Below are 57,671 nucleotides of genomic sequence, written 5' to 3'. Positions count from 1 at the left end.
TGCATGACTTGGAACAACTTCAAATGGTAATCTAAGTGAAGCAATAAGTTCGCGTCGACGTGGAGATGTTGAGGCTAGAATGATTCGATGGTTCTGCTGCTTTTTCAAAGGGATAACTCCTTACTTCACCGATAATGCGATAAACATCTCTGTTTTAATCGTTTTTTGTACTGACTTAAAACTGCTAAGGCATGATCAAAGTGAACATACCGGATTACAATTTGCGATAGAGCCAAATTGCAGATACCATACCCAGCAGACTAAGCAGGCTCATTTTCAATTGAATGTTTAGGTTATAACTAATAATGTCGAAATTTGCTTTGGGCGACCAACTGATTGTCGTCGTATTCGTTAGAATAGAAAGAGCCTTGAATTGCTCTAGACCCTTGGCTATGAAGGCTCCTATTAACCAACCCAAGAGCAGAAACAGTAACAACATGCCGAAATTTTTTTTCATTGTACTCTTCCCTCGCCATATTTTGACACCTTCATTATTATACGGGAAGCAACGCGTAAGTACAAATACAAATCCGGCCTGGGGAAGTATTTCCATTTCCCGGCCGGACCAAAGGGTCACCTTATGTTTGTTTCATTACCTCTAGCAGCTGTTTTTCCTGCAGGATATAATCCATTACAGCAGACTGCACCTTCCACATATGCTCTTTATTAGGGTTTTTATTATATTCAGATAATGCACTGATGGCAGTGCTCATGGAGGATTCCATCTTCCTCTCTATCTGCTTTCCGTTCTCAGAGAGTCCTGCATGAATTGCTCCAACACTGCTCGTAAATCGGTGATGCACATCCGAGATCTCGCTTAATTTGTCCTTTGGTACAGCGGTTTGAACTTGCTCGCCAATATGAGTAATCGATAAGGAAGCAAGCATGTCTGTGAGTATCCTGCTATTTTCAAAAAAAGGACTAACTTCATCTGCATTCCCTATGAATACAACATCTGAAACCGCAGGCAAAGAAATCTCTCTTACGTACAGCTCCACTCCCTCTGTCTTCAGCTGATTGCTTACTAGTTTTGCTTCTTCCCGGTTGGAAGATACTCCTGCATACACTCTTGATTCATCAAGCGGGTCACTTCCCGCTGCAATCCCTGCCTTAGTAAGTTCATGTTTTGCCTGACTCGCACCTTCTGGTGTACTAAACACGCCATATTGAAGCATAAAATATGTCGCTGCTGGTATGGATACAGCAGTGCTAGCAAGGTTCGAACTGTCCGTTCCTATTGATTGCGTCTGTGTATTTTCAGCAGAAGAGACAAGTTCTGTTCCGGCCGTTCCCTTTACGGTCTGAGAGGCTGTATCTGTTCCCGAGTCCAGCATAGACATGGCAACAAATCCGAACAAAACGCCCGTCATAATCGCAGCTGTTACCGAACCAAATACTTTCCAACCTCCTGGGGACTTCCGGTGATGAACAGCATACGATTCAGTGGTGATCTCCGGGTAATGCTGCATAGGCAGGTCATCATATGGTTCTCTATTATTTTCCCTGACAGAAGAACTCTCGGTAAGCGTGCTTTTCTCGATCATGGAAGAACCCACATAGGGACCAAAAGGTTCCCCCCAATCATCGTATATGGGATTTCCGTAATAGGTATCTTCCTTATCCTCTTTCTGCTCTTCGGAATGATACTTTAAATGATGCTGTTCACCACTGTAACCAGTCCGATCATTTCCCTCATCTAATGGGTGATGAGTTTCAAGTGGAGGGACGCTCCTTGGGTCCAGCGAGATGGGAGTGATATCAGTTTCCCAAGCAATCTTCTGATTAGTATGAGGAGTCTCCTTTTTTTCTACTATGTGATTGGAAAGCTGATGAGCAGTCTTCTGAGACTCCTCTCCAAAACGAAATGTCATTCTCGCCTTATTCACGGTGCAAGCCCCTCCCTTGTCCTTTTTATCAGCTATATGTGAGAAAAAGGTTATATATGCATAAAAAGCACCATCTCTGCTATCGCAGAAATGATGCTTTTTATTATTGTTCTTGCCTGGCCTTCTATTTCAAACCTTTAGCCAGCTCATAGCCAGCTTTCCAAATATCGCCTGCGCCCATAGTCAGCACTAGGTCACCTGGGTTTAATCGATTTTCCAAATCTTTAACTACATCCTCTTTTGTTGGGAAGTAGGTTGCATTTGGATTACTGTTTTGCTTAATAAGCTCAACTAACTTAGAGGAATGAACCCCTTCAATTTGCTTCTCCCCGGCAGGAGAGAAAATGTCTGTAATGATGACTTCATCTGCTTCAGCAAAAGCACGACTGAAAGCATCTAGCAAGAAGAAGGTACGAGTATAACGCTGCGGCTGGAATACAGCAATAATCCGTTTTCCTGTCGCTTTTGCCGCGCTGATTGTAGCTTCAATCTCTGTAGGATGATGAGCATAATCATCAATAATCAGAATATCGCGTGCTTCGCCAAGCACCTGGAATCTGCGTTTTGCCCCACTAAACTTCACGATCGCTTTCACGATGGATTCAAAAGGTATACCTGCTTCTAGACAAGTAATGATCGTTGCCATCGCATTGCTTACATTATGTTTACCAGGTACAGAAAGTTCTACTTTACCAAGCGGAGCTCCGCGATGATTCATCGTAAATGAAATATGACGATCACCGAGCGTAAGATCAGTTGCTGTATAATCTGCTTCTGCATCAATTGCATACGTAATAATGTTAGATTTGAGCTGCGGCATAATACTTTGAATGTTCTCATCATCTGCACAAACAATCGCACAGCCTTCAGGTTTCACCTGATTTAAAAACTTCACATACGCATTTTTCAGCTCATTAAAATCATTATTGTAATTTTCAAGATGATCCGCTTCCAGATTCGTTACAATCCCAATCCAAGGATGATAATGCAAGAATGAACCATCGCTCTCGTCCGCTTCAGCAACGACACAATCGCCTTTTCCTGCCTTGGCATTCGTTCCGAGATTCATGATTTCCCCGCCGATGATGTAAGTAGGATCTGTTTCACATTCTTCCATAACAAGCGCGATCATCGAGGAAGTTGTTGTCTTACCGTGTGCTCCCGCAACGGCAACTCCCTTACGCTCGTTAAGTAAACGCGCCAACATTTGTGCACGGTGAAGAACCGGAATTTTTAATTGTTCCGCTTCCACTCGTTCCACATTGTCCGCAGTTGCAGCCGTTGAATAAACAACTAGATCTGCACCGTGTACCTGTTCCGCCGTATGGCCGATATATACTTTTGCTCCTTTTGCGGCGAGCTTTTCAGTTAGCTCCTGGGATGCCACATCCGAACCAGTTACCTTATAACCCATCTCTAGCATAACTCTTGCAATGGCGCTCATCCCATAGCCGCCGATACCGATAAAATGTACATGTTCCGTAGTATTCAACAAGTTTTCACCAACCTTTTTCAGAATCGGTTTGATGCAAAAGACTGGCCCGAACATCTGCAATTAAATACAATGTGCCGGACACAATCCCCAGATCGTCCGCTTCCGTCCGTAACTTAAGTAAGCTCAGTGCATTTTTCCATGAAGGTTCTACAATGATGTCAAGGTTTGGTTTGGCAAAGGATGGACGAAGCTCTTCTACCATATTTTTTAACTGTGCCGCATCCATTTTACGTCGGAAATCAGGCTCAGTCAGGATAAGCGTATCCACTAGTGGCAGTATATGCTCTAAATATGATTTGTGATGCTTATTCACAAGCATGCCCATCATTAAAATTAATTTCCGATCTGCATACAAATCCTTTATCGTTCTGGCAAGTGTTTCTGCACCTTCCGGATTGTGTGCCCCATCTAAAATAAGAAGGGGATGATCGGACACTTTCTCAAAACGTCCGGCCCAAAATGCCCTTTGAAATCCCTTTTTCAAATCTTCCTCTTCCATATAGAACGCCATGTACTGGCGCAGCACTTCAAGTGTCATCAGAGCACATGCAGCATTTGCACTTTGGTGCTTGCCCTGCATTGTCAGCTCCACATCAAGTTCACGAAACGGTCCATTATAATGGAATCTTTGACCATTCTTATTAACTTCAAGTTGTTCATAAGTAAACTGTTCACCTGCAACATACAGGGTTGATTTTTTCTGCGCACAAGTTTCACGAATGATACGTATTGCTTCCGGCTGTTCAACCGTAGTAACAACAGGGACGCCGGGTTTAATAATCCCTGCCTTTTCAGATGTAATTTGTTCAATCGTATCTCCAAGAATATCGGTATGGTCAAAACCAATATTCGTAATCACCGAAATGACAGGAGTCACGACATTTGTTACATCAAGCCTTCCCCCAAGCCCAGTCTCCCATACTACCACATCGGGATAGCATACCTCCGCATAATACAGAATTGCGAGCGCTGTCGCAACCTCAAACATCGTTGGAGATCCAAGTTCTGTAGCAGCTACTTCTTCCACAAAAGGCTTCAGTTTGTTAGCCAGCTTAAGCAGGGTATCTTCCGGGATGTCTTCTTCATTATACTGAAATCGGTTTGTAAACTTGGTGATATACGGAGAAGTAAATGTCCCTACATCATACCCGCCCTGTCTAAGGGTAGAAGTCAGAAAGGCACAAGTGGATCCTTTTCCGTTCGTTCCCGCGACATGAATGAATTTTAGATGTTTATGCGGGTCGCCCAGCTTTGATAATAACAATTCAATGCGGGATAGTCCCGGCCTTATTCCAAAAGGAATAAGATTGTTAATCCAAGCTACTGCATCATTGTAGGTTTGTAAAGGAGCTGCACAAGCAGCTCCTGTATTTTCAGACATTTTCTTCACCCTCCGATTGCGAAATTTGTGAGACTTTTCTTTAAGGGATACTGCGAAAATAATAACCAGTTTAATTAGCTTTGTAATTCCGCAATGCGAGCAATAACTTTACTGCGTTTATCCGAATAATCCGCAAGTTTTGCACGCTCTTCCTCAATAACTTTTGCTGGAGCTTTGGATACAAAGCCTTCATTACCGAGTTTTTTCTCAATACGAAGCACTTCTTTATCTAAATTCTCGCGTTCTTTCTCAAGACGAGCGATTTCCTGATCAATATCAATGAGTCCTGCGAGCGGGAAATAAATTTCAGCACCTGAAACAATTGCTGTCATCGCTTTCTCCGGCGTAGGTAGAGAGATGCCTGTAGTCAGATCGGACGTATTACAGAATCTGCTAACGTAAACAAGGTTGTTATCGATGATCTGCAGCGCTTCTGCATTACTTGCATTTACGTTCATTTCGATCTTCTTACTCATCGGCACATTCACTTCTGCACGAACATTACGGACCGCGCGAATGAGATCCATCAGCATATTCATCTCAGCTACAGCCTGATCGTTAACAAGTTCTTCGGTAAATTCAGGCCATGCTGCAAGCGTAATGGTCTCTCCATCATGCGGCAAATGCTGCCAGATTTCCTCTGAAATAAACGGCATGAACGGATGGATAAGACGCATTGTATGATCCAGTACATAAGCAAGTACCGACTGTGTTTTCCGTTTTGCCTGTTCATCTTCACCGTATAACGTCAATTTGGAGAATTCGATGTACCAGTCACACAGATCATCCCATATGAAGTTATACAGCGCACGTCCGGTTTCTCCAAATTCATAAGCGTCCATAAGACGAGTTACTTCTCTTGCTGTTTCATTTAGGCGATGCAGAATCCAGCGATCAGCTGTGGATAGCTCACCTGTAATGTCAATATCCTCATATTTAATGCCTTCAAGATTCATGAGAGCAAAGCGGGAAGCGTTCCAAATCTTATTCGCAAAGTTACGTGCTTGTTCTACACGTTCCCAGCGGAAACGAAGATCTTGTCCTGGTGTGCTGCCTGTTGAAATCATATAGCGCATTGCATCTGCCCCATATTTCTCAATTACTTCAAGCGGATCTACCCCGTTGCCAAGTGACTTCGACATTTTGCGGCCTTCTGCATCTCGTACCAGTCCATGCATCAGCACATCTTTAAACGGAATTTCATCTGTAAATTCAAGCGCTGTAAAGATCATTCGAGCTACCCAGAAGTAAATAATGTCGTACCCAGTCACGAGCACAGACGTTGGATAGTAGCGTTTCAGATCTTCAGCATCTTCAGGCCAACCTAGAGTAGAGAAAGGCCATAACGCCGAACTAAACCACGTATCAAGAACGTCTTCATCTTGACGAAGATCTGTAGAGCCGCATTTGGTACAAGTAGTGAGGTCTTCCTGACTAACATGAAGCTCTCCGCAAGCATTACAATACCAAGCTGGAATACGGTGTCCCCACCAGAGCTGACGAGAAATACACCAGTCGCGGACATTCTCGATCCAGTGCAAATACGTTCTCTCAAAACGATCGGGAACAAAGTTTACCCCTTTTCCGTTCTTCTGAGCTTCAATCGCTCTTTCTGCAAGCGGCTGCATCGCAACAAACCACTGTGTAGACAGATAAGGTTCTACAACAGCACCTGAACGCTCACTATGACCAACTTGATGCACATGGTCTTCAATATTAATGAGTACACCCAGTTCCTTAAGGTCAGCAACGATCTGCTTACGGCACTCACTGCGGTCAAGCCCTTTATATTTACCAGCTTCCTCATTCATGGTACCTGTCTCATCCATAACGGTGATTTGCGGCAGGTCATGACGAAGACCGACTTCAAAGTCATTTGGATCATGCGCAGGCGTAATTTTTACCGCTCCGCTACCAAACTCTTTTTCTACATATTCATCAGCTATAACAGGGATTTCACGGCCAATAATCGGCAGTACAAGTACTTTGCCAATCATATCTTTGTAACGGTCATCTTCAGGATGAACCGCAACAGCCGTATCACCAAGCATGGTTTCTGGCCTTGTTGTTGCAACGATAATAGAGCCGCTGCCGTCTTTTAAATCATATTTCAGATGATACAAGTGGCCTTGTACTTCTTTATATTCAACTTCAATATCAGATAAAGCAGTACGTGCTGCCGGATCCCAGTTAATGATACGTTTCCCGCGGTAGATAAGACCTTTATTATAAAGTTTCACAAACACTTCACGTACGGCTTTCGATAACCCTTCATCCAGCGTAAAACGCTCACGTGAATAGTCAAGAGACAAGCCCATTTTTGCCCATTGAGAGCGGATTGTATTGTTATATTCTTCTTTCCAGTCCCATACCTTCTCGAGGAACTTTTCACGTCCGAGATCATAACGAGTAATCCCGTCTTCTCTTAGCTTCTGTTCTACTTTGGTTTGTGTTGCAATCCCAGCATGGTCAGAACCTGGCAACCAGAGTGCATCATAACCTTGCATCCGTTTTGCACGGATAATAATATCCTGAAGAGTAAAGTCCAGCGCATGACCGATATGAAGCATACCCGTTACGTTGGGCGGTGGAATCACAATGGTAAAAGGCTGCGCATCCTTGCGCTGACCTGCTTTAAAGAAATTGTTCTCCATCCAATACGGATACCACTTCTGCTCCGCAGCATGCGGATCATACGTTGTGGGCATTTCCGTCTGATTAGGCTGATTTGGTTGATTTGTTGCTTCAGACATATACATTCCTCCTGTTATTTTAGAAATCAAAATTCATTTTTCCATCAGTAGCAAGTAAAGATAAAAAAAACAAAAAGACCCTTCATCCTCAAAGGACGAAAGGTCATTCTTTCGCGGTACCACCTTTGTTTCATACCAAAACATGATGACCACAAACTTTAGTTTGCGGGCTTGATATGACACTTTGTTAGGCAGTATAACGGCTGCAGCCGGCCACATTCTAGTGCTTTCTATGTACAAAGCATACGAAAGCATTCAAAAGGGCAACTCCCGGGTGACTTCGGATCAGTAAAGTATCCTGCAGAATCTCACACCAATCGATTCCACTCTCTGAAGGGTTTACTGCTTACTACTCCCGTTCTTCGTTGTTCCATGTGTAATTCATGAGATCTATACGAACCACAATGAATTATATTCATTGTATCCCCAATCCTACAGACATCATACATTTCTAGTCTAAATTCGTCAACAGGCGAGTACCTAATTTCCGTATAGGGAAAGACTGGAGCAAGATTCTAGCTAAGTTTCATGAAGCATCAAGATAATAAATAATAACAAAAAAGTGTCCTTGGTCGTTGTTACGTCCAAGAACACATCATTTTAATATTTGTTACGGAATATAAAGCACCTGACCCTCTTCAATCGACTGCTCGGATAAACGATTATACAGCTGTAACTCACGCGTACTTAGCTGATACCTATCTGCAATGGTATCCAAGGTTTCTTCCCGCTGTACTATACAGAGCTTGACCCTCTTAAATGGCGTCTGTTCAGAGCTACCGCCAAGAAATAGGTTTTTCCACTGTACATCTTCTATCTGCTCTTCTTCCCGCTTTTCTACCGGAATCTGCTCTTCTAACTGTAATACTTCTTCCGTTCTCTTGCTCTTCTGCAGAAGAGAGGTAATTCCATACGAATCAGCAGCAGGTGTATCACTCTCTTTTTTACTGCCAAAAGCAACCTTCAGCTCCGGTTTTTCGTCTTCTGCCTCTGGCTGAGGTACATCTGCTGTAAGCAGCACTCCCTCATCCTCCCAGGTAATCTCCTGATCGTCTCGCTGGATCGCGGCAGGTTCTGCTGCTGGTTCTTCTACAGGTGTTTCTGCTTCTTGAAGACCTATAACCTCTACAGATTCCACAGGCGTTTCAAAATGCCAAACTCCTGGCGCTTCAGAGTGCTCAATCGCAGAATTCTCTTCTTTGACGTCCTGCTTATCTTTTGTCTCTCTTAGCTCCCCGCTCTCTTGGTTCGCTATTCTCTGCTCTTCTATAATAGACTCTTCCTGCTGATCCGTACCATCATCGACAGAAAGAGTCTCATAAGGAAGATTCCAAACGTCTCGCTCTTCTTGCTCCTCATCATGAACTGAAGTCGGTGTTATATAAGGAGCATAAAATCTAGGCGGTTCTGGAGAAATGTCACTCGTGCGTTCTTGCTCAAATGAAACTGCGCCATCTTGATCGTATTGATAGGCATTATTTCCGCTATCCTCTTTTGGTTCGCTATTCCTCTGTTCAGAAGCAGAATTCGTGTGTACTACCGTAAATTCGTCTGAATTCCAGGCAGGACTTTCCTCTGTTTGAATCCCTTCAATTCCTCTGAGAGACAATACCCCGGTAATATTCAAACTTCTTGTAGACAATAGGTCAACATCAAAATTCTCAATCTCAACAGCGATCTCCTCCACGGAGGCAACCCGGCTAAGCGGAATCGTAATCTCCACCGGGATCAGGTGCTGCAAACCTTCCTGTTCCTTATTCTCACCAACATACACACCTGACAACAGCAAATGGCCCCGAAGAGCTGCGTGCTCTTGATCTGTAATCACCTGTATTCGAGGATAAAGTTCAATCTCTTCAAGTTCTGCAATCGCGGGAACATGTTCTGGTAATTGAACACGCTCATAAATATCAAACCGAAGTCCGTAGGGCGGGTTTAACATAGCTGTAGTCCTCCTTTCGGGCATATAGTTACCATGAAAAAAGACCATGGCTTTCGCTCATGTGACGAGAGTTCAGCAATAAGTTTCTTCTCGTTGACATGTATATGCACCGAAAAGAGGACTCATACCATTTTATGAGTATTCGCCCTATTCCTCTTTTTTTCTCACTTCATATAGTTCCGTCATATCTTCCGGCCAAGGCGCATCAATGCTGAGCAGCTCTCCTGTAAACGGATGTTGAAACGTAAGCTTCTCCCCGTGCAGCGCTTGCCTGCGGATCCCTTCTCTTCTGCCCCCATACATTGTATCTCCGAATAAAGGATGACCGATGTGGCTGAGGTGAACTCTGATCTGATGGGTTCTTCCCGTCTCCAGCTTCAGACGGACAAGAGTTGCCTCCTCTAACCGTTCAGAGACCCTCATATGGGTTACCGCATGTTGTCCTGTGGGCGAAACCCTTCTTCTCTGTTTGTGATGACGATCTTTGCCAATTGGATATTGCAGCACTTCTTCATCCTGAGTAATGACCCCATGGACGATTGCCACATAAGCACGGTCAATTGCTTTACGCTCCATCATTGAATTAAGTTTTAATTCAGCGTATCGATTCTTTGCATATAACACAGGTCCCGACGTATCAACATCGAGCCGGTGGATATGGCGTACTGCAATCTCTTGGCCTTCCGATTCATAGTAGGCTGCGACCGCGTGATCCAGCGTAATAATTCCATCATGCCGCTCATTCCCATCAGGATGGACTGGCATACCTGCCGGTTTATGAACAACAAGACAAAAGTCATCCTCATATAAAATATCTAGCAGAATGTAACGCGGAGAGATCCCTAGAGGTACAGACGGAAAAAGGGCCAGCCTCAGCCGGTCCCCCGCAATTTTAATCCCTTGGTTATGCTTCAATTCGTGAAGAAGTTTAGGCGGCATGCCAAGCTCCTGTAAGAGCCAAGCTTCAGCAGCTTCATTCCGATTCTCGCCAGAGAGTGCCTTCTTTCCTGGAGTAAGCTCCAGCCACTCTCCTCTTCTTTTTGAAGTAATCATAGTTTTCTCAGCGCATTATAATTCGCTTCAATTGTATCTTCAATATCTTGCTTTGAATGCACACCCGAAATAAACATTCCTTCAAATTGAGACGGTGCTACGCTGACTCCTTCCTGAAGCAGATGTCCAAAATAAGCCCGGAATAGGTCGAGATTACTTGATTTCGCGATATCATAGTTCGTTACAGGCTCCTCTGTAAAGAACGGACATACCATCGAGCCTACCCGATTGATCGTAATAGGAATGCCAAGCTCTCGTGCATTTTTCTCAAAACCAGCTTGCAGCTTCGCTCCTAGCATCTCCAAACGATCATAGACTTCTTGATTGAGTAAACGAAGCGTAGTCAGACCTGCTGTCATAGCAAGCGGATTACCGCTCAGTGTACCTGCCTGATAGATCGGTCCAGAAGGTGCAATCTGCTCCATAAGATCACGACGTCCTCCATAAGCACCAACAGGCAGCCCGCCGCCAATCACTTTACCAAGGCAAGTCAAATCAGGTGTTACCCCAAATCTGCCTTGAGCACTGTTAAGTCCTACTCGGAAACCAGTCATGACCTCATCAAAAATGAGAAGACTTCCGTAATCTTCTGTTATTTGGCGAAGACCTTCCAGGAATCCTGGTACAGGCGGAACGACACCCATATTCCCAGCAACCGGTTCAACGATCACAGCTGCGATCTCTTCTCCAAATTTCTCAAAGGCTACGCCGACGGATTCAAGATCGTTATAAGGCACAGTAATTGTATTTACAGCAACCCCTTCTGGAACACCTGGACTATCCGGCAGACCAAGCGTTGCTACTCCAGAGCCTGCTTTAATAAGCAAACTGTCTGCATGTCCATGATAGGATCCTTCAAATTTCAAAATTTTACTGCGTCCCGTTATCCCCCGAGCAAGACGGATGGCACTCATCGTTGCTTCGGTTCCCGAATTGACCATTCGCACGATATCAATGGATGGCACACGTTCACAAACAAGTTTGGCCATTTCTGTCTCTATTAAGGTAGGTGCGCCAAAGCTTGTCCCTTTTACTGCTGTCTCTTGAATTGCAGCGATGACCTCTGGATGAGCATGTCCCATAATAAGAGGTCCCCAGGAAGCCACATAATCAATAAACGAATTCCCATCGATATCATAGATTCTTGATCCAATACCGTGATCGGCATAAATCGGTGTAAGTCCAACGGATTTAAATGCACGAACTGGACTGTTTACCCCGCCCGGCATATACTGTTTTGCTTCTTCAAAAGCCTTTCTGGACCGTTCCTCCATACGAGGCTGACGTTGATTGCTGCTCATTACCTTCACTCCTCTTTGTGTAGTCACTTCCAGCTTCTGCTCTGCCGTGCCCTTATGCCCTTATTTCTCTGAAAGCCAGCGAGCCGCATCTTTACCATAGTAAGTGATGATCATATCTGCACCTGCTCGTTTCATGCTCAGCAAAATCTCCATAGCCACTGACTTCTCATCTATCCATCCGTTCATTGCTGCTGCTTTCACCATCGCATATTCACCACTTACGTTGTAAGCGACCATCGGGAGATCAAATTGATCTTTGAGGGTTCGCATCACGTCTAGATAAGAAAGAGATGGTTTTACCATCAGCATATCTGCTCCTTCAAGAACATCACTTTCTGCTTCACGAAGCGCTTCCCGTGCATTTGCTGGATCCATCTGATATCCTTTGCGATCCCCATACTGCGGAGCAGAGTCAGCTGCTTCACGGAAAGGTCCGTAGAAACCGGAAGCGTATTTTACAGAGTAGGACATAATCGGTATATTTCCATACCCTGCTTCATCCAAACCTTGGCGAATTGCACCCACAAATCCATCCATCATGTTAGAAGGAGCAATAATATCTGCACCTGCTTTTGCTTGGGATACTGCCGTTCTCACAAGTAGATCAAGCGATTCATCATTTAAAACGTGTGCATGTACATGCCCGTCTCTTTCATGAGTATGAACCATTCCGCAGTGTCCATGATCTGTAAACTCACAGAGGCAGGTATCCGCAACAACCAGAAGGTCTGGATACCATGATTTGATCAATCTCGTCGCTTCCTGAACAATTCCGTCTTCCGCGAAAGCAGATGACCCTACTGCATCTTTGGTTTCTGGAATTCCAAACAAAAGCACAGCCGGAATGCCGAGTTCAGCAATCTCTTGTACTTCTTCTCTTAAGGTGTCTAAAGAAAAGCGGTAAACACCAGGCATGGAAGAGATCTCCTGTTTCACTCCCGTTCCGTAAGTTACATAAATTGGTTGAATAAAATCACTCACATGAAGATGTGTTTCACGCACCATACTGCGAATTGCGGCAGTACTGCGCAAGCGGCGAAGTCTAACATTTGGAAATCCCATAATCGATATTCCCCTTTCTGTATTCCTTTATATAACCTAATTATTTATCTTTTAGCTCGCACAAAGCATCCGTCAAACTGCCCATTGTCGCCTTCTCCGATATGATGCTTACAGAAAGACCTGCCTTTTCTGCCTCCTGAGCTGTAACGGAACCGATACATACGACATGCACTTTATTAAGAAGCTCTACTGGATTGTCATTACCCATTTTCTTCAATAGTGCAAGCAAGTGTGTTACGGTAGAAGAACTTGTAAATGTGACCGCATATATTTTCCCTTTTTGCAGCAGCTGAATGACATCATCATCCCATTCATCAGGAATCACTGTCTCATAAATGTGTGCTACAGTAACTTCCAGTCCTTTTTCACGCAGTCGATCTGGCAGCCAAGAGCGCGCAAGATTTCCACAAGGCAGGAAAACCTTCTGACCTGGCAGAAGTTCATCTCCAAAGGTGTCCATTAATCCTTCTTGCTGGTAAGACCCTTGCACTTCTTCTGCTACAATTCCTTTACTTCGTAAAACTTCTCTTGTAGTAGGTCCAATTGCTACGATTCTAGCTTTTGATAAAGCGCGGATATCCAGGCCCTGCTCTTCGAGATGCTTAAAGAAATATTCCACTCCGTTAACACTCGTAAAGAATACCCAATCATACTCTGGCATAGAGGCGAGTGCATTTATGATCTGATCTCTTGCTTCTGCTGAAGCGGGAGGCACTGTTTCAATCACAGGCAGTTCATAAGCTTCTCCGCCAAGCTCTTCAATTCGATCTACCAGATCAATCGCTTGTGTTCTAGCCCGTGTAACCAAGATCCGTTTACCGAATAAAGGCATCGATTCTACCCATTTAAGCCGTTCACGTTGTTTAACCACATCGCCGACCACGATCACACCGGGCGGAAGGAATTTATTTTCTATTACTTTGGCTTCAATATCCTCCAGCGTTCCAATTAGTGTATCTTGTTCTGCCCAAGTTCCCCAGCGAATAAGAGCTACAGGTGTATCCTTTGGTCTGCCATGATCTATCAATTGCTTACTAATGTATCCAATATTCGCGACACCCATCATAAACACAAGTGTTCCGGTTGCATTCGTCACCTTATCCCAGTGGATCGCTCGGTTCATCTTTTCTGGACTCTCATGTCCTGTAATAATGGAAATAGAAGAAGCGTAATCCCGGTGAGTTACCGGTATTCCCGCATAGGCAGGTACACTGATTGCAGAAGTTACCCCTGGTACAATCTCAAAAGGCACGTCATTCTGCTTCAATAACTCTGCTTCTTCTCCCACTCTTCCAAAAATGGTCGGGTCTCCGCCTTTTAGACGAACGACCTTCTTTCCTGCTAAAGCTAAATCAACAAGAAGCTGGTTAATATCTTCTTGTTTCATCGTATGACGATTCGTTTTTTTGCCTACATAAATTTTTTCTGCCCCTGGTTTCATAATTCGCAGCAGTCTAGGGCTTGCTAGCCGATCATATACGACAACGTCTGCCTTTTGAATACATTCCCATCCCTTAACGGTAATGAGCTTTGCGTTGCCCGGACCTGCCCCTACTAAATAAACTTTTCCTGTCATGGAGATCATCCCCTTACATCTGCTAGTATCTTCTCGGCACCCATTTCAATTAATCGGCTGGCCACTGCCTTGCCAAGTTGTTTGGGATCAGCACCTGTTAAAGTATGTTTCAATACGGTGTTCCCATCTGGTGTTCCTACCATGCCCGTAAGTTCAATCTGTTTATCTTCCGCATTACTACCTGTAACCCATGTGGCATAAGCTCCAATAGGAACCTGACAGCCACCGTTCAGTACATGTAAAAATTCTCGTTCAGCAGCAACTGGTTTGGCTGTTATTTCATCATTATATAAAGAGAGAAGCGCAAGCAGTTCCTCGTCATCCTTACGGCATTCAATGCCAAGCGCCCCTTGACCAACCGCTGGCAAACAAGTTTCAGGAGACAAATAGGAAGTGATTCGATCACTCCATCCCATGCGTGAAAGACCCGCTGCCGCTAAAATAATTGCTTCAAAACCTTCCGTTTCGAGTTTACGTAAACGAGAATCAATATTCCCACGGATCCATTCTACATTGAGATCAGGTCGATAAGCCTTTAACTGACTGGACCGGCGAAGACTGCTGGTACCCACTTTTGCTCCATGGGGAAGTTCATCAAGAGAAGCTCCATTTCGAGAAATCAAAGCATCTCTTGGATCTTCTCGTTTGGGGATCGCTCCCGTCGTAAGGGATTCAGGTAATACCGAAGGCATATCTTTCATACTATGTACCGCCATATCAATCTCTTTGTTCATCATTGCCTGTTCAATTTCTTTGACAAACAGTCCTTTGCCGCCTACTTTTGACAGCGTAACATTTAGAATCTGATCTCCTTTGGTGACAATTTTCTTCACCTCAAAATCAAATTCAAGTCCATGCTCTGAACATATCTTTTTCAAATCTTCGATGACATGACCTGTCTGTGTCAATGCCAACGCACTTTGTCTGCTTCCCACGATTATTGTACGCATCTTGTTACTCCTCCCGATTGGCAGCAATCCACTTTACCATTTCTTCCTTAGACCATGGACGATACCGTTTTTCTCGTATTTGTACTAAAATATCCATTTCAAGTACCCGATCAAGCAGGCGCTTTCTATCTCTCCGATCTTCGACTTCGAACTGAATGACTTCTCGGAATTGTTGTAGAAAATCAAGATAAATCTCATACTCATCCCCATAATCTGTTCTCAGCTGTTCAATAATTTGCTTTGCGAGTCCCGGGCTTGCGCCTGATGCAGAAACCGCAATCGTTAATTTGCCTCGGCGTACAGAGCCAGGAGTAATAAAATCTCCCGTACCCGGTGCATCTGCACTATTCACAAGAATATTCCTCTGTTTTGCTTCCGCAATAACTTGTGCGTTTACGTCTGGGCTGCTCGTAGCCGCATATACAAGAAAAGCCCCTTCCAGGTCTCCCTGGAGATAGGGCTTCTTACGCCATTCGGCTTCACCCCGGTCAACCATGTGAAGAATTGGTTCCGTCACTTCGGGGCTAATAATAGTGAGCAGTGCTCCTGAACCTGCAAGAGCCTCTATCTTTCGCTCCGCTACTTTACCTCCGCCGATAACAATGCATCTGCGCCCTGAGCAGTTCAACATAATTGGTACATAGTGATTCTCCATGTGCTTATGCCTCACTCTCCCGTCCAGCGATGAAACATAGACCAAGCGTTACTCATAAAACTAATAATAACAAAAGCATATCCAAGCAAAATCCATCTTGCCATTACATACTGGGGTGCATCAATATATCGTTTGGATACAAAATAACCAACATAGATACATAGTGCAATAAAAGTCGCGAGTACTTTCAGGTCCAATAGATAAAGCCACTGTTTCTCGGCAACAATCGACAAAATAGCGAGGATCACAGATATGCCAAGAATAGGTGTACCAATTAGACTGGCTTTGTTCATATACAATTGCAGTATTTCAAGACTTGGGACACGTCTCATAGAATCATTCCAACGCTTTAGCTTCAGTCTGTAATGTAAAAAGAGATAAATCATGGCAAAAACTGCCGATACCGTCAGTGCTGCAAATCCAAGATTTGCAAGTGCAATATGCATTACCAGCATACCATGTACGGTCTGCCAGTTGAGCAGCCTATCCTCACTCGGCACGAGCCAAAAATCACTCAGCACCAAAGCACTGAAACTGACTACATTCAGAAGGAATACAATATATTCAGACCTCTGTCCCCGGCTTAATATGAATGAAATGAGTACGATACAGAAGGAAAACAAGAAAATGAAATCGTACATAGAATAGATCGGAACATAACCTTGATTCACCGTATAAAACACAAGATACATAAGCTGCATTATCGATACATTAACAAGAAGCCCTGTGCCTATCCGCTTTGCACTCGCATTACGACGAATACAATCCGAGAAATAAAACAGAAGGCTCAGAGCGTAAATATAAATGATGAAACTGTGAATTGTATCATGAACCGTCACTTAGCTCTACACCTGCCTTACAGACTCACAGGAACATAAGTTAGACGCGAAGTTTCCTTTGCAGCGCCATGGTTCATTTCCATGGAAGGCTGTAAGCTCCCATGTGAAAGAGCAACGTCCTGTTTCTTGTCATCGATCTCATCCTCGAGCCCAAACAGTTTGGTGAACATCAATAAAGCATCGTCTGCTTTTTTATCAGCAGCCATTTCTTTAATTTGGTTAATCGGCTCATGAGTTATTTGATTCAGCATACTTTTGGTAAGACGCCGAATGACTTTGCGCTGTCTGTCATCCAGTTCCGGCAACTTATTAAACAAACTTTCCAGTGTATCCTCGTGAACGGTATTTGCTTTTTCTTGAAGGGCACGAATGACAGGACGTACCCCCAGCGTTTTAAGCCACTGCTGAAAAGTTATCATTTCTTCTTCAATAAATGCATCAATTTTAGCGGCTTCCATACGGCGCATTTCAAGATTCGTCTCTACTACGCCTTCCAAATCATCAATATCATATAAGTAAACATTGGACAAATGACTGATCGCAGGATCAATGTCTCTTGGAACAGCAATGTCAATCATAAAGAGTGGACGTGCTTTTCTCCGCTTCATGCTTTCTTTTATCATATCCACAGAAATAACAAAGTCCTTAGCACCCGTAGAACTGATCAGAATGTCAACTTCTTGTAATCTAGAAAATGCCTGTTCCATAGTACAAGCGGTTCCTTGAAATTTCTTAGCCAATTCTTCAGCACGTAGAAAGGTCCGATTCGCGACAATAACTTCTTCCGCTCCATTTGCGTACAAATGTTGCACAGTTAGTTCGCTCATTTTTCCAGCACCCAGAATCAATACTTTTTTGTTTGAAAACGAACCAAAAATTCGCTTACCAAGCTCCACGGCCGCATAACTCACCGAAACGGCAGCTTCCCCAATGGATGTTTCAGAATGTGCCCTTTTACCGACCGTAATCGCATGTTTAAATAGTTCATTAAACCACGTACCTGTTACTTTCTCTTGCTGCGCACATAAAAAAGCTTGTTTAACTTGCCCCAGAATTTGAGTCTCTCCGATAACCATAGAGTCAAGCCCGCTTGTCACACGAAACAGATGACGGATTGCCTGCTCATTTTCGTAGATATAAAGATGCTGGGTAAATTCTTCACGAGAAATCCCAAACCATTTCTCCATAAAACTACGAATAAAATAGCCGCACATATGAAGACGATCGACTACCACATACATTTCAGTCCGGTTGCATGTAGCTACAATGACGCCTTCCAATACACTATTTGTCTTTTTTAGCTGCTGGAGTGCATGGGATAAGTCCTTCTCATCAAACGTAAAACGTTCCCTGACTTCTACAGGCGCTGTGCGGTAGTTCAATCCAACTGCGACGATGTGCATTGCAAGTTCACCCGCCTCTACGTTTTGTTAAATTTGTAAATGATCTATATCACAATGTGCTGTAAACAGCACATGATCTTGAGTACATAATGCAAACAATACCCAGTATAACATATGTATTTGCCCGGCTAAGTGCTTTTTATGACATGTTTATGAAATCCTCATTTTAGAGGCATAGCGCTCGCTTGATTTTGCCGGCTCTTCCTATCTTTATGCAAGGACGCAGGCAACCTACACCTTTTTTAAAGTTAAAATCTCAAAATATGATTATTCATCCTATGAAGCATACTAAAATTGTAAAATATCTACATGTATAAAACAACCATGGATTATTGATCCATGGTTGTCAGTTCAATTCATATTATTAGCTTTCCATCAAACAAGTTCGATCTGATTCATTTCAGGCGTTTCAACCTTCATTTCACCTAAACCGCGAACTAATCTTTTGGCGTACGTTTTTTCTGGTTTTAATACGGACACCAGGTAGTCAATGGCTAACTGCGGGTCTACCGTTTCTCCACAAGTGTAACAATCAATTGCGGCAAAACCTCTCTCAGGGTACGTGTGAATCGAGAGATGGCTCTCTGACAGCAATACAAGTACTGTCGCTCCTTGAGGTCTAAACTGCTTTGATTGTACGGACAATACGGTAGCACCACAAGCCTCAGCTGCATCAATCAACTGTGCTTGCAAAAAATCCTCATTGTTCAGTAAATCAAAGTCGACTCCCCAAGTATCAACAGCAACGTGTCTTCCGAAAGTTGAATATTCCATCTTCCGGTTCCCCCTTCCTAGGAATAAAATGTTTGAAAAAATTTCATCCGCTAGGACCTACGTCATTCACTTCCCGAGGGAATAATCTCTCGCAACATTCAATGTCCTGAGTGAATCCTGGTTCCTATATTCTTTTCAACGAGATTAAAAATAACATCTAACTGAGGCAATTGCAATAGTTGTTTTACAAGTACTACAAATAAATACATTACTTGCTATGATATAGATCACAAAGCACTCATCTTCGGAATCAGCGGTGTTTATATCAGCGTTTCACTCCGATTTGATGTACTCATTTTTCGTGAGGATTTGCAATCCAAAAAGGTCTTTTCCTTGTCTATAGCAAACAAAAAAAACTCCATACCACAATAGGGTAAAGAGTTTTTGATAATCAAATCGTCGTATTTCCTTAAGGAATATTTATGCTTCTAAGGCGAATAAAGTAACCGTATGAGTTCGTAGTTGCTCGTCAATCTTCGCAATCTCTTCTTGATTACAAGTTGCATTCCGTAAATCAAGCAGTCCGTTAACACTTCTTTTCAACTGTGTAATCTGTTGCTCGATCTTTCTCATCTGGAATACATCTTCCATTTCCTGAAGTGTATTTTTGTATTGATAGATCGTCTGGGATTGATTTTCTCTTACTTCTACAATCTTTCGCACAGATCCTTTGAAATAAACATAAGACATTGTAAACCCAGCATATACCCGATTTACAATCCCTTCTCCCTTGAAGCTGAGAAATAACCTCCGCACCAAATTAGCTAAGTGTAGATTTACCAAGCGGCAAGTTAACTCACAGACATAAAACCCTTCTCTGCGATGAAATGGAAAATGAACTTCCTCGCCTTCATGATCCTCTAGTACAATTTCCTGTCCCCCATTACCGAGAACTTTCACTCTTGAATGGACTTGGCCTTCTTCTGCCATATGCAAGAATTGTTTCATTTGAGTTTCCGACAATTTCAAAGTGGCTTTAACATATTCTGTGGCTAACCGCTGAGCCATAAAAATCTCCCCAATTCTCCCCTGATTCATCAGGCCGGTGTATTCACCGGAAATTTCGTAACAAACCTATGCCTGAACTTATTATACACTACCTTTTAAACGGTTTGCTTCTTCTCTAAACCATAAAAACTTGCGCAAAAACCGTGAAAAAAGGGGTATGCGCTCAAATACTACAGCTGATAGGGAAGATGCTCACTTTCCCGTGTAGAAAGTTCATGCTATCTCTGTCATCCTGCATTTTAGGGTTGTCACGCTTCGTGAGTTGAGGTTTCCTGGCCTTCTTCTACTTCATCCAGCTCTTCTTCCTCACCGAATGGATCTTTAGAGAATGCATAGCGGGAGATGACTGACCATAGTTCATCTCTGCCAAGACCTTCTTCCGAAGAAAAAGATACAAATGAATCATCTGGATGGATCTGAAGGGCTTCTTTTATAATTTTCGCATGTTTCGCACGTTTTGTTTTTGGAATCTTGTCCATTTTGGTAGTCACGATGCAAACAGGAAGACCATGATGTTTGAGCCAATCATACATCATAATATCATCCTTGGTTGGTGCATGACGCATATCGATCATCTGCATCACAAGTTTAAGCTCTTGACGTTCGAGCAAATATTGCTCCATCATTTTCCCAAATAAGGCGCGCTGTGTTTTGGATACTTTGGCATACCCATAACCCGGGAAATCGACAAAATAAAGTTGATCATTAATACGATAATAATTCAGTTGCTGTGTTTTACCGGGTGTGGAACTCGTTCGTGCCAAGTTTTTACGATTAATCATTCGATTAATCAGCGATGATTTACCCACATTGGAACGCCCTGCCAGAGCAATCTCCGGCAAGGCGTCCTCAGGATATTGACTAGGGCTTACAGCACTAATAATAAATTCTGATTTTGTTACTTTCATAGTTGATAATTGTCCTCTCTAATGCACTCCTGCTTGTTGTACAAGAGCATGCTGCAGTACTTGGTCCATATGAGCAACGGGAATGAATTCGATATCTTCCCGAACACTGTCTGGAATGTCTCTTAAATCACGTTCGTTGTCCTTAGGTAATAAAATTTTCTTATATCCAGCTCGGTGAGCGGCCAATGATTTTTCCTTGAGTCCCCCGATGGGTAGTACTCGGCCCCGCAGTGTAATTTCACCCGTCATTGCTACATGTTTGGATACATGACGATTCGTAAGGGCTGAAATAAGTGCAGTTGCCATCGTGATCCCAGCTGATGGGCCGTCTTTTGGAATAGCACCCTCCGGAATATGAATATGAATATCATTTTTCTCATGGAAGTCTGGCGCAATCCCGAGTTCAATCGCTTTGGAACGGGTGTAACTGAATGCTGCTTGTGCGGATTCTTTCATCACGTCTCCAAGTTTCCCCGTTAGGGTTAACTTGCCTGTACCCGGCACAACGGTCACTTCAATTACCAACGTTTCGCCGCCAACCTCAGTCCATGCAAGACCTGTCACTGTACCGATCTGATCTTCAAGATCTGCTACACCATATCTAAATTTCCCCGGACCTAGATAATCTTTGATCTCTTCCGGCGTAATGACGATGCTTCCTTCGTATCCTGTTACAATTTTCTTGGCTGCTTTACGGCAAAGGGATGCCATCTGCTGTTCCAAGTTCCGTACTCCGGATTCTCTCGTATATTCACGAATGACTTTCAGCAGTGTGTCTTCACCAACCTGAAGTTGCTGCTCCGTAAGACCATGTTCTCGGATCTGTTTTGGCAGCAAATAGCGATTCGCGATTTGCAGTTTCTCAAGTTCCGTATAACCCGGTATATTCAAGAGTTCCATACGATCAAGAAGAGGTCTTGGAATACTGTGTACCGTATTGGCAGTTGTCACAAACATGACGTTCGACAAATCAAAAGGCAGTTCCACAAAATGATCACTAAACGTGTTATTCTGTTCCGGATCTAGCACTTCAAGAAGTGCTGATGACGGATCACCGCGGAAGTCAGAAGCCATTTTATCAATCTCATCAAGTAAGAAGACAGGGTTTAGTGAACCTGCTGTTTTCATACCTTGAATGATTCTGCCCGGCATTGCGCCTACGTAAGTACGGCGATGACCACGAATTTCTGCCTCATCACGAACTCCGCCAAGTGAGATACGTACAAATTCTCGTCCAAGTGATTTCGCTATAGACCGGGCCAGAGATGTTTTCCCTACCCCTGGAGGTCCTACAAGACAGAGAATCGGACCTTTGAGCTGCTTAACCAGCTTCTGAACTGCTAAATACTCAAGCACTCTCTCCTTCGGTTTTTCCAGACCATAATGATCTGCATCAAGTACTTCTTCGGCTGCCTGAATATCAAGATCATCTTCTGTCGACCGGCTCCAAGGCAAAGCGAGCAGCCAATCCACGTAGTTTCGAATAACGCCGCCTTCCGCAGAACTGGCTGGCATCTTCTCAAGACGATCAATTTCTTTGTTAATCTTCTCTTGAACCTTCTCGGGCAGATCAAGAGCAGCTGCTTGGTTTCGCAATTCTTCCACTTCACCCGCACGGCCTTCTTTTTCTCCGAGTTCCTTTTGAATTGCTTTCATTTGCTCGCGCAGATAATATTCCTTCTGCGTTTTTTCCATCTGCTTTTTCACACGCTGGCTGATTTTACGTTCAAGCTCGAGAACTTCTCGCTCGTTATTAAGAATATCGAGGAGTTTCTCAAGTCGTTGCTTGACGTTAATCGTCTCCAGAATTTCTTGTTTATCCTTAATCTTAAGTGAAAGATGACTGGTTATGACATCTGCAAGACGCCCAGGTTCTTCAATATCAGATACTGCTGCGAGTGTCTCCGGGGTAATCTTTTTAGACAGATTTATATAATTTTCGAACTGATTCAGTAACGTCCTCATTAGAGCATCCGTCTCTGGATGGTTCGTCTCTTCTTCAGGAAGTTCTACTGCCAGCACTTCATAAAAATCAACATTATCTGTGTATTCGGTAATCTCCGCACGTTCCAATCCTTCTACAAGGACCCGAATCGTCCCATTCGGAAGCTTCAGCATCTGTCTGACCTTAGCCACTGTCCCGATCCGGAAGATATCTTCTCTTGTAGGTTCTTCAATATTTACTTCAGATTGGGAGCACAGGAGGATTAAATGTTCTTCTACCATCGCTTTTTCCAAAGCCTTAACTGATTTCTCCCTGCCCACATCGAGATGGAGTACCATACTCGGGTAAACAAGAAGTCCTCTCAAAGGCAGTAAAGGAAAACGACGACCTTTGGCTTTGCTCGGTCCCATCGCTTTCACACCTCCAATGGCTCTCAAGTTGTTATCATTCATTATTTTATCAAATGTTCACATAAAAAACCAATGAAGGGACAAGCATTACATGCTTTCGGTACTATTCAGTTTACCATTCCGATTATGATCCGCATGCAAAACAGATGGAGAGGAAGGCGGAAAAAGTTCTGCATGCGGAGAAGCGATCTCTTCCACTGCTGTTTTTTCCGAATCTCCAAACACATGCTGGAATACTTCTTCAGCTGTCTCAACCGGAATTACACGTAAGCCTTCCAAGTTATCAAAAATGGATTGCCAATTCTCAGCTGGAATGATTACTTTTTTGACTCCTGCCTGAAATGCGGCTTCCACCTTAGCCAAAACACCACCAATTGGTTTCACTTTTCCGTGTATACTTATTTCTCCTGTCATAGCCAGCTCATGGTCTACAGGAATTCCTCGAATAGCCGAGACAATCGCCGTCGCCATCGCAATCCCAGCGGAAGGTCCATCAATCGGTGTTCCACCTGGGAAATTAATATGAAGATCGAAATTAGATGGCGAATACCCCATAGTGCGAAGAACCGTTAGTACATTCTCCACAGACCCTTTTGCCATACTTTTGCGGCGCAGCGTTCTTGAACCTCCGCCAATCTCTTCTTCCTCTACGACACCCGTAATGTTATAGGTACCTTTGCCTTTTGCTACAGGTACAGCAGAGACTTCGATTTCAAGCAGGGCCCCCATATTTGGACCATACACAGCAAGTCCGTTAACAAAACCGATCTGAGGGCGACTTGGCACTTTACGATCAGGTCTTGGCTGAATTTGACTGCTGCTGGCTACCCATTCTAAATCAGAGGCTTGAAGCTCATCCCGATTCTCCGTCAGAGCAAGTCCGGCAGCAAGCTGTACGATGTTTACTGCTTCCCGGCCATTGGTCGCATACTTTTTAACAACTTCTACTGCTTCGGGATTCGCCGAGAAACCGATTTTGGATATGGCATCTTCCGCAATCCGTCCGATTTCTTCCGGTAATAGCGCACGGAAAAAGATTTCCATACAGCGAGAACGCAGTGCTGGCGGAATTTCATGGGGAGATCTAGTCGTTGCACCCACAAGACGAAAATCTGCTGGCAATCCATTTTGAAAAATATCATGGATATAAGCAGGAGTATGCGTATCTTCGGAATTGTAGTACGCACTTTCCAAAATGACTTTGCGATCCTCGAGTACTTTGAGCAGCTTGTTCATCTGGATCGTATGAAGTTCACCGATCTCATCCACGAATAAAATCCCGCCATGCGCTTTGGTAACGGCACCCGGTTTCGGCTGAGGAACACCAGCTACCCCCATTGCACCCGCTCCTTGATATATCGGATCATGCACGGATCCAATGAGAGGATCTGCAATTCCTCGTTCATCAAAACGCGCTGTGGTCGCATCAATCTCTGTAAATTTGGCATCAGCCTTAAAAGGAGAGGCCGGGTTCTTTTTCGCTTCCTCTAATATGACCCTGGCTGCCGCTGTCTTCCCTACTCCCGGCGGACCGTAAACAATGACATGCTGGGGATTACCGCTGCAGAGAGCGGCCTTCATGGCGCGCAGACCATCTTTTTGGCCCACGATATCTTCAAGTTTGGCAGGTCGTGTCTTTTCGGCAAGTGGTTTTGTAAGTGAAATAGCTCTCAGCTTCCGTAGTTTATCCATTTCTTTACGAGATTCTTTTTCTACCGCACTTCGATTACTCTTTTGCGAGCGCAGCATATTCCAAAAATATAACCCAATCACAACTCCAAAAAATAAATTGACCAACATAATGATAATCGTTATTTCATTTCCCATATTTAAGTCCTCCTGTTCAATCTTTCTTCCCCTTATTTTTGCCACGTAAAAAGTTCGATACTTGGTAGTATAGCCTTTTCCTTTTGTGGTAAACGTAAAATACGGATGAAATAGGACAGAAAAACAAAAAAAGCCAACTTTCGCAGGTGGAAAGTTGACTTATCTTATATAGATAATTATAGATTAGTGCTTACGGCCAGGGATAACCCCTGTTTCTTCATAGGCAGCCACAATTTTATCAATTTCTTTTTTGAGTTCATTGACCATCTCAGCCTCAGGTACTTTGCGAATCATCTCTCCATAACGGAATAACAATCCTTCTCCCCGAGCACCGGCTATACCGATATCCGCTTCTCTTGCTTCCCCTGGACCATTGACCGCACAGCCGAGTACAGATACTTTAATCGGTACTTTAATCTGTGAGATATACTCTTCCACTTCGTTGGCAATGGAGAATAGATCAATATCAAGACGTCCACAAGTCGGACATGAAATGAGCGTAGCTGCATTCGAGATCAGTCCAAACGCTTTGAGCAGTTCTCTTGCTACTTTTATCTCTTCAACGGGATCGGCACTTAGTGAAATACGCATTGTTGAACCAATGCCGAGTGAAAGAAGTGCTCCCATCCCCGCAGAACTTTTAATCGTTCCCGAGAATAAGGTGCCGGCTTCTGTAATCCCAAGATGAAGCGGATAAGGAATGACCTGAGCCGCTTTGGTATAAGCTTCAATCGCCATTGGTACATCAGATGCTTTCAGGGATACGATAATATCGTGAAAATCAAGCTCTTCAAGAATACCAATGTGATAAAGTGCGCTTTCTACCATCGCATCTGCTGTTGGATATCCGTACTTTTCAAGCAAATGATTCTCAAGAGAACCAGCATTAACACCAATACGAATCGGGATGCCTTTTGCTTTGCAAGCTTCTACCACTGCTTCTACCTTCTCACGGCGACCGATGTTCCCTGGATTAATACGAACTTTATCAATCCCGTTCTCTATCGCCTTCAAAGCCAGCTTGTAGTTAAAGTGAATATCCGCTACCAATGGAATATGAATCCGTTTCTTAATTTCTTTAATTGCGTCTGCTGCTTCGTCATTATTTACCGTTACACGAACGATCTGACAACCTGCTTCTTCCAGACGCAAGATCTCAGCTACGGTTGCTTCTACATCGGCCGTTTTTGTCGTACACATACTTTGTATAATGACTTCGTTGCTTCCACCGATGGTAATATTTCCAACTTTTACGGGACGTGTATCCTGTCTCAGAAACATGATGGCTTTCTCTCCCCATAACGTCAAATCTCCACTAGTAAGAGGACTGGAATATCCAGTAATAAGCCCCTGTACCAGTGGAGTATGACTAAATTATTTAAACTAGATAAGTGGGATCAGCCAAGATCACGCACTTTCTTCCTGTTTTTTATCTTTTTCGTCTCCACTACGTAATTCAGGAGCTATTTTTTCTTCAACAACCTGTTGTGTAATTACGCATTTGGTTACATCTTCACGAGATGGCACTTCATACATTACATCAAGCAATAAGCCTTCGATAATGGAACGAAGTCCACGAGCTCCTGTATTCCGTTTGATCGCTTCACGGGCAATAGCCTCAAGTGCTCCTGGTTCAAACTCAAGGGATACATTATCGAGTTCGAGCATTTTCGTGTACTGTTTAACCAGTGCGTTCTTCGGCTCAGACAGGATGCGAACTAGTGTGTCTTCATCAAGCGGCTCCAGAGTAGAGATGACCGGCAAACGTCCTACAAATTCCGGAATCAAACCGAACTTGAGCAAATCTTCTGGAAGAACCATGCCAAGATATTCGCCTGGTTTCAAGTCCTTTTGCTCTGTTGCAGAGTTAAATCCGATTACTTTTTTACCGATACGGCGTTTAATCATTTGCTCCAGTCCATCAAAGGCACCGCCGCAAACGAACAAAATATTCGTTGTATCGATCTGGATAAACTCTTGATGTGGATGCTTACGTCCACCTTGCGGCGGTACAGAAGCAACCGTCCCCTCCAAAATTTTGAGGAGAGCTTGCTGTACACCTTCACCAGAAACGTCACGTGTAATCGATGGATTCTCTGATTTACGTGCAACTTTATCAATTTCATCAATATAAATGATGCCGCGTTCTGCTTTTTCTACATCATAATCCGCTGCTTGGATCAACTTGAGAAGAATATTCTCAACGTCTTCACCCACATAACCTGCTTCCGTCAAAGACGTAGCATCTGCAATAGCAAACGGTACATTCAGGATTTTAGCCATTGTTTGAGCAAGTAAAGTCTTACCAGAACCTGTTGGTCCTAAAAGCAAAATATTACTTTTCGACATTTCCACGTCGTCAACTTTGCTCTGTGTATTAATCCGTTTGTAGTGATTATAAACCGCTACAGACAACGATTTCTTCGCTTGATCTTGACCAATTACATATTGATCGAGAATATCACGAATCTCTTTTGGTTTCGGAATATCCTTCAGATCAATCTCTTCATCATGACCGAGCTCTTCTTCCACGATCTCCGCGCAAAGCTCGATACACTCATCACATATATACACCCCTGGTCCCGCTACCAACTTGCGGACTTGTTCCTGGGATTTACCGCAGAAAGAACATTTCAATTGTCCTTTCTCATCGTTAAATTTAAACATATAACCACCCCTTTAAGAATTAATCGGTTTGGTGAGTACTTGGTCAATGATACGGTACTCTAAAGCTTCTTCCGCACTCATGAAATAGTCACGGTCCGTATCACGCTCGATTTTATCAAGGGGTTGACCTGTACGCTCCACGTAGATCTGATTCAGTTTCTGACGAGTCTTAATAATCCAGTCAGCATGAATCTGAATATCGGATGCCTGACCTTGGACTCCGCCCAGCGGTTGATGTATCATAACTTCGCTGTTTTCAAGTGCATATCGCTTACCAGGAGCACCCGCTGTTAATAGCAGCGAACCCATGCTGGCAGCCATACCTACGCAGATCGTGGATACGTCTGGCTTGATAAACTGCATCGTATCATATATACCCATCCCCGCTGTAACAGAACCACCAGGTGAATTGATATATAAACTGATATCTTTTTCTGGATCTTCTGCAGCCAGGAAAAGAAGCTGGGCGATTACAAGATTCGCCACATCATCATCTATTGCACCGCTGAGAAAGATAATCCGATCTTTCAGCAGTCTAGAGTAAATATCGTATGAACGTTCTCCGCGATTCGTTTGTTCAACAACCATAGGTACGAGACTCATGTGTAAACCTCTTTTCCATAATAGAATCTTTACCGCACAAGTCAGGGAAAACATAAGAATCTGTAAAACATCATTACAGTACATCTTATTTTAACATGTTCCCTGTTTCATGTCATATAGATCCGCTTTCTCACATGAACCAATAATAAGAAAGCTTGATCATATTTAACCATTTTTTTTATGTATGTGCAAATGCGCCTTCCGGCATATAGAGTAAAGACCTATATTTAAGTATATGGAAGAATATAAAAATTATCACGCATATTAATTAATATCCATCTAATAATAAAAATTACTATAAAATGGATATTACTTAGAAAAAATAAGGCACGTAAAAAACATTACGTGCCTTATCTGATATACGTGATACGCATTCCGCATAAATCCATACCCATGCTTGGTTCTGGATTTATACTACATGCTCATATGTGAGTGATTATTCAGCCGCTTCTTCTTTAGCTTCTTCAGCAGGAGCATCTACCTCTTTGCTGTTTGCCAAAAGGAAGTCGATTGTTTTGCGAAGCAATACTTCTTCTTTCAAGCTGTCAAGAGAACCATTGCTTTCCAGAATTTGACGAATCTCTTCAACAGAGCGTTTGAAAGAAGCAGCCATGTTGTTCAGCTCTTCGTTTACATCTTCTTCTGTTACTTCAAGATTCTCTTGTTTACCGATTGCTTCAAGAACCAGGTTGTTACGAACGCGTTTTTCAGCATCGTTTTTCATTTGGTTTTGAAGATCTGCTTCTGTTTGACCAGAGAAGCTCATAAACATCTCAAGGTTCATACCTTGTTGACGAAGACGGTTGTCAAAGTCACGCATCATGTTGCGAACTTCGCTGTTGATCATTCCTTGTGGAATTTCAACTTCAGCATTTTCAGCCGCTTTTTCAACTACGATATTTTCTTGAGTAGCTTTTGCTTCTTCTTCTTTACGGGAAGCAAGTTGTTTTTTCAGATCTTCTTTGTACTCAACAAGTGTGTCGAATTCACTAACGTCTTTAGCGAACTCATCATCAAGTGCAGGAAGTTCTTTACGTTTGATTTCGTGTACTTTCACTTTGAATACCGCTTTTTTACCAGCTAGTTCAGCTGCATGGTACTCTTCAGGGAATGTCACTTCAACGTCTTTGCTGTCGCCTGTTCCAAGACCAATGACTTGATCTTCGAAACCAGGAATGAATGTGTTAGATCCAAGTTCAAGAGATTGACGCTCAGCAGATCCGCCTTCGAAAAGTTCACCGTCAACAGAACCTTCGTAGTCGATAACAACAACATCGCCAGATGCTGCTTGTCCTTCTTCAACGACTACAAGTTCAGCATGACGTTGTTGCAGACGCTCTAATTCAGCAGTCAATTCTTCTTCAGAAACTTCAGTGCTTACTTTAGGAACTTCAAGACCTTTGTATTCGCCAAGTTCAACTTCAGGTTTAACTACAACTTTTGCTTTAAACTTGAATGTTTGACCTTTAGCAAATTGATCAACATCTACTTCTGGTTGTTCTACAGGGAAGATTTCTGTTTGATCAACAGCTTCCGTGTATACTTCTGGAAGAAGGATGTCAATTGCATCCTGGTACAAGCTCTCTACACCAAAACGTGCTTCGAAGATTGAACGTGGTACTTTACCTTTACGGAATCCAGGTACATTTATTTTTTTAACGACTTTATTAAAAGCCTTGTCGAGAGCAGCAGCTACACGATCTGCTTCTACTTCAACTTCAAGAACCCCAAGGTTCTTCTCTATTTTTTCCCAAGTTGCTTTCATTTATGCTTTCCCCTCCAAATTTCACGTGTTAACCATTGTCAAGCGCGTACAAAATAACCATTTTAGTATAAACAACATTAAATGCAATTTCAAGGGCAAACCCTTGTAAACACAGCAGGAAAAGTTTTATAACCTATTTTGTACCCAGTCCTCCTGAAACAAATTGCTTAATTGAACGATATGCCTGCTCAAATCGGAACCTAACCTCGCTCGTGATCCCATACAAAGTGCGAATCTCTTCTTCATTGTGTGAACCTCCCAAACTCTCAGCCACCGCTGCATGAAGTGCAGCAGCCCACATATCGAGCATGGATTCATCGCCCTCCAGCATAGAGCGGTAATCACTTGTTCCAAAAACGGCCATGATATATTGCGACCAAAGTTCCTGAGCGAAATAATAAAGCGTTGGCTCATGAACTTCTGTCTGATCTGCGACACGTTCTAGAATCCGAAGAACAGCATGCGGGAAATCTTCTGGTGTCAAAGGTACTGTCTCTATTTCTACTTCAACCTTCTCTGTTCCTCTTTGCAAAGCAACATGAAAGTCAGCCCCTCTTTTCCGCAGAGTTTGAAGTACCCTGAACTGGAGTAATGGATGTAATCTGCTATGTTCAATCCATTCCTTAAGTGAATCATCAACGCTCGGTACGTCTACGTATGCTAACTGGTCAAGTGCAAGCATCGTTTGTTCACTCAGCGGCTCATCCTTCAGAATGCGCAGTAATTTATTCGCATAATCTCCGTCTTCAGCCATCTTATTCTTCGCATTTTGCCGTGCTAAATCCTCTTCACTTTCAATGTCATCCTCTTCTTCAGAAACCGGATTATTGTCATCAGCACTTATATATTGAGGAAAGGCTGCCCTGAGCCATTCAAGCAGCGCTGCCCATTCTTCATAGTTTCTCTGATCCTGTCCTTGGCACTGAAGCAGAAATTCAAGCAAATTCATCGCTTCCGCATAGCGTTCATTTTCCAGCATAACGGTGAGCTGAATCTGATAAAAGTCTAGTGTCTTAGGAAACAATACAATATTTTTATCTGTGGTTTGTGAACTTGTATCTTTAATTAAGATTACCTCCTCTCTACCCGGAAGCGTAAAGCGACTCGTTGATTATATAGAAACCCGTAGACTATGTATAGCACTAATATACTAGAATAACCGAAAGTGACATAGAAAAAACATAGAGCTCTCTATTTTATAAAATAATGTAGGATATATTAAGAATTCTATATTCTTTTTATTTTATTTTTACGATAACTATTGATTTTATAATTTATATATGTTATATTATATTTCGCGCTTGAATTTGTCCCAGTAGCTCAGCTGGATAGAGCAACGGCCTTCTAAGCCGTCGGTCGGGGGTTCGAATCCCTCCTGGGACGTAAATGCGAAAGGCATCCTTTGTTGGATGCCTTTTTTTATGTCCTGGGGATGAGAATCCTTATAAGGGGCTGTATCCCTCCTGGGACTTTATAAAATAATCAAGACCACACGTTCATAGCGGGTGGTTATTTGTTTCGCGCGTTTCACGCACTCAACTAGCTAAAGCCATAACACAAAAAAGAGAGACATCCCGTTCAATGTCTCTCTTTTTTTTGTGAGTTTATCTACCATGTATGATACAGCCTGCGCTACTGAACTGATCTCTTCTTCGAGCCATTAATGGAACGATCCAATAACATTCCGATTAGCATCCAGAAAACAACGGCAACGATGTAAACAACAAAAGAAGAAATATGTACACGATTCATATTGGGTACATATTCAATCTGCAAATTCCACACTACATCGTTTAATACCCAATTCAATTTCATATCTTCCCTGCGGGCAATATAATATTTCTGATCAGATGAGCAATCGATTTTATAAAAGAGCAACAAACAAAAAAAGCATCCTTTCGGATGCCTTTTCTTTGTACGTCCCAGGAGGGATTCGAACCCCCGACCGACGGCTTAGAAGGCCGTTGCTCTATCCAGCTGAGCTACTGGGACAAGTTATGTAGTTAATTTTCACGTGCGAGATTTATTATACCGTAAAATCATTATTTGTCAAAGTATTTTTTTGAGTATCATCCTGGGCATGCCAGGGTAATATGATGTAAATATAACAAAACAACAAAGGAGCGTTCGTAGCTTATGCGACAACTATTGTCATCTCTGAGTTATTTCAGTATTTTCTTCGCCCCATTTTTGCTTCCACTCATTGTATGGATTATAGCACAAGATAACTATGTTAGGGGACATGCCAAAAAAGCATTATTCTCACATGTGTTTCCTTTTCTTGCGCTGATTCCCCTGTTAATCTTCATGTTTAACGCGAACCATACCACGTCTATTATCGGCTATGCGATCCTTTTCTTCATTATTTATGTTGCTGTTTTTATCTATAATGTCTTTCAAGGTATTAAGGTCCTCCGCGATGATGCTTAATCCCTTGTTGTAATATAGAAAAGCAGTTGATTCCCTGTAAGTTGTCTCTTATTGTTATTTGTATCTAACAATAGAGTACAACTTTGGAACAACTGCTTTTTTTATTCAACCTAGTTTAAGGCCGTATCATTCATCATGCTTTCGTCTGCTTCCATCAAGTTAAATAAGAAATAAATATAGTAGCGGTACCAAAATAAACAGATAACGAGAACAAGTCATTTAGTGTAGTGATCAGCGGTCCTGAGGCTACAGCAGGGTCTATTTTCAACTTGTACAAAAGGATAGGAATGATGGTTCCCGCCATCGTACCGATAATAATCGTCAGAAGAAGGGAGAATCCAATAACAGCCCCGAGTGCAAAACTCGCCTGCCAAAAACCAGCCACAAGTGCAACACTGACACCGCATATTACCCCAATCATGATACCTACGAGTAATTCACGCCGTAACAGACGGAAAATAGTCTTCCGATTCATTTTCGTTTGGGGGCCAAGCCCCCGAATAACCACTGCTAAGGACTGTGTTCCCGTATTTCCTGTCATCCCTGCAATCATTGGCATAAAGAAAGTTAGAGCTACTACCTTACTAAGCGTCCCCTCAAATATACTGATGATACTGCCCGATAACAAACCAAGAAACAAGAGCATAATGAGCCATGGCAGACGGCGCTTAGCAGCGGTCAATGGGTGCGTGTTATAATCAATCGTCTTGTCGGTCGCTGATAATTTGTTAATATCTTCATTTGCTTCTGCCCGCAATACGTCAAGGACATCGTCAAAAGTAACAACCCCGATTAATTTTCCATTTGCATCTTCAACCGGCATAGACACGAGGTCATACTGTTCAAATAAATGGGCTACTTCCTCCTGATCCATATCTGCTGGAACTTTGACTACATTTTCGCGCATCAAGTCTTCAATCAGATCCGTCGCCTGAGCTAGTACCAAATCTCGGTATGTTGTCAGTCCAATCAATTCTTTCTCTTCATTTAACACGTATAGATCCTGTATATCATTCGTTAGATCCGCAAAATGTTTTACTTTCTCGACCGCTTCACGAACCGTATATTTCGCATAAAACCATACATAACGGTTCGTCATGATGCCCCCGGCCGTCTCTGGACCAAAGTTCATGAGCTCACGGACCGTCTCTCTCTCCGTTACTTCCATTATAGAGAGTAGATATTCTCTCATCTCTTCAGGGATCTCACCTAATAAATCAGCAAGGTCATCGTTATCCATTCGATTTAGGACTTGTGCTGCCTTTTCCTTACCAAGTATGTACAGTGCACTTACTTCAATCATAGGAGAAAGTTCACTCAGCATCCTTGTCAAAGTTTCAATCTCAAGAGCATTCATGAACTGTGGACGATAGACCTCGTTTATCTCTTCATAAACAACAGCAAGATCATATGGTTCCCACTCTTCAAGCTCACTTGCCATCTGATTGATGCGCCCCATATTTATAGCTTCTTCAATGCTTATCGTCAGGGCTTGAAGATCCTCTTCTCTACTGCGTTTGTCTCGTCTTCTCAATATCATCACCTTCTGTCCCTCATGCAAGGTAGTTATTAAATCATACAGACTACAACTGTACACTGCTTTTCTATGAAAATAATACTTTACCCTTATAAACTCTTACCCGAGTTAAGGAATGCAAAACCACCCAAAACAAACATTTCTTCTTATGTTTTTTCCTGAAAATACGTAGTGTATGTAATTGCTCTTTTTTTAAGTAGACAGCCTCCACCCTTTCCTAAGGGAAAGAGTGGAGGCATCTATTGCAGCCCGGGTTATTTGTTCCCGAAGCGCATCGGGTTACGATGTACTTCATGTTGATTGTTCTTCGCAAGTACTTCCTCAGCAAACTCATTATTATCCTTATAACGGTTTCCCTTACTTTTCTTGTACTTTGAAGTCACTTTCAATTCACCTCCCCGGGTTACAGGAGTATTATGTGTAATTGCCGCATTTCATAAACAAAAAGTATTTGCCTTATTTATGGCTAAGAAGTCGATTTTGTAAATCCTGATTCATAGATCCATAACTCAGTAAAGACTGCAGAAACTTCTCTTTTTCCTGCTCAGCCAATACATCTATCCGATTCTCAAATGCAATCTCTGTCGCATCCTCAAAAGCAGTATTCGCATTATCATTATACCAGTCCAGTGTAAGGTCATGATGATTTCTTATGATTCTATGGAGTTCGAGCGATCCATCTACACTGCCTGTTATGTATAACAGTAAGGAGGAATCTCCCATTCTGGCGGGTTCGACTGCAACTTCTACACAAGACAGGCCATCTAGCTCCAGTTCTTTTGTTATCTTAGCATTTTGAATGACGTACATATTCCCCTTCTCCTTTCATTGATGAAAGTCTTGTTTATTCACGAAATCTCGGACGATACCATATTGCGACAAGTGGCTTCGCGTCTCATTCGTTCCTAACCGATATATTTCGTTATACACGTTTTGAAGTGCTTCTTCATATAACACATTAACAGAGGCTTCTTCTGTATCGGGCCACGGAAAAACATATCCGGGAAAGGCCTCTTCTTCTTTTTCCTGCATTAAACTTAGCAACCCTTGCAGATTTTCTGCCTGTTCAGGCGTTGCTTGTATGATCCACTCGTAAGAAGCAGCTCTTTGGTCAGCTAGAACGGATCGTCCCCCTACCGACACGAAATACAGGCTCTTTTGCAATCTTCATCGCTCCTCATGCATCGTATTCACATTTATAGTTTCGGATGAGGACAGACATTTTATGCCTGAATTCGGCATATATTTGTTTTACTGTGAGAATAGAAATGTAAGGTAGGACCGCTCTACACTCATAAAAGACAAACTTCTGTGGAAGAAACGACCAGAAAGGATGAACTCTCATGTGCGGAATTACTGGATTTATACAGTGGAATCATGATCTCACGCAGGACTCTGAACTTCTCGTTCGCATGACGGAAAGTATGTCGAATCGAGGACCTGATGCGGGAGGAACCTGGATCTCTGGACCGTGCGCCTTTGGACATCGAAGACTCAGCGTCATGGACCCTGAGAACGGTGCCCAGCCCATGATTATGAATCATAGTGACAAACAGTATACCCTTGTATACAATGGAGAGCTTTATAATGCGCCGGAGCTAAAAAAAGAATTAGAACAGCGTGGACATCAATTCAAGACCACTTGTGATACAGAAGTGCTTTTAGCGAGTTATGTAGAATGGGGTCCCGGTTGTGTAGACCGGTTTAATGGTATTTTTGCTTTTGTTATATGGGACAGCGGACGTGAACATATTTTTATGGCAAGGGATCGCTTAGGCGTGAAACCACTTTTCTACAGTCATCAAGGAGATACACTCGTATTTGGATCAGAACCAAAAGCCCTGCTGCTGCACCCTGCTGTGGAAGCCGTAGTTGGACCCGAAGGACTTGCTGAAATCTTTATTATCGGTCCTGCTAGAACACCAGGTCATGGTGTATATTCCTCAATGCAAGAACTTCGAGCAGGTCATGCCGCTCTCTTCACTAGAAATGGCCTCCGTACTTACGCTTACTGGAAGCTCGAAAGCAAGCCGCATGAAGATGATGTGGAGGCAACGGCCGCGGAAGTAAGACGCCTGCTTATAGATACGCTTGAGCGTCAGCTTGCTTCGGATGTACCGCTCGGCTCTTTGTTATCAGGTGGACTCGATTCGAGTGCGCTCTCTGCACTTGCCGTTCATTATTATAAAAGAACAGGTCAAGGCAATATCGATACCTTCTCGGTCGATTACGTAGATAATGATAAACATTTTAAAGCCCACGCTTTTCAGCCTAATTCAGATGCCCCTTTTATTCAGCGAATGGTTGACGAACTGAAAACGAACCATCATTTTATCGAATTTGATACAGATGAAGTTGTGGAAGCACTCAATGCAGCTACTTTATCCAGAGATTTGCCGGGGATGACGGATGTGGATTCCTCGCTTTATTTGTTTTGCCGGGAGATTAAGAAAAAAGCAACGGTTGCTATATCCGGTGAGGCTGCAGACGAAGTATTTGGCGGTTACCCGTGGTTCCATCGTGAAGACATGCTGAACTCCGGCACCTTCCCTTGGGCGGTTGCGCCCAAAATGAGAGCAAGTCTCTTATCAGCGGATATCGCCGAGTGGACTCGTCCGCTTGAATACTTACATGATCGCTATTCCGATGCTGTCGCAGAAACGCCGCTTCTAGCAGGAGAAACGGGTAAAGCTGCTCAAATGCGTGTGATGTCGTATCTAAATATTACCCGCTTTATGCCAACGCTGCTCGATCGAAAAGATCGGATGAGTATGGGCGTGGGTCTAGAAGTACGCGTTCCTTACTGTGATCATCGTCTGGTTGAATATGTATTTAATGTTCCTTGGGAGATTAAGATGACCGGGGATCGTGAAAAAGGAATTCTGCGTAAAGCACTCGAAGGCGTTCTGCCGGATGATGTGCTCTACCGTAAAAAAAGTCCATATCCTAAAACCCACAATCCAAACTATTTGGCGGCGGTACGCCAGCAAATGCTAGATGTGCTGGACGATCCTAATTCACCGATACTGCCGCTTATTGATGTGAAGAAAATTAAAGAACTCGCCTCGTCTAAAGATGCGTCTTCAACCTTGCCATGGTTTGGCCAGCTGATGTCTGGTCCTCAGTTATTCGCCTATCTTACGCAAGTAAACTTCTGGCTTAAGACCTATAAAGTCGCAATTCGTTGATTGAAAGACGTAAATATATTATAAAAGAGACCTGCCGCCGGCAGGTCTCTCTTCTCTTCCTGGATCATAATCCTAGGAAGGTGTTTGTGTACTTATCCGTGTTACTAAGCCTTTAACTTTGCTATCAGTTCGCGCAGTGCAGTTCCACGGTGACTAATGGCTTGCTTCTCATCCAAGCTAAGTTCAGCCATCGTCTTGTCATACTCCGGCAAATAAAAGAGCGGATCATATCCAAAGCCGCCTTGTCCAGCACCTTCAGATGTAATAAACCCTTCTACTGAACCGAATGACTCCACCTTGTTTCCCGTTGAAGGATCGTATAGCACTAAGGCACATACAAACCGTGCAGGACTAAGGAGAGGCTGCTCTGTATCTTCACCAAGCTGAAGAGAGCCAAGTGTACTTAGCAGCTTCTCATTATTGTCTGCATCACTCGCATCTACACCGGCATATCTCGCAGAGTATACGCCCGGTGCTCCGTCTAATCGATCCACACATAAGCCCGAATCGTCAGCGAGTACAGGCAGATGCAACGCATCGCCTACAGTTTTTGCTTTCTTAAATGCATTAGCAGCAAACGTCTCTCCGTCTTCCACCACATCAGGCAAGTCCGGATAGTCATACATGCTCTTTACTTCTATACCAAGCGCAGCAAATGCATGGGAGAATTCACGGACTTTCCCTTTATTCTTCGTGGCTACAATAACAATGGGGCTGTAAAGCTGAAACATGGAGAATCAAGCCTCCCCAATTCCGCGTGAACCGATCTTCAATGCAATCGGGCCCAGGGTTTCTTTCTGCAGCTTAATCATCTCAAGCACACCGCGTTCCCCAAGGCTGAGTAATTCGTCCAGTTCCTTACGGCTGAATGGTCTCTCTTCGCCTGTTCCTTGCAGCTCTACAAATTCTCCGCTGCCTGTCATCACGATATTCATATCGACTTTCGCTTTGGAATCTTCTTCATAGTTCAGATCAAGCATAGCTTCCTGTCCAACTACACCGACACTCACCGAAGCAAGATAATCGGTGATCGGGAATACAGGCAAACGATGCTGCTGAGCAATTTTGTCAATCGCAATGGCCATTGCAACAAAGGAACCGGTAATAGAAGTTGTACGTGTTCCTCCATCTGCCTGGATTACATCACAATCAAGGGTAATGGTGCGCTCGCCAAGTGCTTGCAAATCAACTACGGACCGCAATGCGCGTCCGATGAGCCTTTGTATCTCCATGGTACGTCCCGTTAATTTGCCGCGAGCTGCCTCGCGCTGATTCCGGGTTTGTGTTGCCCGAGGAAGCATGGAATATTCAGCTGTCACCCAGCCTTTGCCTTGTCCCTTCATGAAATGCGGTACCTTTTCATCCACAGTTGCTGTACAAATTACTTTGGTGTCCCCCACCTCAATAAATACGGAACCTTCTGCAAATTTGTTGGTACCTGCGGTCATCGTGATCGGCCTAAGCTGTTCACTGGTGCGTCCGTTAGATCTCATCTTTTACTGCCTCCTACGTCTTAAGCGTCCTGTAATTGTCTTTTTTATTCTACCAAAATGGTCCATCAAAAGCATCTTTACAGGTTAAGAATTATTCATTAAATTGGAATTTCATTAATATACTCGGGTTTCGTGACCGGTTCCCCATAATTCTGTTCATCTTCACCCATTACTGTCTGCTGATCATTTAGTGTGATTTTTACTTTTATATCCGGATTCCCTGAGTTATCAGCTACGGTCATTACAACCGATTGTAAGAGCGAAGTTGGGACCGTAACTCCTTCGTCAAAAATATCATCCTGCAGAGCTACGGTCACGATACCATCTTCTCCAGTTACGACCGATTCTAGAAGTGTGCCTGCTGTCAGCACCATATCCAGCTCGCCGCTTCCCGGTCCTTTAATAAGTTCAGTCAGGGCTGATTTGAGGCGATCGTTACTCGGTTCTATTAACCTTGTCACAGGTACATAGTACTCTACTCCGTCTGGAGTTGAGTCAGTAAAATATACCGTAACAGGACTTGAATTTGTGGACAGCGAACTGCCAAGATCAAGATTGATCCCCATCCCACGTGTTAAAGACTGTGCAACTGGTGTTCCGTTCACTGGCATTTCGTTCAGCTTTTTCCCATCCACCCACAGCTGTACGCTCTGCACATCTGGATTTCCCGTCAGTGTCCAAGTGAGTGCTTCAAGAATTTGACGCTCTTCTTCCGGCTTATACTCCGTAAATTTCGAGTTGAATTCAACAACAGCCAGCTTATTATCTGCATCAATACTTACATCCTTAATTTCTGTTCCTTGTGGAAGCACCCCTGTAAATCCTTCCGGCAAATACCCCGAGTAAGCTCCTCCTGTTACGAGTGCGGCGAGTTCTGATTCTGCAAAGGTTAAATCCCCAACAGTAGGAAGTGACATAGTAACAGGAGCAAGGAGCCCATTCTGATCTTTCAAATAAACCGTAGCTTGGGCTGTTTGAAGAATGCCTCCTTTACCCTCGGCTGCCTTGATCATCGCAGATTCAATGATGGAAGGCGGCTCGTCAATCGGCTCAGATGTTTGAGATGGAAATATACCGCATCCTGTAAGTAATACAGGAACCGTAATCAGACCCGCTGCAGATATCATTTTAACCTTGCGCTGGAAACGACTCATATCGATGTCCTCCTAACAATTTTGTACAGATTGTACTACTATGTATACGAGCCCTTGTTTAAAAAATAACTAAATTTTAAAGAAACAGGATAAACTGTGCTTTGACAAAGGAGTGAAGACAATGACACTGGACAACATGCCTTATAGCTTGAACAGCCGAAAGGTAGCCGAGGCAACGAATGAATGGCTGGAGAAACGCGGTGTGAAAGTAGAAGAGATTGCGGAACTTGTCATGCTGTTGCAATCAAAATACTATCCTGAGCTCACCATGGAAGAATGCATTCATAACGTGAAACAAGTGCTCAAGAAACGCGAAGTACAAAATGCAGTGATTACAGGGATCCAGCTAGATATCCTTGCAGAAGAAGGCAAACTTATCTCGCCGCTGCAGGATATGATTAAACATGATGAAGGTCTTTACGGAGTCGATGAGGTGCTCGCATTTTCCATTGTGAACGTATATGGCAGTATTGGATTTACCAATTATGGATATATCGATAAATTAAAGCCGGGGATTTTAGAAAAATTAAACGATAAAAACGATGGTCATATTCACACATTCCTTGACGATATTGTAGGTGCTGTTGCTGCTTCAGCAAGCAGCCGGATTGCTCACCGGAAACAAGCGGAGCGGGAAGAAGAACTCGGCGGATACCCGGTTAGAGACGATATGGAAGAGATCATGGAAATCGAAAAATAAACAGTCATCTATCTATCGCTAAATGAGATTGATAACGTTAATAAAAAAGGACAACCCTATTCTCTAATTAAGGGTTGTCCTTTGTACTAATTACATAAACATACAGCGGATGCTTGCTTCCCTGCTCTGCGATCAGAGTCAGATCAGCTCTTCCCTGACGAACAAGTTCTTGCAGATGAGCTAACGTCTCTGCCATAGCAAAGCGCATTTGATGAATACCAAATTTCTCTCCAAATAAGGCTATGCAAACGTCAAATGCAGTCTGCGGCTGTTCGCCAATCATTCTCTCCATCTCATTCAGCCGTTCTTCGTGGTGAATCTTCAGCGAGCTTACACGCTCACGAAAAGATTTCATCGGATGCCTATGACCTGGAAAAGCTTTGCGCACAGAGAGTGCTCCGAGCTGGTCTAACCCTTGCATAAAATGCAGCAGCGGCTCTGAGTCACTGCCAGGCAGTAAGCTTATATTCGGTGAAATTTGCGGTAAAACCGCATCTCCGCATAGGATCAGTTCTCGGTTCACCTCGTAGAATGACAAATGTCCCGGTGCATGCCCGAAAGTTTCAATGACCTGGAATCTCCGTCCTCCCACTTCAAAGTTGCCTTCTTCTACATACTGGACTATGGGTGAAGGAGTGACCTGTGAATCAAAACTTTCTAGGTGAGGAAGCAGCTGCTCCGCCCACTTCTCTGTCATACCATGGCTGCGAAAATATACGGGCAAAATGTGATTAATCTCCGCCTTTTTTCCCCACATAAATTCCGCTTCCTGATGTGCTCTTTGAGACATCCATACGTTTGCACCTGTCTGTTCCTGCATCCAGCCGGCTAGTCCGTAGTGGTCTGGGTGATGATGCGTCAGTATAATATCTGTAATCTCCTGCGGCGAAATCGATAGGTTATTCCAGACGACGCGCCACTCTTCTTCCGTCTGAATGCTGCGCGGGCCAGGATCCACAATAACAACTCCTGTTTCCCCTCTCCACAGATAACTGTTCACCCATCGTAAGGGGCCGGACATGGAGATTTTAACCTGCGTCAATTGTTCTTCCTCGTGGAATGTCCATTCAGGCAGTTTCATATGATTCCTCTCCTTTCTATATATGACATAAAAAAATGACATAAAAACAAATATCATGATTACGGTCTGTTTCAAACCGATAGGTAAAATCGTATTAAAATGGTATGGGTTATGTATTTGAACCCCTATCCAACTTACTATATAATGTGCGAACAAAGAAAGTTTACCAGAAAAATGAGGCGAGGAGGTACACCTTAATGATCCATATTGGTCTAACGGGCTGGGGCGACCATGATGATCTGTACCTGCCCGGCACGAAATCCAAAGATAAACTGGCCGAATACAGCGCTCATTTTCCCATTGTAGAAGTTGACAGCAGCTTCTATGCTGTTCAGCCGGCAGCGCGCATGGCAAAGTGGACTGAAGATACACAGGAACACTTTTCATTTATTGTCAAAGCGTATCAAGGGATGACAGGCCATCTTCGCGGCAAACCTTACTTTTCAGACACAGAAAGTATGTATGCTGCTTTCAACGAATCTCTTACACCTATGATCGAATGCGGCAAACTAAAAGCTGTGTTATTTCAGTTTCCGCCTTGGTTTGATTGTACGCGGGACAACGTAAATACACTGCGTGAGATCAAGGCACGTATGCAGGGAATTCCTTGTGCACTGGAGTTTCGTCATCGGAGCTGGTTTGAAGGCGACATTCAGGCTAAAACACTTGCTTTCATGCGCCGGGAAGGCTGGATTCACAGTATCTGCGATGAACCGGACGCGGGACAAGGCTCTGTCCCTACGATCCTATCGGCCACAGACGATGACCTGTCCATAATTCGCTTTCATGGTAGGAATGCCGCTGGTTGGCATCAGAGCGGGGCACCAAACTGGCGAGAAGTGAGATATCTTTACCGCTACAACGAAGAGGAACTTACCGATTGGAAGCAGAAACTGGATAAGTTAGCTCGTCAAAGCAAAGAAATCTGCATCGTTTTTAACAACAACTCCGGCGGAGATGCGGCAGCTAATGCAAAACAGCTCATGACCTTATTAGGCATGACTCCTCAGCCTCTAGCTTCTGATCTCGTGAAACAAAAGCAGGAAGAAGAACCCGAGCAGCTTGAACTCTTCTAGCCAGGAGCTAAATACAAAAAGGGCAAGGGACTCCATATGAGCCTCTTACCCTTTTTTAGCATGGGAACGAATCTATGAATTTATCTTTAAGAAGGACGAGGTGAAACCACTGCGGCTTCCGCTACTTCTGCTTTTTTAAGTTCATTTTGTAAACGCAGCGTTTCTACACCTGCTAGAAGCACGATTCCAATTCCATGGGTATCATTCAGGTTCCATCCTAAATCATCTTTATAATAAGCCGCCGTAAAAGAGTATCCGGAGCCGCGACAGACACCGTAAATATTACCTTTCGCATCAATCGCGACACGAGTCAGCCCTCTCCAGCCTTGAAATACTGCATCAATATACGGAGCAGGATCGGTCAACCAGCCGTTACGAACCCCTTTTGCATAAGCATAGATAAACATAGACGTGCAAGAGCTTTCTTCATAACTATCAGGACGGTTTAGTACCTGATGCCACAGACCATTTTCTCCTTGCAGACGAAGATAACCTTCACTCAAATCCCTGTAAAAAGATATCAATTCGGAGCGTTTGGCATGATTTTCAGGAAGAATCTCCAGAAGTTCAGTGAGTGAAAAAAGCACCCATCCATTTCCTCGTCCCCATGGGATTCCCGTTGCGCTGCCTCTAACAAAATCATATACATGAGACATCACTTGCAGTTTCGGAATATAGAGATATTTACGGAACAGCAGAAATTGTTGTACCGCATCCTCTAGATAGGAGGCATCCCCGGTCAGCCGCGCGTAACGGGAGAGAAAAGGAGTGCTCATATACAAATCATCACACCACATGGTCTCCTGACGCATCTCCCCACTGCCTCTTTGACGAAAGAAAGCCCCATCTTCCAAACGTTCTTGCTCCTCTGTAATATAACCAGCAATACGGTCTGCTGTCTCTCTTCCATAAGGAATATCCGCTAGATCCATCGCAGCCATCATCGTTGCTCCAAAAGAACCGCAGTCATCCAAACTATCGATGGCTGACAATTGATTATTAATCCCTGCCGCTCCATACATGGCCCTGTCCCATAACCCGTACTGATCAAAGGTAGTGCTGAGGGAAATATGATCTATGCCGTAGCGAATATAATCTTCTCTTCCAAGCTCCGTTCCCGTATGCAGAAGGCCGAGTAATGTAACCCCTAATGGATAATTCCACTTCCCATAATGTGTGTTTTCGAGATAAGGTCGGATGGTCGTTCTCGGCTGATCCAGCTCATAGTATACGCCTCGTTTGCCATCATCAAATACACGGTGCACTTCCTGAACCTGAGCTGGGGTCAGGTTTGTCCCCGGCTCAAAAGGTCCTAGGTATAAGTAAGGATCGCGGCTGCCCGCTACTGGATAAGGTGAGATCAGTGCTGCCCCGCTCTCCTGCTCGATCTCCTCCAGATGAAATCCCCACCGGGAAACCGACGAATCAAGACAAGCTCCCTTAATGATTAAATGATGAACACCGAACCTGCGCTGAATCGGCAGTGTCAGTTCCCCTTCGGTTGCCTTTGATTCATAGATTATCGCTCCATCTAAGTAAACCGTAATCGGTCCGTCATGTCTGCCCTTCAATAAAAGGGGAGTGCTTCCCGGCTTATTTACAGCAATTGTTGTCCAAGCGTACGCTTCCGCCTGCTCCTCTGTTCCATAGAGCCTTGCGAATACTCCGGAATGATTCTCTAGATCACTCCAGTACTGCCGAGGATACCAGGTAAGTCCTGTTTCTTCTTCGGTCATTCCTTGTCGAGGCAGCTCTGCTGGAGGCTCTTCAAACGCTTCCGAATACAGCCATCCTTCCATTCCGTCCCGGTCATTACTTGGAACAATAAAATGAAGAGGAAAATTCTTAAACGAACCCGTACCAAAGACACCGCCAAACCCGACATCGGTCTTCACAAACTGAAGAATGACATCATTCCAGCCGTACTGAACGGGAATTTGCAGAGCAGTTCGTCTTTCTGGAAATAGTTCTTGATGCAGATCCGAAGTGAAAAATAAGGCTCCGTTCACATAAATCTTCACAGGACTATAACAACTTAAACTCATATTCAGTTTCGTTTCCTGCGGTTGCCCGCTCCACAGCTTTCCCCATACATAAGCATAACTTCCAGTAGTCGCTTCGGGCAGACGTTCACAGAGATCCATCTCATATCTATAATCCGAAAGTCTCTTAAATCCTTCTCTCTGAAAGGCGCGAAATAGAAACGAATGCTTAGGATTATCCCCGATATATCGCTGTGCGATGGTCTCAAGCACATCCGGTATGGAGTCAGGTACACGGCTTGCTATCGCTTCATTAGCATGAAAATATCGAATGAGGACCAGTCCCTTCTGTTCTTAATTTAAAGAGTCCGTCATTACGGCGAACGTTCTAGTAGAACTTCACAAGATCATCAATCTGTACAGGAAGTCCAGTACGAATGGCTTTGTTAGCAGCAATTCCTGTCAAAATAGAACGTGCTCCATCCACATGATTCGCTGCACGATTGAATGGATCATGCACCGGCTCACCAAACAGATCATTTAGAAGAACTGGGTCGCCTCCGCCGTGTCCTCCTTCTCCTTCCTCTACATCAACCAGGTAAGGTGCATCAAACATGGGGAATACTTTGATACTATGTCCTTGCAGCGCCCCTTCGTTTGCTCGGTCTCCGCCTGCATTCACATAGGACTGTTCAACAATATTCATTTCAATCCGTCCCTTACTGCCGTTAAAAGCAATACGGTATCCTTCCCACGGCATATACGCATTCAGTGAATACGTAAGGACTGCACGGTTTTTGTATTTCACAAGGACACCCATGGTGTCTTCGATACTGATCCCGTCTCCAAAAACGTTTTGGTCCCGCTGATATCCATCTTCGTGCTCGGCATCAAGATACATGGCTTTGAGTGATTCATTCTCATCTAGATGGAGTGCAAAAGGATCATCTTTCGCATGTTCATTCCCGGTTGCCCGCTGATAAGGATGGCTTTCTCCGCGATTTTCTGCATTCTCTTTACCGTAGAAGAGTAAATCCCCAAATGCGAAGACGGTCTCTGGCTGAGAGCCAATCCAGAAATTAACCAAGTCAAAGTGATGTGTTGATTTATGTACGAGCAGTCCCCCGCTGTTTCGTTTGTCACGGTGCCATCTGCGGAAATAATCGGCACCATGACGAGTATTCAAAAGCCACTCAAAATGCACGGAATGAACGTCGCCGATCGTTCCGTTCATAATCAGCTCACGAGCTTTCGTATGATGCGGAGCATATCTATAGTTAAACGTCACCCGAACATTTCGTCCGGTTCTTTCTACCGCATCAAGAATCTCCTGACATTTCTCCTCGTCAACTGTCATCGGCTTTTCTGTAATGACATCACAGCCGAGTTCGAGAGCTCGGATAATATAGCGGTGATGCGTTCGGTCGATACTTGTAACAATGATGGTATCCGGCTTTTGCTTTTCAATCATAGTCTCAAATTCAGTATCTTTATAAGTAGGCACCTCAGGGTAATCACATTTCTCCCTTAGCACTTGATTCGCATAATCCATACGTGTCTGGTTGGTATCACAAAATGCGAGAAGTTCAGACTGATCCCGATAATCCTCAGCCAGTGCCGTATAGAAAAATCCTGCTCGTCCTCCCGTACCTACAACCGCATAAGTTTTTTTGCTCATTTTATGTTACCTCCTAAGGTTCCTATTTTGTACTTTTGGATGTTACCTGTGCTTCATTTTGTTTTATTCTCACATCGACTGCGGCATGCTGCTCCTGATCAAAATAAGTACCTTCGAGCAGGCCAATTAGCGTCCCGATAACTTTGACTTCTAGATCATTGTCTCCTTCACGAAGAAGGGAGGTACTGCCCGCCCAGCAGTAAGGAGACCAAGCGCGAATCCCCAGGGATTGTCCATTCACCAGCACTTCGATAACATCTTGCAAACAAAAATCTGTAAAAGAGAGTTCGAACTGACCTGTATCTTGCTCTTGTACAGCCAAGTATTCAAAGGTACGTTTAATACTCATCGTCCCAGCGTAATGCGGGAAGCCTATCATCGGCTCTGGGAGCAGAGCATCAATAGACTCAGGTAATGCCGCCAGTACAGGCCTATCGTCCTCGTAGTAAACACCGAATGAACCAGATAACATGAGCGGATCTACGATACCGTCATCGTCTTTGGTCACTTCCACGCAAACACGTATCTCATTTCGTCCTACCTGAAGGTAGGGAGCAATCTCCGTCCCGATATTGGTATAATCCGTGATCCAGACAGGAGCGAAAGCAGAAGCACTCAGCCGGTGCTGATTGACTTCGATGAAGTAATTCCCCGAGATGGCGCTCCCATCAAAAAATAATAAGCAGTTCTCTTCTTTTCTATGACATATGAACTGAGATTGATAAACAGCATCCAGTGGATAAGCCACTTTGGCTCTCTTTGGTGTACCGAATACTTGATCGAATTGGAGAGGCAGGCCGCTTCCCGCTTCACTCGTAATCTGCTCAATAAATGTTTTCGCCTGTACTTTCAGATCCTGAATATGTACCTGCCCCAGCGAGTCAATAACCGTTAATGAAAAATCACCGATACGCAGTTTATTATCCTGCTCTGGCGTTACCGTCCACCTCCCTGCTATAGGAAGCTTGATTTGATATGGGCTGGGTACTATTTGCGGTTCTCTATCCGTCATCACGTTTGCCGGGACAATGCCAAATAAGAAAATTACCGCTTCATAAGGAGCAAGTGTAACTTCCACTTCTTTATGATGAGTGACAGAGCGTCTTTCACTGGTTTCTCCTGTCCGAAGTGATAAGTTCCGCACGTCCACTTGGATATTATCCATCTCCGCATTAACACCTAATCTGCTAAGCAGTGCCTTCTTATCAATCTGTAACTTGCCTTGCAAAGTTTCTCCTTCCTGATTCGTTAGGAATAAAGCAGCCTCATGCGCTGAGATCATGCGGAACTGCTGAAGGATGTGCAGAGGGTCATTATCAATCCGTAGTACGACAGCATCATCTAGCCATTCATGGAGCTGTGGTAGAAGATACTTTGAAATTTTTTCCTCCATTGCTTCATCTACAGGAAGAGAGCGCAAATTCTTCTTTTTCCCAAGTTCTTCCCAGTCCAAGGCACCCGGACATCCCGGTTCAACGGACTCAACTGGAAGACACCCGGTCGTAATGACTTTTCCACCTGCGCTGACAAAAGCTTGAAGCTGATTCCAAGCAGCAGCCTCCAGATTCAGCATAGGGGGCAGAATCAACACCTCATAGGATGCTTCACCGATTTCGATGTTTCCTTCCCTAATCTGTGCTTCAGCAAGCAGTTCTGGATCAAGATGATCATAGTCACGGCGATATCGAAGCAGCAGATTTGATAGAATCAGCCAGTCTTCCTTGAGCTGATCAAGCTGTGCTTTTTCTTCTTCCTCTTCTCCGCCGTACGCAAATCCATGCAGCGGATTCCCCATCAGAGTCCAAAACGTAGTGGTAGGGTCAAGCAAAGCAATTCGAATATCCGCCTTCCCTTCGCTCATTAGATAACTAATGCGCCCTACATAATCTCCGAGCTCACGGAAATAAGGCCAATAGGGATTTTGTAAAAATTGAGACGGAGGTGCATCATGTTTTGCAAGCCCGCCGATCGTATAAAAAAAAGCATGAAAATTATAAAAATTCGTGCCCATGGCAGCCATTCGGTCGATCATCCATTTTGCATCCTGTAAGGTCATGGACCAGCCTACGCTATGAAAACATTCGATCATATTGCGCGGTCTGCCGAGCTGCCGAGCCAGTGAACTAACCATCTTCGGGTTATCCCGCATATTCAGTCCGTAGCGCTGTAGTATATATTCAAGCGAACGGCCTGTTTTTTCATGTGCAGAGTCACCGCCTGGCAGATGACTGTACAGCTGTGTTGTCATTCGTAGAGACGGAACCTCAGCTGCATATTCGATTTGTGCCTGTTCACAGAAATCATGCGCCTGTTTATGAACTGATTTTCGCAGCAGCAAATGGACGGATTGATAATAGTCATACCGAGTCTGTTTTGCCTTAGGTACATCACTTCGCAGTAAGGCAGGAAGCTGTTCGATAAGATCATAACCTGTTCTTTCCTTGAAAAAAGACGGCAGCTGCGGTGACCATGGAATTCGGCCAAGAGGTGCAATTTCGTCTGTAAACATCCCTTTAATTACGGTTCCGAAATCGTCCCCAAGTTCCTCTTGATACCGCTCATGCGTCAGTTCAATGAATCGTTTCATCGCCTTCTCATTGAGAGGATCTACAAAATTGCCGTAATATTTAAAATCATCAATCTCCTGCTCCATGAAAATAAAGATTTCATATTCTCCTTCAGGCACATCCCATTCCAAACAAAACGCAGTTTCATAAGTGAAAAATCGCTTGCGATTATATGAAGTAAGTCCCGTTTCCTGATATACCTGCTGAAGCTGGATATTTCCGATCTGTTTTCGAAGTTCTATTGCTTGTTCCCACTGATGTGTCCCATCCGCGTTAACCGGCACTGCTTTTGCATAAAGAATCACCGCCCATGGCAAGGTCCATGACACATGATCGCCATGGCTCACCCTGCCTGTGTGATGTAGGAGTGCACGCTGTTTTGCCTCCGGCATTTCAAGGGTCACTTCTCCGCCGGCCATGCCGCTTGGATACGGATATTCGTCGTAAAGCCAAACCTTCATCCCTTTTGCTTTCGCTTCCTTAACAGCCAGCCGTACCTTATGAAACCAAGCCTGTGAGAGATAAGGGACGGTTAGTCCCTGTCTCGCACAGATAAAAAATCCGCCTACGCCCTGTTTTTCCATCTCCGAAATTTGGTGTCTGATCTGCTCATCATCCATCTCACCATTCCAGAACCAGAAAGGATGAGCACGATATTCATTTCCTGGATTCTGAAATGTCCTACTATTCCACATGCTGATAACCTCCCTGAAGCCTTTTATTTCTGCAGTTCGGCGTAAAGTGTATTCATCTCTTCTACATACTCTTTACCTCCGTTTTTCTCCCACAAGGCAAAAGCGTCCTGTAACCCTTTTTCATCAATCTGACCCACGATAAACTTCGTACGCGCATCATTAATGATATTGTCGAGCTGCGGTCCTTTTTGTGCATAGACATCTGAGATCAGCGGTTCACCCGGGTTAGGAATAACGATGGATTCGTTTGCCTTCTGCACTTCCGCTACCTTCTTACGTATTTCTGTCTGTTCTACAGTAAGTCCCCGCGTCTCCGGAATAAACATAAGAATCTGGTTGGTTCCATTCAGATCTCTCATGGCCAGCTTATCTGTAGTAGGAACGATGTAATCCTCCTTTTTCTCATAATGAGTGCCTTCGAGTCCATAGGACATCAGCATTTGCAGCTCCTCATCATTCAAACGGTCAAGGAAAGTAAGCACTTGTTTCAGCTCTTCCTCTGTTTTTACCGCACTTTTAGAGATAGCGATCATCCCGGCATATCCGGAAGTGGGAAGATCACGATGTCCTTCAGGCCCTACCATCGCTTGCAAAACATCTACAGCATCTGTATGATTCGGGTCCTTCTCCAATATTTTTGATTCAATACGCTGCGCATTATCTGCTACATCGACCATGACTCCACCGTTGCCGTTGACCATCAGATCGGACATTTTGGTAGCATCCATTACAGCAAAATCTTTATTAATAAGGCCCTCGCTATACAACTGGCGGAAGAACTTCAAAGCTTCCAGGTATTGAGGTGTCTGATGCGCTGGGATCAGCTTTCCATTCTCTTCTCCCCAGCCATTCGGTGCACCAAACCATACCTGCATGATGTCCCATGGCCCGTTAAATTGACTCGCGATGAGCCCGTACGTATCCTTTTTCCCATTGCCATCTGGATCATTCTCTGTAAACGCCTTCATGACATTGTAGAACTCCTCAATCGTGGTCGGTGCTTTTAGCTTCAGGTTATCCAGCCAGTCTTTCCGAATCGTCACCCCGTTTCTTCCGAGCGCCCGAGCACGGTATATGCCGTAGGTCTTCCCATCAATGGATGCATTGTTTAGTATGATCTCATTCGCACCTGATAGATTTTTATAATCTTTCAAATAAGGACCGAGCTCCCAGAACGCACCACTGCGAGCCGCATTGATAAAGCTTGGCGATTTGCCGAGTACAACCATGAGACTAGGAAGTTTACCTGATGCGAGTGTGATATTGAATTTATCATCATAGGAACTGCTTGGTACCCACTGAAACTCTACTTCTGTGTCCGTAAGTTCTTCGAGTTTCTGTAGAACCGCGTTGTTATCCCCAGGTGTTTCTGCTTGAAAATTTGGAACCATAATACTAATACGACTTTTCGTTCCTGGACTATTTGGGCTTTCGGATTCAACCGTGTTCTCTTTCCCCCCAGGTGAACAAGCGGCAAGTAAGGAAGCAATCAAGAACGCAGTACTCACCATTTTTACTGAATACGCTAACGTGCCTTTGGTTTTTTTCATGAACCTATACCCCCATATATGTTTAGTTTCTTGTTACCCCTTAATGGAACCAAGCAGGACCCCTTTTGCAAAATGCTTCTGCAAGAACGGATACACGATTAAAATTGGAATTGTACCAACCACAATCACCGCCATTTTAATGGCCTGTTCAGGAGGCTGAACAAAATTTTGATCAAGGTTAGCCATGTCTCCCACCGTACCTTGCGATAGAAGTACAATCTGTCTAAGCATGATCTGCAGCGGCCATTTCGCACTGTCTGTTAGATATAAAAGGGCCGAGAAAAAGTTGTTCCAATGACCCACCGCGTAAAATAGAGCAAAGGTGGCAATAACAGGTTTCGATAACGGAAGCACAATTCGCCACAACACGCCAATATCCGTACACCCATCGATTCGAGCCGCCTCTTCTAGTCCTGCGGGAAGTTCTTGAAAAAAGTTTTTGACCACAATCAAGTTAAACGCGCCAATTGCCCCTGGTAGAATTAAAGCCCAGTAGCTGTCGAGCAGACCGAGTCCACGAATGACGAGATAAGTCGGGATCATTCCTCCCCCAAATAACATGGAGAAGATAACTAAGTTCATCACAACATTTCGTCCCCAAAAGTCTTTGCGAGACAGGGGGTACGCCATCGTCAGCGTAAACAACAGATTGACAAAAGTTCCGGAAACCGTAATGAAAATGGAATTCCCAATACTTCTAAAAATGGTGGAGGAAGAGAAAATGTACTGATACGCACTAATCGAAAATTCTTTTGGTATCAGAAAGAAACTTCGGGCCGTAATCTCTGCTTCTGTGGCAAATGAATTCCCGATAATGTAGAGAAACGGCAGTACTGTGACAAGTCCAAACAGTCCCAAGAACACGTAGTTGAACGCATCAAACACACGCCCGCCTGGGGTATTAAACCGTTTGTTCATCTTGCGGACCCCCTACAAAAAATTTAGAATCGGTGCAAGCTAACCAGCCTTCAGACTAGTAGATCCCGGAGTGCCCAAACTTTTTGGCCAGTTTGTTCGCTCCAAGAATCAGGACAATACCGATTAAAGATTTAAACAATCCAACCGCCGTACTGTAGCTGAAAGCTCCCTGTGTAATACCGACTTGATACACATAAGTATCAAATACATCCGCTACATCACGGTTCAAGGAATTGGTCATTAGGTAAATTTGCTCAAAACCGGTGTCCATAAAGTTACCGAGACGAAGAATCAGCAAAATAATAATCGTATTACGTATCGCAGGAAGGGTAATATGCCATATTCTTCGCATCCGTCCTGCCCCGTCTACAATAGCAGCTTCATATTGTTCCATATCTACCCCGGCAAGTGCGGCCAGGAATATGATGGTGCCCCATCCCACTTCTTTCCAAAGCATTTGGATAATGATCAGAGGCCGAAAAGAATCTGGATTTGACAGCACATCAACCGGCCTTCCCGTGACTTGGGCGATCAGTTCGTACAGAACACCGCCATTGGGTGTAAGAAACACATACGTAATACTTGCGATAATAACCATGGATACAAAGTGAGGTACGTAAACAAGCGTCTGAATGGTTCTTTTAAACCATGATTTTGTAACTTCATTAAGAAGTAAGGCGACTAGGATCGGTGCGGGAAAGAAGAAGATCAAATCATATACAGCAAGAATCAAAGTGTTTCGGAGCAGCCTGAAGAAGTCCGGATTCTGAAAAAAGGTAGTAAAATTATCAAACCCTACCCACTGACTGTCACGAATTCCAAGAAAGGGCTGATAGTCTTGAAATGCAATGACAACCCCCCACATCGGTGCATATTTAAAGATAAGAAAATAAAGCAGTCCAGGAGCTAAGAGGACATAAAGCCACTTGTTTCGTTTTAATTGAGCAAGCCATCTTTTTCTAGCTTTTTGTTTCGCTTCAGCCTTGGTCATTCTGTTTGGTGTATACGGCTGTAATGCGGCAGAATCCGGTGAACCACCAGGGAAATGTTGATTCATGAGCGATCTCCTTTCTTTGGCGAAAGAAACCAGAATATTTTGTAAGCGTTAACAATTGAATGACTTTACTTTACATACCGCTGTCCATTTCCGGCAACTGACCATTTTTGTATATAGATGAAATCGCTCAAAAAGCCTGGTGGAGCAAGGAAAAATTGCATCCTTTTCCGTTTGCATTTTGTCTTCCATATCACTTTTTTGCACTCATTTCTTTTTTTGTGTTGCCTATAAAAAACGAATTAACGGTTCCACTGTTCACGGTATTGCCCTGGGGTCAACCCTTCTTGTTTCTTGAAGATCCGATTAAAGTAGCTGTGCTGATAACCTACCTGATCTGCAATTTCGTTTATTTTCAAATCGGATTCTCGCAGTAAACGTTTTGCCTTGTCCATACGCCGAAAGGTGACATAATCAATAAAATTGATTCCTGCAACTTGTTTAAAAGCTTTACTAAGTGCATAAGGAGTCATATCTTCCAGATCGGCACAAGCCTCTAGCGATATATCCGTCATGTACTGCTGATCGATGCGTTCCATGGTGCGTTCAACTGCGGGTTTCAGCCCTGAATGTGATCTTTCTTCCATAAAGGTAATAAAAGGAGTAATCACTTCCGATTTCAGCCAAGCCTCTATTTGCAAGGGTTCTCTCAGCTGGGCAAGCTCATCATACAAATTACGGCCACTAAATAGTTCATAGGGAGGAATTCCAGACTGCAGCATCATATACTGCATGCTTGCTAGCAGTTGAAGCATCATCTGCTGCAGCTGATAGATCTTACATTGACGCTGTGTGACTTGTTTTACAAACTCACGGAGCAGATCTCTTGCCTCTTCTTCTTTTCCCGTTCGAATGGCATGAATCAGGTCTCGTTCAATAAGAAACGGATAGCTCGAATGTTCTATATCGTGTGCGAGTGTCAAATGATCCAAATCCAGGAGCTGGTTAAGTTCTTCAATGCTATGGAATGCTTCTGCTTGCTCAAGTTCCATAAATAGGGAGGGTATATCACGAACAGAACTCGTAGGTCTACCCACCATAATGGTCACATTCATTTTCATAATTTGGTTAATGACCACCATCAATTCTTCGGACCACTCAAGTACAGATGATTTTAGTTTCTCTTCTTCACCGGTTAAAAGGATCGCAGCAGACAGATCGTGGAAATTCAGCACACAAGCTTGCTCAAAACGCTGCTCTGCGAATTCCTCAATAATATTCACTACTGTCAAAGTAACAAGGCCTCTATCCTGCTCAAGAAAACGTCCGCTCAGCTTGGAGTATCCTGTAAGTTGCAGTCTGACGAGTAAAAATTGCTGATCCCGCACCCGAAATCCAAGATCCTCTAGTCTTTGCCTTAGATCCTCTTCGGAATGAGCAGACTGATGCCCTTGAATGAGCTGCATGATATATCCATTCCGCAGCTGCGGCAACTGAAGTTCAAGCCTTTTCCGAACGGTACTTCGCTCCATGACAAGTTCATTCCACTGTGCTTCAAGCAGTTCGAATTCATCCACGTTAACCGCAGACACAACAGGGCTGTTACCCGTATTACCGGCTGATTCAGCAGAAAGCAATCTCAATAATCGTTCAATCGGTGTATAGATGCGGCGAGATACCAGCCAGGATAATAGAATCGCAAGCAGGAGTCCTGCCGTACTCATCAGTACAATTCCTTTGGACACCGATAACAAAGGGGCAGTTATGTCGGTAATTGGCGCTGCTGAAACATAGAACCAGTTCGAATCAATCCGATTCATTTTTCCATAGGACACAGAGTAAGAGATCCCTTCAAACGTATATAGTAATGAACCCTTGTCTCGAGACAGGTCCACCTTTTGTCTAATTTTTTCATTTAATTGTTTAGAGGAGCTGCCCTCATGGTCTCCACCGGACAGGAGTATATTTCCTTTTTGGTCCATTAAAAAAGTGGAACCTTGATCATAAGGGGTAAGCGTTTTCAGTAGATTTGTCACTTTTTTGTTATCCAGCTTAACGATGAGGGCTCCGAAAGGGCTGAGACTCCCCCCTGGTATTTTATGAACCAAGACTAATGCTTCTCCTGGATCTGTATGAAGCAAATGGGCTGAGTTGTCTTCCGCACTCTTTGTTTCCCGCTCCGCCAGCGGCTGTCCTGGAATTCGATCTGTCCAGTATATATGGCTCCCATCTCTAAGATACTCATTATAGGAATCAATCTGCGATAGATCGGTCAGCTCGCTATAAGAACGATTGAACAAGATCGGCCGAGGTTCATTTAGGTACAACTCTACTTTTTGAATAAGTGGATTAGAACCTTGCAATACGTATAGTGTTTTCATGATATCTACTGTCTCTGTAAACTGATAGACATAATCCATTTCTTTCAGTTCTTCCCCAAACCGAGGTTCAAACGCCCAATGAGATAAGCTGAGTTCCATATAACTGAACTGATCGGCAAGATTCTCAGCTCGGTTCATAATCTGATTCTGATGGAGCCTGTTAAATTCTTTTTCCATCTGCCCGATGACAAGCCAGTACATCGTCATACCTGTAATGAGCCCTGGAATACTTGCGATCAGCAGAATCGTAATTAAACTTTTACGATAAAAACGTCCCTTGCGGGAACTTCCTTTTATAAAACCAAACGGTTTTAACTTCTTCTTACGAGCTGGATGAAGACGAGGAATCATCGTTAAGTTCACCTGCCTATTTTCTTGAAGTCGCATTCATCATTATATTCATAAAAAAGCACATATTTTTGATCTAGATGAGTATTTAAGTTCTATAAGGTTTAACATGAGAATGAAATGGTTAATATATTTGTTTCGCCCTGTATTATCCTTAATCCTTCAAAAATGGATTATTATGTAGTTTAATCACTCCATATTTCGTATTCCTCAAAAAAGAGTGTAAAATAATAAGGAATCGTTGAAGACGTTATTTGAGGAGGATCTTTACACTATGAGTATTGATTACAAGGCTTATTTTGAAGACAATCGTGAACAACATCTGAATGAGTTACAAGAATGGTTATCCATCCCAAGTATCTCTGCCTTATCTGAACATAAAGGTGATGTCCATAAAGCAGCGGAATGGCTTGCAGCTAAACTGACAGAAGCGGGTCTTGAGCATGTAGAAATCCATGAAACCAAAGGTCATCCCTTGATTACAGCAGATTATCTGCATGCGGAAGGAAAACCTACCGTTCTGGTCTACGGTCACTACGACGTGCAACCGGTTGATCCGCTACATTTATGGGAGACACCTCCTTTTGAGCCTTCCATTCGTGACGGGAAATTGTATGCCCGCGGTGCAACCGACGATAAAGGACAACTGTTCTTGCATGTTAAGGCTGTTGAAGCGATTTTGAAACAAGAGAAGGAACTACCTGTTAACATCAAATTCTGTATTGAAGGTGAAGAAGAAGTATCCAGTCCAAACCTTCCGCTCTTCCTCGAAGAAAACAAGGAAAAGCTTGCAGCTGATGTCGTTCTCGTCTCAGACACATCCTTGCTTGCTCCCGGAAAACCAGCCATCTCTACAGGCCTACGTGGACTTTGCTCCCTTGAGCTTTCTTTGAATACAGCGAATACAGACCTGCATTCCGGTTCTTACGGAGGCGGCGTACCTAATGCACTTCATGCGATGGTTGAATTACTGTCTACCTTGCATGATAAACAAGGACGAGTAAGTGTAGAAGGTTTCTATAATGGAGTACAAGAATTGTCTCCGGAAATGCGTGAAGAATTTGCTAAACAGCAATTTGACGAAGAGAAACTGAAACAAGATCTCGGTCTTGATGCGCTTTATGGCGAAGAAGGTTATTCTTTCGTGGAACGAATCGGTGCACGTCCAACGCTTGAACTTAACGGTGTATACGGCGGATTCCAAGGAGAAGGAACGAAGACGGTTATCCCTAAAGAGGCACACGCCAAGATTACTTGCCGGCTTGTAGCAGATCAGGATCCACAAGCTTGCCTCGATGCAATTGAAGCACATCTAAATGCTCATACTCCGGTAGGTGCAAAACTAACTATTTCACCAAAAGAGAAAGCATATGCTTTTAATATCGATCCGTCCCATCCGATGCTGCAAAAAGCAGCAGATGCGTACGAAACCGTATATGGTACACGTGCACTGTTTACTAAAGATGGCGGCTCAATCCCTATCGTTGAAAAACTGTCCAGCACACTGAATGCACCTACAGTAATGATGGGCTTCGGCTTGCCAGATGAAAATCTGCATGCACCAAATGAGCATTTCAACTTGGAGAATTTTGATAAAGGTCTGCTGACCATTGTTGAATATCTGAAGCGTGTTTAAAAGTAAATCGAGTAGGAGGCTACCCATTAGAAGAGTAGCCGACCTCTCACACCACCGTAC

46 protein-coding genes, 2 tRNA genes and 1 other annotated feature (1 of these 49 running past the window's edge) are annotated in these 57,671 nt (G+C 43.7%); of the genes, 6 read left to right on the top strand and 42 right to left on the bottom strand.

The features are described from left to right. The 25 genes from GQY27_RS16485 to GQY27_RS16365 form a co-directional block, all read right to left on the bottom strand. Positions 1-108 carry the start of a Maf family protein gene (locus GQY27_RS16485; protein ID WP_160036352.1) on the bottom strand. 510 nt of this gene lie to the left of the window's left edge, so the window shows 108 of its 618 coding nt (coding positions 1-108); it begins with the start codon at positions 106-108; its stop codon lies off the left edge, out of view. Between the two features lie 106 nt (positions 109-214). Beyond that, complete coding sequence (locus GQY27_RS16480; protein WP_374705840.1) at positions 215-439, bottom strand: DUF4321 domain-containing protein; 225 nt, start codon at positions 437-439, stop codon at positions 215-217. A 139-nt stretch (positions 440-578) separates the two neighbouring features. After that, positions 579-1,886 carry an SPOR domain-containing protein gene (locus GQY27_RS16475; RefSeq protein WP_160036350.1) on the bottom strand — a complete coding sequence of 436 codons (1,308 nt, stop codon included), beginning with the start codon at positions 1,884-1,886 and terminating at the stop codon, positions 579-581. Positions 1,887-2,010: 124 nt separating this feature from the next. After that, positions 2,011-3,378, bottom strand: coding sequence for a UDP-N-acetylmuramate--L-alanine ligase (gene murC / locus GQY27_RS16470; RefSeq protein WP_160036375.1), 1,368 nt, complete (start codon positions 3,376-3,378; stop codon positions 2,011-2,013). Between the two features lie 7 nt (positions 3,379-3,385). After that, on the bottom strand, positions 3,386-4,762 hold the full coding sequence (locus GQY27_RS16465; protein WP_160036349.1) for a bifunctional folylpolyglutamate synthase/dihydrofolate synthase: 1,377 nt from the start codon (positions 4,760-4,762) through the stop codon (positions 3,386-3,388). 74 nt (positions 4,763-4,836) lie between these two features. Then, the gene (locus GQY27_RS16460) at positions 4,837-7,515 is read right to left on the bottom strand and encodes a valine--tRNA ligase (RefSeq protein ID WP_160036348.1); all 2,679 of its coding nucleotides are present in this window, start codon (positions 7,513-7,515) and stop codon (positions 4,837-4,839) included. Positions 7,516-7,603: 88 nt separating this feature from the next. Beyond that, positions 7,604-7,887, bottom strand: a binding site (T-box leader). 238 nt (positions 7,888-8,125) lie between these two features. Then, positions 8,126-9,457 (bottom strand): LysM peptidoglycan-binding domain-containing protein, encoded by a 1,332-nt coding sequence (locus GQY27_RS16455; protein WP_160036347.1) that lies wholly within the window; start codon positions 9,455-9,457, stop codon positions 8,126-8,128. 147 nt (positions 9,458-9,604) lie between these two features. Then, complete coding sequence (locus GQY27_RS16450) at positions 9,605-10,510, bottom strand: RluA family pseudouridine synthase (RefSeq protein ID WP_160036346.1); 906 nt, start codon at positions 10,508-10,510, stop codon at positions 9,605-9,607. Continuing rightward, positions 10,507-11,811, bottom strand: coding sequence for a glutamate-1-semialdehyde 2,1-aminomutase (gene hemL, locus GQY27_RS16445; RefSeq protein ID WP_160036345.1), 1,305 nt, complete (start codon positions 11,809-11,811; stop codon positions 10,507-10,509). The genes GQY27_RS16450 and hemL overlap by 4 nt, the downstream gene beginning before the upstream one ends. Positions 11,812-11,871: 60 nt before the next feature. Next, positions 11,872-12,873 carry a porphobilinogen synthase gene (hemB, locus tag GQY27_RS16440; RefSeq protein WP_160036344.1) on the bottom strand — a complete coding sequence of 334 codons (1,002 nt, stop codon included), beginning with the start codon at positions 12,871-12,873 and terminating at the stop codon, positions 11,872-11,874. A 40-nt stretch (positions 12,874-12,913) separates the two neighbouring features. Further along, positions 12,914-14,449, bottom strand: a complete 1,536-nt coding sequence (gene cobA, locus GQY27_RS16435; protein ID WP_160036343.1) for a uroporphyrinogen-III C-methyltransferase — start codon at positions 14,447-14,449, stop codon at positions 12,914-12,916. A gap of 5 nt (positions 14,450-14,454) precedes the next feature. Further along, positions 14,455-15,399 carry a hydroxymethylbilane synthase gene (gene hemC, locus GQY27_RS16430; RefSeq protein ID WP_160036342.1) on the bottom strand — a complete coding sequence of 315 codons (945 nt, stop codon included), beginning with the start codon at positions 15,397-15,399 and terminating at the stop codon, positions 14,455-14,457. A 4-nt stretch (positions 15,400-15,403) separates the two neighbouring features. Next, positions 15,404-16,054 (bottom strand): precorrin-2 dehydrogenase/sirohydrochlorin ferrochelatase family protein, encoded by a 651-nt coding sequence (locus GQY27_RS16425; RefSeq protein ID WP_160036341.1) that lies wholly within the window; start codon positions 16,052-16,054, stop codon positions 15,404-15,406. Between the two features lie 11 nt (positions 16,055-16,065). Beyond that, a complete protein-coding gene (gene ccsA, locus GQY27_RS16420) occupies positions 16,066-16,893 on the bottom strand; it encodes a cytochrome c biogenesis protein CcsA (RefSeq protein ID WP_160036340.1) in 828 nt (275 codons plus the stop codon). A gap of 17 nt (positions 16,894-16,910) precedes the next feature. Next, on the bottom strand, positions 16,911-18,296 hold the full coding sequence (gene hemA / locus GQY27_RS16415) for a glutamyl-tRNA reductase (RefSeq protein WP_160036339.1): 1,386 nt from the start codon (positions 18,294-18,296) through the stop codon (positions 16,911-16,913). 375 nt (positions 18,297-18,671) lie between these two features. Next, the gene (gene speD / locus GQY27_RS16410) at positions 18,672-19,070 is read right to left on the bottom strand and encodes an adenosylmethionine decarboxylase (RefSeq protein ID WP_160036338.1); all 399 of its coding nucleotides are present in this window, start codon (positions 19,068-19,070) and stop codon (positions 18,672-18,674) included. Positions 19,071-19,490: 420 nt separating this feature from the next. After that, the gene (locus GQY27_RS16405; protein WP_160036337.1) at positions 19,491-20,078 is read right to left on the bottom strand and encodes a non-ribosomal peptide synthetase module; all 588 of its coding nucleotides are present in this window, start codon (positions 20,076-20,078) and stop codon (positions 19,491-19,493) included. 248 nt (positions 20,079-20,326) lie between these two features. Beyond that, positions 20,327-20,986, bottom strand: coding sequence for a ribosome biogenesis GTP-binding protein YihA/YsxC (gene yihA / locus GQY27_RS16400; RefSeq protein WP_160036336.1), 660 nt, complete (start codon positions 20,984-20,986; stop codon positions 20,327-20,329). A gap of 18 nt (positions 20,987-21,004) precedes the next feature. After that, positions 21,005-23,341 carry an endopeptidase La gene (gene lon / locus GQY27_RS16395; protein WP_160036335.1) on the bottom strand — a complete coding sequence of 779 codons (2,337 nt, stop codon included), beginning with the start codon at positions 23,339-23,341 and terminating at the stop codon, positions 21,005-21,007. Between the two features lie 87 nt (positions 23,342-23,428). Beyond that, a complete protein-coding gene (gene lonB, locus GQY27_RS16390; RefSeq protein WP_160036334.1) occupies positions 23,429-25,168 on the bottom strand; it encodes an ATP-dependent protease LonB in 1,740 nt (579 codons plus the stop codon). A gap of 183 nt (positions 25,169-25,351) precedes the next feature. Beyond that, entirely contained in the window at positions 25,352-26,449 is a 1,098-nt protein-coding gene (gene ispG, locus GQY27_RS16385; protein WP_160036333.1) for a flavodoxin-dependent (E)-4-hydroxy-3-methylbut-2-enyl-diphosphate synthase, read from the bottom strand. Between the two features lie 126 nt (positions 26,450-26,575). Beyond that, on the bottom strand, positions 26,576-27,835 hold the full coding sequence (gene clpX, locus GQY27_RS16380) for an ATP-dependent protease ATP-binding subunit ClpX (RefSeq protein ID WP_160036332.1): 1,260 nt from the start codon (positions 27,833-27,835) through the stop codon (positions 26,576-26,578). A 12-nt stretch (positions 27,836-27,847) separates the two neighbouring features. Continuing rightward, complete coding sequence (gene clpP / locus GQY27_RS16375) at positions 27,848-28,438, bottom strand: ATP-dependent Clp endopeptidase proteolytic subunit ClpP (protein ID WP_160036331.1); 591 nt, start codon at positions 28,436-28,438, stop codon at positions 27,848-27,850. A gap of 436 nt (positions 28,439-28,874) precedes the next feature. Beyond that, positions 28,875-30,203 carry a trigger factor gene (gene tig, locus GQY27_RS16370; RefSeq protein ID WP_160036330.1) on the bottom strand — a complete coding sequence of 443 codons (1,329 nt, stop codon included), beginning with the start codon at positions 30,201-30,203 and terminating at the stop codon, positions 28,875-28,877. Positions 30,204-30,336: 133 nt separating this feature from the next. Beyond that, the gene (locus GQY27_RS16365; protein ID WP_201450746.1) at positions 30,337-31,275 is read right to left on the bottom strand and encodes a hypothetical protein; all 939 of its coding nucleotides are present in this window, start codon (positions 31,273-31,275) and stop codon (positions 30,337-30,339) included. A 237-nt stretch (positions 31,276-31,512) separates the two neighbouring features. Here GQY27_RS16365 and GQY27_RS16360 point away from each other — a divergent pair. Then, a tRNA-Arg gene (locus GQY27_RS16360) sits at positions 31,513-31,586 on the top strand. A 249-nt stretch (positions 31,587-31,835) separates the two neighbouring features. Here GQY27_RS16360 and GQY27_RS16355 read toward each other — a convergent pair. Continuing rightward, positions 31,836-32,084: a hypothetical protein gene (locus GQY27_RS16355; RefSeq protein ID WP_160036329.1), complete on the bottom strand. Its 249-nt coding sequence runs from the start codon at positions 32,082-32,084 to the stop codon at positions 31,836-31,838. A gap of 37 nt (positions 32,085-32,121) precedes the next feature. Then, positions 32,122-32,195 (bottom strand) — tRNA-Arg (locus GQY27_RS16350). A 144-nt stretch (positions 32,196-32,339) separates the two neighbouring features. Between GQY27_RS16350 and GQY27_RS16345 the strand changes: the two genes are divergently transcribed. Further along, the gene (locus tag GQY27_RS16345) at positions 32,340-32,633 is read left to right on the top strand and encodes a magnetosome magnetite crystal formation protein family (protein WP_160036328.1); all 294 of its coding nucleotides are present in this window, start codon (positions 32,340-32,342) and stop codon (positions 32,631-32,633) included. A 154-nt stretch (positions 32,634-32,787) separates the two neighbouring features. On the opposite strand, the gene mgtE is transcribed toward GQY27_RS16345, so the two are convergent. The 4 genes from mgtE to GQY27_RS16330 form a co-directional block, all read right to left on the bottom strand. Next, positions 32,788-34,173, bottom strand: a complete 1,386-nt coding sequence (mgtE, locus tag GQY27_RS16340) for a magnesium transporter (protein ID WP_160036373.1) — start codon at positions 34,171-34,173, stop codon at positions 32,788-32,790. 251 nt (positions 34,174-34,424) lie between these two features. Further along, positions 34,425-34,553 (bottom strand): hypothetical protein, encoded by a 129-nt coding sequence (locus tag GQY27_RS21930; protein ID WP_263621324.1) that lies wholly within the window; start codon positions 34,551-34,553, stop codon positions 34,425-34,427. Positions 34,554-34,626: 73 nt separating this feature from the next. Continuing rightward, positions 34,627-34,980 carry a hypothetical protein gene (locus GQY27_RS16335; protein ID WP_160036327.1) on the bottom strand — a complete coding sequence of 118 codons (354 nt, stop codon included), beginning with the start codon at positions 34,978-34,980 and terminating at the stop codon, positions 34,627-34,629. A 15-nt stretch (positions 34,981-34,995) separates the two neighbouring features. After that, positions 34,996-35,334 carry a hypothetical protein gene (locus GQY27_RS16330; protein WP_160036326.1) on the bottom strand — a complete coding sequence of 113 codons (339 nt, stop codon included), beginning with the start codon at positions 35,332-35,334 and terminating at the stop codon, positions 34,996-34,998. 179 nt (positions 35,335-35,513) lie between these two features. Here GQY27_RS16330 and asnB point away from each other — a divergent pair, with 179 nt between their 5' ends. Then, complete coding sequence (asnB, locus tag GQY27_RS16325; RefSeq protein WP_160036325.1) at positions 35,514-37,358, top strand: asparagine synthase (glutamine-hydrolyzing); 1,845 nt, start codon at positions 35,514-35,516, stop codon at positions 37,356-37,358. A 104-nt stretch (positions 37,359-37,462) separates the two neighbouring features. Here the strand turns inward: asnB and GQY27_RS16320 are convergent, their stop codons facing one another. From GQY27_RS16320 to GQY27_RS16310, 3 genes are all read right to left on the bottom strand, one after another. After that, a complete protein-coding gene (locus GQY27_RS16320) occupies positions 37,463-38,089 on the bottom strand; it encodes an XTP/dITP diphosphatase (RefSeq protein ID WP_160036324.1) in 627 nt (208 codons plus the stop codon). A 6-nt stretch (positions 38,090-38,095) separates the two neighbouring features. After that, positions 38,096-38,851, bottom strand: a complete 756-nt coding sequence (rph, locus tag GQY27_RS16315; protein WP_160036323.1) for a ribonuclease PH — start codon at positions 38,849-38,851, stop codon at positions 38,096-38,098. Between the two features lie 98 nt (positions 38,852-38,949). Then, positions 38,950-40,005 carry a GerMN domain-containing protein gene (locus GQY27_RS16310; RefSeq protein WP_160036322.1) on the bottom strand — a complete coding sequence of 352 codons (1,056 nt, stop codon included), beginning with the start codon at positions 40,003-40,005 and terminating at the stop codon, positions 38,950-38,952. Positions 40,006-40,126: 121 nt separating this feature from the next. Here GQY27_RS16310 and GQY27_RS16305 point away from each other — a divergent pair, with 121 nt between their 5' ends. Beyond that, positions 40,127-40,705 (top strand): phosphatidylglycerophosphatase A family protein, encoded by a 579-nt coding sequence (locus GQY27_RS16305; protein ID WP_160036321.1) that lies wholly within the window; start codon positions 40,127-40,129, stop codon positions 40,703-40,705. Between the two features lie 67 nt (positions 40,706-40,772). Here the strand turns inward: GQY27_RS16305 and GQY27_RS16300 are convergent, their stop codons facing one another. Then, the gene (locus tag GQY27_RS16300; protein WP_160036320.1) at positions 40,773-41,786 is read right to left on the bottom strand and encodes an MBL fold metallo-hydrolase; all 1,014 of its coding nucleotides are present in this window, start codon (positions 41,784-41,786) and stop codon (positions 40,773-40,775) included. A 197-nt stretch (positions 41,787-41,983) separates the two neighbouring features. Between GQY27_RS16300 and GQY27_RS16295 the strand changes: the two genes are divergently transcribed. Continuing rightward, complete coding sequence (locus GQY27_RS16295) at positions 41,984-42,862, top strand: DUF72 domain-containing protein (protein ID WP_160036319.1); 879 nt, start codon at positions 41,984-41,986, stop codon at positions 42,860-42,862. Between the two features lie 86 nt (positions 42,863-42,948). Here the strand turns inward: GQY27_RS16295 and GQY27_RS16290 are convergent, their stop codons facing one another. The 7 genes from GQY27_RS16290 to GQY27_RS16260 form a co-directional block, all read right to left on the bottom strand. Beyond that, a complete protein-coding gene (locus GQY27_RS16290) occupies positions 42,949-45,006 on the bottom strand; it encodes a glycoside hydrolase family 88/105 protein (RefSeq protein ID WP_236570633.1) in 2,058 nt (685 codons plus the stop codon). A gap of 226 nt (positions 45,007-45,232) precedes the next feature. After that, positions 45,233-46,522, bottom strand: coding sequence for a Gfo/Idh/MocA family oxidoreductase (locus GQY27_RS16285; protein ID WP_160036318.1), 1,290 nt, complete (start codon positions 46,520-46,522; stop codon positions 45,233-45,235). Between the two features lie 22 nt (positions 46,523-46,544). Beyond that, entirely contained in the window at positions 46,545-49,784 is a 3,240-nt protein-coding gene (locus GQY27_RS16280) for a glycosyl hydrolase (protein ID WP_160036317.1), read from the bottom strand. Between the two features lie 23 nt (positions 49,785-49,807). Then, on the bottom strand, positions 49,808-51,334 hold the full coding sequence (locus tag GQY27_RS16275) for an extracellular solute-binding protein (RefSeq protein ID WP_160036316.1): 1,527 nt from the start codon (positions 51,332-51,334) through the stop codon (positions 49,808-49,810). Between the two features lie 33 nt (positions 51,335-51,367). Further along, a complete protein-coding gene (locus tag GQY27_RS16270; protein WP_160036315.1) occupies positions 51,368-52,252 on the bottom strand; it encodes a carbohydrate ABC transporter permease in 885 nt (294 codons plus the stop codon). Positions 52,253-52,307: 55 nt separating this feature from the next. Beyond that, positions 52,308-53,243 (bottom strand): ABC transporter permease, encoded by a 936-nt coding sequence (locus tag GQY27_RS16265; protein WP_160036371.1) that lies wholly within the window; start codon positions 53,241-53,243, stop codon positions 52,308-52,310. 305 nt (positions 53,244-53,548) lie between these two features. Further along, positions 53,549-55,978, bottom strand: a complete 2,430-nt coding sequence (locus tag GQY27_RS16260; protein ID WP_160036314.1) for a helix-turn-helix domain-containing protein — start codon at positions 55,976-55,978, stop codon at positions 53,549-53,551. 277 nt (positions 55,979-56,255) lie between these two features. Here GQY27_RS16260 and GQY27_RS16255 point away from each other — a divergent pair, with 277 nt between their 5' ends. Then, on the top strand, positions 56,256-57,611 hold the full coding sequence (locus tag GQY27_RS16255; protein ID WP_201450745.1) for a dipeptidase: 1,356 nt from the start codon (positions 56,256-56,258) through the stop codon (positions 57,609-57,611). Positions 57,612-57,671 lie beyond the last annotated feature (60 nt).

This window comes from Paenibacillus sp. An7, from assembly GCF_009870785.1.
In the GTDB taxonomy this organism is placed as follows: Bacteria; Bacillota; Bacilli; order Paenibacillales; family Paenibacillaceae; genus Paenibacillus.
This window is presented reverse-complemented; position numbering and strand designations above follow the sequence as displayed.

Bases quoted from the DNA above. Each gene is read 5' to 3' on its own strand.
- lon (WP_160036335.1), bottom strand. From the start codon at position 23,341: ATGGGACCGAGCAAAGCCAAAGGTCGTCGTTTTCCTTTACTGCCTTTG.
- GQY27_RS16260 (WP_160036314.1), bottom strand. From the start codon at position 55,978: ATGATTCCTCGTCTTCATCCAGCTCGTAAGAAGAAGTTAAAACCGTTT.
- hemC (WP_160036342.1), bottom strand. From the start codon at position 15,399: ATGCGTACAATAATCGTGGGAAGCAGACAAAGTGCGTTGGCATTGACA.
- GQY27_RS16275 (WP_160036316.1), bottom strand. From the start codon at position 51,334: ATGAAAAAAACCAAAGGCACGTTAGCGTATTCAGTAAAAATGGTGAGT.
- lonB (WP_160036334.1), bottom strand. From the start codon at position 25,168: ATGGGAAATGAAATAACGATTATCATTATGTTGGTCAATTTATTTTTT.
- asnB (WP_160036325.1), top strand. From the start codon at position 35,514: ATGTGCGGAATTACTGGATTTATACAGTGGAATCATGATCTCACGCAG.
- hemB (WP_160036344.1), bottom strand. From the start codon at position 12,873: ATGGGATTTCCAAATGTTAGACTTCGCCGCTTGCGCAGTACTGCCGCA.
- GQY27_RS16300 (WP_160036320.1), bottom strand. From the start codon at position 41,786: ATGAAACTGCCTGAATGGACATTCCACGAGGAAGAACAATTGACGCAG.
- GQY27_RS16345 (WP_160036328.1), top strand. From the start codon at position 32,340: ATGCGACAACTATTGTCATCTCTGAGTTATTTCAGTATTTTCTTCGCC.
- rph (WP_160036323.1), bottom strand. From the start codon at position 38,851: ATGAGATCTAACGGACGCACCAGTGAACAGCTTAGGCCGATCACGATG.
- speD (WP_160036338.1), bottom strand. From the start codon at position 19,070: ATGGAATATTCAACTTTCGGAAGACACGTTGCTGTTGATACTTGGGGA.
- GQY27_RS16465 (WP_160036349.1), bottom strand. From the start codon at position 4,762: ATGTCTGAAAATACAGGAGCTGCTTGTGCAGCTCCTTTACAAACCTAC.
- GQY27_RS16460 (WP_160036348.1), bottom strand. From the start codon at position 7,515: ATGTCTGAAGCAACAAATCAACCAAATCAGCCTAATCAGACGGAAATG.
- GQY27_RS16450 (WP_160036346.1), bottom strand. From the start codon at position 10,510: ATGATTACTTCAAAAAGAAGAGGAGAGTGGCTGGAGCTTACTCCAGGA.
- GQY27_RS16285 (WP_160036318.1), bottom strand. From the start codon at position 46,522: ATGAGCAAAAAAACTTATGCGGTTGTAGGTACGGGAGGACGAGCAGGA.
- GQY27_RS16425 (WP_160036341.1), bottom strand. From the start codon at position 16,054: ATGGAGAATCACTATGTACCAATTATGTTGAACTGCTCAGGGCGCAGA.
- GQY27_RS16270 (WP_160036315.1), bottom strand. From the start codon at position 52,252: ATGAACAAACGGTTTAATACCCCAGGCGGGCGTGTGTTTGATGCGTTC.
- yihA (WP_160036336.1), bottom strand. From the start codon at position 20,986: ATGAAAGTAACAAAATCAGAATTTATTATTAGTGCTGTAAGCCCTAGT.
- GQY27_RS16290 (WP_236570633.1), bottom strand. From the start codon at position 45,006: ATGGATCTCTGTGAACGTCTGCCCGAAGCGACTACTGGAAGTTATGCT.
- tig (WP_160036330.1), bottom strand. From the start codon at position 30,203: ATGAAAGCAACTTGGGAAAAAATAGAGAAGAACCTTGGGGTTCTTGAA.
- GQY27_RS16295 (WP_160036319.1), top strand. From the start codon at position 41,984: ATGATCCATATTGGTCTAACGGGCTGGGGCGACCATGATGATCTGTAC.
- clpP (WP_160036331.1), bottom strand. From the start codon at position 28,438: ATGAGTCTCGTACCTATGGTTGTTGAACAAACGAATCGCGGAGAACGT.
- clpX (WP_160036332.1), bottom strand. From the start codon at position 27,835: ATGTTTAAATTTAACGATGAGAAAGGACAATTGAAATGTTCTTTCTGC.
- ispG (WP_160036333.1), bottom strand. From the start codon at position 26,449: ATGTTTCTGAGACAGGATACACGTCCCGTAAAAGTTGGAAATATTACC.
- hemA (WP_160036339.1), bottom strand. From the start codon at position 18,296: ATGCACATCGTCGCAGTTGGATTGAACTACCGCACAGCGCCTGTAGAA.
- GQY27_RS16265 (WP_160036371.1), bottom strand. From the start codon at position 53,243: ATGACCAAGGCTGAAGCGAAACAAAAAGCTAGAAAAAGATGGCTTGCT.
- GQY27_RS16480 (WP_374705840.1), bottom strand. From the start codon at position 439: ATGTTGTTACTGTTTCTGCTCTTGGGTTGGTTAATAGGAGCCTTCATA.
- hemL (WP_160036345.1), bottom strand. From the start codon at position 11,811: ATGAGCAGCAATCAACGTCAGCCTCGTATGGAGGAACGGTCCAGAAAG.
- GQY27_RS16280 (WP_160036317.1), bottom strand. From the start codon at position 49,784: ATGTGGAATAGTAGGACATTTCAGAATCCAGGAAATGAATATCGTGCT.
- GQY27_RS16335 (WP_160036327.1), bottom strand. From the start codon at position 34,980: ATGTACGTCATTCAAAATGCTAAGATAACAAAAGAACTGGAGCTAGAT.
- GQY27_RS16455 (WP_160036347.1), bottom strand. From the start codon at position 9,457: ATGTTAAACCCGCCCTACGGACTTCGGTTTGATATTTATGAGCGTGTT.
- cobA (WP_160036343.1), bottom strand. From the start codon at position 14,449: ATGACAGGAAAAGTTTATTTAGTAGGGGCAGGTCCGGGCAACGCAAAG.
- GQY27_RS16405 (WP_160036337.1), bottom strand. From the start codon at position 20,078: ATGGCTCAGCGGTTAGCCACAGAATATGTTAAAGCCACTTTGAAATTG.
- GQY27_RS16320 (WP_160036324.1), bottom strand. From the start codon at position 38,089: ATGTTTCAGCTTTACAGCCCCATTGTTATTGTAGCCACGAAGAATAAA.
- GQY27_RS16305 (WP_160036321.1), top strand. From the start codon at position 40,127: ATGACACTGGACAACATGCCTTATAGCTTGAACAGCCGAAAGGTAGCC.
- mgtE (WP_160036373.1), bottom strand. From the start codon at position 34,173: ATGATATTGAGAAGACGAGACAAACGCAGTAGAGAAGAGGATCTTCAA.
- GQY27_RS16310 (WP_160036322.1), bottom strand. From the start codon at position 40,005: ATGAGTCGTTTCCAGCGCAAGGTTAAAATGATATCTGCAGCGGGTCTG.